Below are 57,671 nucleotides of genomic sequence, written 5' to 3'. Positions count from 1 at the left end.
CGACGTCGCGAAGGACGGCGCCGAGGCCGAACACCCGGCGCCGACGTTGAAGCTGGCCGCGGCGGTCACACCGGTCGCGGCGTCCACCGATTCGTCCGACACGGTGGCGCGCTGGCTCGGCGGTGGCGGTCTGCTGGTCGGGCTGCTCGGTCTGGCTTCCGGGCTCCGGCCGCGTCGGACCGCGGTGCAGTAACCATGCGCCGATTGATCGCAGTACCGGTCGCTGTACTGGTCGCGTCGCTGTTCACGCTGGTGGTTTCCGCCGGCGTGGCGGCGGCGCACGCCAAGCTCGAATCGATGACGCCGACCGACGGTTCGTCGATGGCCGCGCCGCCGACGAAGGTGGTGCTGACCTTCAGCGAGCCGGTCGGGTCCAACGGGACGCAGGTGCAGGTGAAGGCGCCGAACGGTACGAACGTCGCGAACGGTGCCGTCCAGGTGGTCGACAACACGGTCACCCAGCCGGTCGGCGCGATGATCGAGGCCGGCAAGTACACGGTCGAGGCCCGCGTCGTCTCGGCCGACGGTCACCCGATCACCGTCAGCGGCGCCTTCACCGTCACGCACGCCGGCCATCCCGCCACTCAGCCGGCCGACGCTCCGGCGCAGCCCGAGGGCAACTCCAACACGGTGACGATCGTCGCGATGTGCCTGGTGATGCTCGTGGTCGTGGCGCTGGCCGTGGTGATCGTCCGCCGCCGTCCGGCCTCATGAGGCGTGCGCTCGGGATAGTTGCTACCGGCATCGTTGTGATGGTGGTCGCGCTGCTCGCCGGCGGCGGTGCGCCGCAGCGGCCGGCGGACGGCCTGCTCGGCGCCGGAATCGCTGTTTCCTGGGCAGTTCCGGTACTGCGGATCCTCGCGGACGCGGCCGCGGTGGCCACCGGTGGGGCCGTGCTGGCGGTCGTACTGTTCCTGCCGGCGAAGGACGGAATGCTCGGAAACAAAGCGATCCGCGCCTGTCAGGACGCCGCGCTGGCCGCCGGGATCTGGGCGGTCGCGAGTATCGGCGGCCTGATCGCGACCGCCACCGTGATCCTCGGTATCCCGCTGTCCCATCTCGCCGAGCACGCCGAACCGGCCGGCCGGCTGAGCCAGGTCCGGGCGCTGGCAGTCGCCGTGGTACTCACCGCCGTACTCGCCGTGATCCTCAGCGGTACCAAGACCTTGCGCACCGCCCGACTGGCCGCCGTACTCACGATCGCTGCCCTGACCGGCCCGCTGCTCACCGGCCACGGCGCGATCGACCGCACCAGCCTCTGGTCCGTCCTCGCCACCGCATCGCTCGTCGTCCACGTCGTCGCTGCGACCGCGTGGATCGGCGGGTTGGGAGCAGTACTTCGGTACAGCCGCTCCCGCGAGGCCGTTGAGCTGTTCAGCACACTCGCCTTCGTCTGCGCCGTGACGATCGGCATCACCGGACTCCTCACCGCCGAGATCCACCTCGGCGGCCGGCAGGACGGCTGGGGACTGATCACGCAATGGGTGACCACCGGGTACGGCGTTCTCGTGCTCGGGAAAACGCTGGCGTTCGCGCTTCTGGTCTTCATCGGCTGGCTGCACCGGCGCACCACGATCCCGCGGGTGGCGGCCGGTGAACCGGGGGCGTTCCGGCAGCTGGCAGTGCTGGAACTCGCGGTGATGGCCGGCACGATCGGCCTCGCGGTTGCCCTCTCGCGCACCCCGTGACGCGAGTCGGTGACATGTCAACGTCCGTCCGTACAATGTGTGCATGGTGGAACCGCAGTGGCTCGGGGCGCAGGAGGCTGGGCTCTGGCAGTCGTACCGTGACACGCATCGCGAACTGATGCGCGCGCTCGAGGCGCGGATGATCACGAACTCGGGCCTGTCCGGCGCCGACTACGCGCTGCTGCACCCGCTGTCCGAGGCCGAGGACGGCCTGCTCCGCACCCGCGACCTCGGCCGCTCCGTCGGCTGGGAGCGCAGCCGCCTGTCGCACCAGGTCAGCCGGATGGAGAAGCGCGGCCTGGTCACCCGTGAGGAATGCACCTCCGACGCCCGCGGCTCGATGGTCCGTCTCACCCCACTCGGCCGCAAGGCGATCGAATCCGCCGCGCCCGACCACGTCGCCGCCGTCCGCACGTACTTCTTCGACCACCTGACCGCGGACGAGCAGACCCAGCTCACGACCCTCCTCGACCGCATCGCGGCCAACCTCCCGACCACCTGCGCCACCCCCGACTGCGACGAGTAGTCCCGGTTCGTCGGGATGTCGTGAACCTGGGGGTCACTCCCGGTACCCGGTGGTAGCCAGCGGTGACACGCCGTTACGGCGGGCGTGGCGTGGAGTCGGGCGGAAAGAATGATCGCGTCGGGTTCGGATGCGCGCTGGATTTGACAATCGTTTTCACTAAAGGTGAGGATGTGGCGCGTGTCCGAGGCTTTGGGTAGGCGTGGGTTTCTGGGGCTGGCCGGGGTTGCCGGGCTGGCGGCGATGACCGGATGTGGGACGGACGGGGGTGCGGCCGCGCAACCCACACAGGGTGGGCGGCTGCGTGCCGTGTACGCCGGCGGCGGGGCGAAGGAGGTGCTCGACCCGCACGTGCAGAGCCTGTTCGTGGACATCGCGCGGCACAAGGCGATCTACGAGAAGCTCGTCGAGCTCGGCCCGGACCTGAAGCCGGTACCGCGGCTCGCGTCGAAGTGGGAACACGACGGCACCGCGACCACCTGGCGGTTCAGCCTGCGCGACGCGACGTTCCACGACGGCGCGAAGCTGGTCGCCGAGGACGTGCTGTACAGCATCGCCCGGATCGTCGATCCCGCCGTACCGGAGCGGGTCGCGCAGTCGTCGCTCGCGACGCTGGATCTCAAACGCAGCAAGGCGATCGGCACCGGGACGGTCGAGCTGGTGCTGACCCAGCCGAACGCGGAGTTCCCCGCGCTGCTGGCCGGAATCGGCACGCAGATCGTGCGGAACGGGTTCAAGGATCCGGCCAAGCCCGTCGGGACCGGCGCGTTCCGGTACATGTCCTTCGAGGCCGGCCGCTCGATGATCGCTTCGCGGTACGACGGCTACTGGGACGAGCCCGCGCGGATCGAGGAGCTGCACATCCTGTCCGCCGACTCCGAGGCACGGGCGAACGCCGTACAGGGCGGTCAGGCGGAGTACGCCAACGACATGACGGCGACGTTCGCGCGGACGGCGGAGGCCGGGAAGACGGTACGGATCGTGGCGGCGAAGGCCAGCACGATGCAGGCGTTCGTGATGAAGGTCGACCGGCCGCCGTTCGACAACCCCGACGTACGGCTCGCGTTCAAGCTGGTGGCGGACCGGCAGCGGCTCGTAGACGTGGTACTGGCCGGCCGGGGTGAGGTGGGGAACGACCTGTTCGGCAAGGGGTATCAGTACTACCCGGCCGATCTGCCGGCCCGGGAGCGCGATGTCGAGCAGGCGAAGAGCTTGCTGAAGAAGGCCGGGCTGGCGGGCAAGGAGGTGGAGATCTTCACCGCGGACGCGTCGGCCGGGTTCGTCGAGGCCGCGACGCTGTTCGCGGAGCAGGTCGCGGAGGCGGGGGTGCGGTTGAAGGTCACGACCGGGAGTCCGCAGACGTACGCGAAGGACCTGCTCACGAAGGGGGCTATTGGCAACCATCGGTCGGGGGCGATGCCGATTCCGCAGTACGTCACCGATCGGTTGCTGTCGCATTCGCCGTTCAACGTCACGCACTGGCGGCGGCCCGCGTTCGACACGGCGTTCGCGGCGGCGCGGGCGGTGACGTCCGAGGAAGAGCGGTCGGCGAAGTACGCCGTACTGCAGAAGACGGTGCGGGACGAGGGCGGGATCCTCGCCTGGGGGTTGCCGGACTACCTGATCGCGGTGTCGTCGAAGGTGCAGGGAGTGCAGGCGGTGCCGCCGAACACGTTGGACCAGGGCCGGTTCGACAAGGTGTGGCTGGCCTGAATGCGGTCGTACGCCGCTCAACGGGCGGGGCTCGCCGTCGTTCAGTTGGCGGTGCTCTCGGTGCTGGTGTTCGTCCTGACGTCGCTGCTGCCGGGAGACGCGGCGGACCTGCGGTTCACCGAGACGCTGACGCCGTCCCAGGTCGCCGCGCTGCGGGCGGAGCTCGGTCTCGACCAGCCGCCGGTCGAGCGGTTCGTGCACTGGCTGGGCAATGTTTTGACGGGCGATCTCGGTACGTCGTTGATCAGCGGGGGACCGGTGGCCGACATCGTGCGGAGCTCGATCGGCGCGACGCTCGTACTCACGCTGGCGACGCTCGCGATCGTCGTTCCTCTGGCCGTTGCCCTGGGCATCGTGATGGGGACGCGTGAGAACGGTCGCGTCGATCGGGCGATCACTTCGGTCACGTTGGCGTTGTCGGCGATTCCGGACTTCGTGATCGCTGTTGTGCTGGTGGCTGTGTTTTCGCTGAAGCTTGGCTGGTTGCCGGCTACGTGGATCGGCGGGAGCCTGCTGTCCTCGCCTGCGCTGCTGATCCTGCCTATTGCTGTGCTCTTCGGTCGGACCGTCTGTTTGCTGTCGCGTCAGGTCCGTGCGGGGACGGTTGCTGCTTTGAACGCCGAGTATGTGACGCAGGCTCGACGGCTCGGCATTCCTCGTCGTCAGTTGTTGCTCCGGCATGTGCTGCCGAACGCGGCGGTTCCCGGGGTGCAAGAGTTGGCGCGCACTGGCGACACGCTCCTCGGTGGAGTGCTGGTGGTGGAAGCGATCTTCGCCATTCCAGGCTTCGCGACCGCGCTCGTGGACGGGGTAGAGACCCGGGATATCCCAACGGTGCAAGGCCTCACGCTTGTTCTTGCCGTTGCCGCGCTCCTCATCAACCTCGGCGCCGACCTGCTCTGCAACCGGCTGGTCCCGCGCTCGGAGATTCTCCGATGAACCCCCGTGAAGTTGTCTCGCTGGGGCTCGTTGCAGTGCCGTTGGCGGTTGCGGTGGTTGGGCCGGTTGTGCCGTACGACGGGCGGACGGGTCTGCCTTACTCGTCCGAAGGAGTACTGGGGACGGACGGGTTGGGACGGGACGTTCTGGGTCTGCTGTTGGTGGGTGGGCGGACGGCGCTCGGGATGGCGATCGGGGCGGTGCTGCTGGCGTATCTGGTGGGCGGGCTGATCGGGCTGACGGCCGCGTCGACCCGGCAACGGTGGCTGGACGAAGGCATGATGCGGCCGCTCGACGTACTGCTGCCGCTCCCGTCCCTCCTCGTCATCAGCGTGGTCGCGGTCGGCTGGCGCGCGTCCGCTGCGGCGATCACCGTCGCCGTCGCGATGATGAACGTCCCGACCGTCGCCCGACTCGTCCGGGCCGCCGCGCTGGACGCCGCCAGCGGACCGGTGGTCGAGGCGCTGCGGATGCAGCGGGAGTCGTGGGTCACCATCCAGCTCGGGTACGTCGGACGCTCGGTTCTCGGCCCGGTGGCGGCGGATCTCGGCACCCGGATCACGCTCGCGGTGTTCCTCGTCGCCTCGGTCAACTTCCTCGGCCTCGGCCTGAGCCCGACCGCGCCGGACTGGGCCGTCAGCGTGTCCCGCAACCGCGAAGGTCTGCTCCTCCAACCCTGGTCGGTCCTCGCCCCGGCCCTCCTCCTCGTCTCCTTCACCTTGGGTTTCAACCTCCTCGCCGACCGCCTCGTCCACAGATCACGCCGCCTCGTGGAGAGCACACGATGACCCCGGTGGTGCGTGTGGTTGGGCTGTCCGCGACTGCTGGGAGCGCGGTGCTGGTCGACGACGTGTCGTTCGACGTTGTCGCGGGGGAGGTGACGGCGCTGGTGGGTGCCTCCGGGTCGGGGAAGACGACCTCGGCGCTAGCACTGCTAGGCGAGCACGGTGATGGCGTACGACTGACCGGGCGGGTTGAGGTTGGTGGGGAGCTGGTTGTTGATGGCAACGGAGTGACCAGGGCAGCGCCGGGGGTACGCGGCCGCGTAGTCGCCTACATGCCGCAGCATCCCGGCAGCGCGCTCAACCCGGCCCGGCGGATCGGTACGACGCTGCAGGAGCTGGCGAAGTTGCACGACGGCGACCCGCGCGAGGCCGTCCGCGCGGCCCAGCTGCCCGGAGATCGCGCAACTCTCAAACGTTTTCCGCACCAGTTCTCCGGCGGCCAGCGCCAACGAGTAGCGCTTGCCCAGACGCTTACCTGCCGCCCGACGGTCCTCGTGCTCGACGAACCGAGCACCGGACTCGACTCGATCACCCGCCTGCAACTCGTCCACGAACTCAGAGATCTCGCCGCCACCGGCCTCGGCATCTTGCTGCTCAGTCACGATCTCGACCTGGTCCGAGCGCTCGCGTCCCGGGTCGTCGTCCTCGACGCCGGGCAAGTGATCGCCACCGACGTACTCCCGCCCGCACCGGACCTGCAACTCCCGGGAACCTCCACCGCCGGGCAACCGTTGCTAACGGCAATGAACCTGTCAGCCTCGCTGCGCCCGCGCGGCCGCGACGTCGTCCTGCACGAGGCGGACCTCGCCGTCCGCGCCGGCGCCTGCCTCGGCGTCGTCGGCCGCTCCGGCAGCGGCAAGACCACCTTGGCCCGCTGCCTGGCCGGCCTGCACGAGCGCTACACCGGCACCATCCTGCTCGACGACGAACCGCTCCCGGTGCTCCGCAAACGCTCCCGCGACCAGCACCGCCGCGTCCAGTACGTCTGGCAGGAGGTCCGCGGCTCCTTCGACGAACGACGGCCCGTCGACCAGCAGGTCGCCCGTACGGCGCAACGCCTGCGCGGACTCGCGCCGGACCAGGCACACGCCGAAGCCGTCGCCACGCTCGCCCGTCTCGGCGTCGCCGCGATCACCGCAGCGCGCCCGCCGAGCCGCCTGTCCGGTGGCGAACTGCAACGCGCGGCCCTGGCGCGAGCAGTCCTGGCGAACCCCGACGTACTGATCTGCGACGAGATCACCACCGCGCTCGACGATCACGGTACGGCGCTGGTCGTCGACCTGCTGACCGAGCTCAAGGACCGCGGTACGGCGCTGATCTGGATCGGTCACGACCTGCGCCTGGTCGCGGCCGTCGCGGACCGGGTCCTGGTCCTCGACGCCGGCCGCGTGGTCGAGCAAGGCCCGCCCGCGACGCTCACGACCGCGCCGCGCCACGAGCTGACCCGGCGGCTGGTCGCAGCCACCCGGATCGGCGACAACCCCAAGACTCCGCCCGTGCATGGGCGTGTCTCCCAACCCCACGCCTACTGCGCGGCACCCGACGGGCACCTCGCCGAGCAGGAGCGAAGGGAACGATGAAACCACATCGACCCCTCCGCTCCCGCTCGCCGAGGCACTCCGCCGGGCACCTGCTCGCGACGGCGTGGGGTTGGGAGACACGCCCAACCACCGACTCAAGGAGCGAACCGCGCCGATGACGCGACTGCACGACCACCTGGCGGAGGCCATCAAGGACCCGGACCCGATCCGCGTCAGTTCCGGCGCCGGGGACGATCTGATCTGCCTGCGGTTCGAGACCATGAAGGTGTACTCCGCGCTCGGCGCCGTCCGCCGGCTCCTGGAGACCGGGCAGGTCCGGCCCGGTGACACGCTGATCGACAGCTCGAGCGGCATCTACGCGCACGCCCTCGCACTCGCCTGCCACCGGTACGGGATGAAGTGCCACATCGTCGGCTCGACCACGGTCGACCGGACGCTGAAGATCCAGCTCGAGATCCTCGGCGCGACCATCGAACAGGTGCCGTCGTCGAACAACCTGCAGCTCGACCAGAACCTCCGGGTCCGCCGGATCGGCGAGATCCTCCGCGACAACCCGACGTACCACTGGATGCAGCAGTACCACGACGACATCCACTACCTCGGGTACGGCGCGATCGCGGATCTCGTGGCCGAGCTGGTGCCGTCGGGTCCGCTGTGCCTGGTCGGCGGCGTCGGAACCGGCGCCTCCACCGGCGCGATCGCGGCGTACCTGCGGGACCGCGGCCGGGACGTGAACCTGGTCGGCGTCCAGCCGTTCGGCAGCATCACGTTCGGGGCCGGGCACACGCAGGACCCGGAGATGATCATCGCCGGAATCGGCAGCTCGATCGAGTTCCGGAACGTGCGGCACGAGTTGTACGACCGGTTGCACTGGGTTTCCTTCGACTACGCGATGTCGGCCGCGGTGGATCTGCTCCGGACGTCCGGCGTTTTCGCGGGGCTGTCCGCCGGGGCGGCGTACCTGTCGGCGTTGTGGGAGCACAACTGCGATCGCGGCCGGAAACACGTCTTCCTGGCCGCGGACACCGGGACGCGGTACGTCGAGACCGCGTTCGCCCGGCATGCCGAGGCGCGGCCGATGGCGTCGATGCGGCCGCGGGAGATCGACTCGCTGGACGAGCTCGCGGTGCCGTGGTCGGCGATGTCGTGGGACCGGAGGGAATCCGCGCAGGTCCGCCGCGAGGAGTTTCCATCTGCGACTCCGTCGCATTAATGCCGCGGAGGAGCAACTGCTCACCGGCAGCAGGCACCCGATCGTGCTGCTCCGGCGCCGGCCCGGTGCGGCCGTTGCCGAAGCAGTTGCCCCCGGCAACCCTGACCTCGGGGTGATGCTGCCGTACACGCCGCTGCACGAGTTGCTGTTCGACCAGCCCGGTCCGTGTGTGCTGGTGATGACGAGCGGCAACCTGTCCGGTGAGCCGATCGTCACCTCCGACGGCGAGGCACTGACGCGGCTGGCCGGTCTGGCCGACGCGTGGCTCGGCCACGATCGCCCGATCCACGTGCCCTGCGACGACTCCGTCGTACGGATCGTCGACGACAGCGAGCTGCCGGTCCGGCGGTCCCGTGGGTATGCGCCGTTCCCGATCGACCTGCCGGTCCCGGTCCGGCCGGCGCTGGCGGTAGGCGGGGACCTGAAGAACACCTTCTGTCTCGGCAACGGGCAGTACGCGTGGCTCTCGGGGCATGTCGGCGACATGGACGACCTCGCGACACTGCAGGCGTTCGAGCGGGCCGAGCAGCACCTCGAGCAGTTGACCGGAGTCCGGCCCGAGGTGCTGGTGACGGACAAGCATCCGTCGTACCGGTCGCGGCAATGGGCTCAGCTGCACGCGGCCGGGCGGCCGGTGGTCGGCGTACAGCATCACCACGCGCACCTCGCCTCGGTGATGGCCGAGCACCGGTATCAAGGCCGCGTCATCGGGTTCGCCTTCGACGGGACCGGGTACGGCGAGGACGGGGCGGTGTGGGGTGGTGAGGTACTGCTCGCCACGTACGACGGGTTCGAGCGCTACGCGCACCTCAAGTACGTGCCGCTCCCCGGCGGCGATGCAGGTGTCCGCAACCCCTGCCGGATGGCGTTGTCGCACCTGCTTGCCGCCGGCCTGCCGTGGGACCCGCGACTGCCGTCGGTGCGCGCGTGCGCCGGGCCGGAGCTGGAACTGCTCAGAACCCAGCTGGACAAGGACATCGCCTGTGCTCCGACGTCGAGTATGGGCAGGTTGTTCGACGCGGTCTCGTCGCTGGCCGGGGTCTGTCACCGGGCCGGGTACGAGGCGCAGGCCGCGATCGAGCTGGAAGGACTGGTCTCGTCAGATCGAGGACTCGGCAGCTACGAGTTCGCGGTTACAGGGGAGGAGATCGATCCGGCGCCAGTGCTGGCCGGCGTGGCGTACGACGTACTGGCCGGAGTGGAACCGGGGGTCGTGAGCGCCCGGTTCCACCAGAGCCTGGCCGAACTGACGGTGACGCTGGCCGTGCGGGTCCGCGCCGCCCGCGGACTGACCACGGTCGCCCTGTCCGGCGGCGTGTTCGTCAACCGTGTGTTGCTATCGGCAACTACCACGGCATTGACCGGTGCCGGGTTCACGGTGCTGCGGCATCGCCGGGTGCCGCCGACGGATGCCGGACTCGCGCTCGGCCAGCTGGCCGTCGCGGCGCGTCGCCCAGGGAGGGAAACATCATGTGTCTAGCCGTACCGGGGAAGGTCGTGGAGATCCGCGAGGAGGACGGGACCCGGATGGGTCAGGTGGACTTCGGCGGCGTACTGAAGGACGTCTGCCTGGAGTACCTGCCGGATCTGCAGGTGGGCGAGTACACCATCGTGCACGTCGGGTTCGCGCTGCAGCGCCTCGACGAGGAGTCCGCGATGCAGTCGCTCGAGCTCTACCGCAAACTCGGGGCGCTTGAGGAGGAGTTCGGCGATCAGTGGGGCCTCGCCGCGCGGCAGGCCGGTGAACGCCGCCCGCCCGGGACCGACTGGGAGGAAGCCTCGCAATGAAGTACCTCGAGGAGTTCAGCGATCCGGTGCTGGCCGGCAAGCTGGTCGAGCAGATCCACGCCACCGTGACGAAACCCTGGGCGATGATGGAGGTCTGCGGCGGCCAGACGCACACGATCGTCCGGCACGGGATCGACCAGCTGCTGCCGGACGGCGTCGAGATGATCCACGGCCCGGGCTGCCCGGTCTGCGTCACCCCACTGGAGGTCATCGACAAGGCGCTCGAGATCGCCGCCCAGCCCGGCGTCATCTTCTGCTCGTTCGGCGACATGCTGCGGGTGCCCGGCAGCGGCCGCGACCTGTTCCGGATCAAGAGCGAGGGCGGTGACGTCCGGGTCGTCTACTCGCCGCTCGACGCGCTCCGGGTCGCGCAGCAGAACCCGGACAAGGAGGTCGTCTTCTTCGGGATCGGCTTCGAGACCACCGCCCCGCCGAACGCGATGACCGTCTACCAGGCCAAGAAGCTCGGCATCCCGAACTTCAGCCTGCTGGTCTCGCACGTCCGGGTCCCGCCCGCGATCGAGGCGATCATGCAGTCCCCGAGCTGCCGGGTCCAGGGCTTCCTCGCCGCCGGCCACGTCTGCAGTGTGATGGGTACGTCGGAGTACCCCGAGCTGGCCGAGAGGTACGGCGTACCGATCGTCGTCACCGGCTTCGAACCGCTCGACATCCTGGCCGGGATCCTGCGCACGGTCAGCCAGCTCGAGAAGGGCGAGCACGTGGTCGAGAACGCCTACCAGCGGGCCGTCCGGGACGAAGGCAATCCGGCCGCGAAGGCGATGCTGGCCGACGTGTTCGAGACGACCGACCGGGCCTGGCGGGGGATCGGGATGATCCCGCGGAGCGGCTGGCGGCTGTCCGAGCGGTACCGCGAGTACGACGCGGAGTATCGCTTCCAGGTGCGCGACATCGTCGCCGAGGAGTCCGCGGTGTGCCGCAGCGGCGAGGTCCTGCAGGGCCTGATCAAACCGCACGAGTGCTCGGCGTTCGGGACGGTCTGTACGCCGCGGAACCCGCTCGGCGCGACGATGGTGTCCAGCGAGGGCGCTTGTGCCGCGTACTACCTGTACCGCCGGCTGGAGGCGCCGGCCGAGGCGGTGACGACCGGTGGCTGAGCACGTCATGCTGCCGGATCCCTCCGTGCCCGATCCGCCGAACTTCGACGGATGGGTCTGTCCGCTGCCGTTGCGCGATCACCCGAAGGTCGTGATGGGCCACGGGGGCGGCGGACAGATGTCGGGTGAGCTGATCGAGCACCTCTTCGTGCCCGCGTTCGCGAACCCGGTCCTCGGCGCGCTGACGGACTCGGCGGTGTTCACGCTCGGCGAGGCCCGGCTGGCGTTCTCGACCGACTCGTTCGTGGTGCAGCCGCTGCTCTTCCCCGGCGGCAGCATCGGGCACCTGGCCGTGAACGGCACGGTCAACGACCTCGCGATGAGCGGTGCGCAGGCGGCGTACCTGTCCTGCGGCTTCATCCTCGAGGAAGGCGTCGACCTGTCCGTGGTCGCCCGGATCGCGGCGGACCTGGGCGAGGCGGCGCGGCAGGCCGGCGTGACGATCGCCACCGGCGACACCAAGGTCGTCGACGCCGGTCACGGGGACGGCGTGTACGTCAACACGGCCGGCGTCGGGCTGGTCCCGGCCGGGGTCGACATCCGCCCGCAGCGAGCGGTTCCCGGGGACGTCGTCATCGTCAGCGGCCAGATCGGGGTGCACGGGATCGCGATCATGAGCGTGCGGGAGGGCATCTCGTTCGGCACCGAGGTGGTCAGCGACTGTGCGCCGCTGAACGGCCTGGTCGCGGCGATGCTGGACGTCTGCCTCGACCTGCACACCCTGCGCGACCCGACGCGGGGCGGCGTCGCGACCTCGCTGAACGAGATCGCCAAGGCCGCCGGGGTCGGCGTCGAGCTGACTGAGACCGCACTGCCGGTGCCGGAGGCGGTCGCCAACGCCTGCGCGTTCCTCGGACTCGATCCGCTGTACGTCGCGAACGAGGGCAAGCTGCTCGCGATCGTGGGCCGTGACGACGCGGACGCCGTCCTCGCGGCGATGCGGGCGCATCCGCTCGGTGCAGACGCGGCGATCATCGGCGAGTGCGTCGAGGCGCATCCCGGGATGGTCGTGACGAAGACGGCGTTCGGTGCCACCCGGGTGGTGGACACACCGATCGGAGAGCAGCTGCCCCGGATCTGTTAGTGGTCCGCGAGCCAGGACTGCCAGGCGTCGAGGCCGTCGCCGCGGGTCGCGGAGACAGCCAGCATTTCGACGTCGGGTCGCAGACGACGGATCAGGTCCAGGCACAGGTCGACGTCGAAGTCGACGTACGGGAGCAGGTCGACCTTGTTCAGCAGGACGAGGTCGGCGGTGCGGAACATGTACGGGTACTTCGCCGGTTTGTCCGCGCCTTCGGTGACCGAGATGATCACGACCCGGGCCGACTCGCCGAGGTCGAACAGGGCCGGGCAGACCAGGTTGCCGACGTTCTCGACGAAGACCAGTGAGCCGTCGGGCGGGGCGAGCTCGGTCAGCCCGCGGCCGAACATCTCGGCATCCAGGTGGCAGCCGGCGCCGGTGTTGATCTGCACCACCTTGCGGCCGGTCGACCGGATCCGCTCGGCGTCCAGCCAGGTCTCCTGATCGCCTTCGATCACGAGGGTTTCGCGGCGGTCGCCGAGGTCGGTGACGGTGCGCTCGAGCAGGGTGGTCTTGCCGGAGCCGGGGGAGCTCATCAGGTTGATCGCGGTGATGCCGCGTTCGGCCAGGCGGTGCCGGTTGGCCGCGGCGAGCAGGTCGTTCTTGGCCAGGATGTCCTGCTCGAGCAGTACGGTCCGGGTCGCATGGTCATGCGTGTGGTCGTGGGGGTGAGGGTGCTCGTGGGGTTGCGGGCCGTCGACGAGCGTGACCCTGGTGCTCGCGTCCTCGCCACCGCATCCGCAGGTGCTGCACATGTCACCGCACCTCCACCGAGACGATCCGCAGTTCCTGACCGGCCAGAATGTCGAGATCGGCACTGCCGCAGTCGCACAGCATGATCGGGTCGTCGAGCGCGAACTCCCGTCGGCAGTCCCGACAGTACGCCCGCCCGGACGGCTCGTCGATGTCCAGCCGGGCGCCGTCCAGCCCGGTCCCGGCGGCCACGAGCCCGAAGCAGAACCGGATCGAGTCGGTCACCACCCCGGACAGCCGCCCGATCTCCAGCCGGACGGCGGCCACCGGTCCGTCGCCGACCTTCTCGACGATCGCATCGACGATGCTCTCCGTGATGGCGAGCTCATGCACCCTCCCGACGGTAGGCCGGGCACGGCGACCCGGCAACGGCGGAGAGTTGCGGGTTGTTGAGCCCGCGGTTGGCTCGGGGAGCCGCTCCACGTCCGGAGGGGAAGTACGAGACGACGCAACTTCCGCGGCGGAGTCCGCATCGTGGCAGGTATGAAGATCCTGACCTCGAAACGAGCCTCCGCCGCGACCGCGGCCGCTGTACTGCTCGGTGGACTGGCCACAGCCGCGACTTCTACTCTTCCGGCCGCCGCGAGTGCCACGGCGGCCTGCACGATGACCGTCGGATCGATCACGAGCGGCGGTGACATCGCCAACACCGATATCACCGCGACGGCGCCGATCACCGCCAAGCGGACGGCCGGCCCGCACCTGTTCACCCCCGGTGTCGCCAAGTTCAGCGCGACCTGGACCACGCGCCTCGACCCGCCGTCCGGCAAGTTCACCAGCGGTCAGCTGGTGCTGAACTCGGCGCTGTACTCGGCCTGGTACGGCACCAAGGCCGACGGGACACCGGAGAACGGGATCAGCAACGGCAGCAAGGGCTGGCAGGGCTACCACGTCGTCCAGACGTCGGTCTACTCCGTCGCGGGCGCTCCCTACTGGCGGGCCACCTACGGCCTGCGCAACGACGGCGTGATGTACCGCTGGAGCGGCCAGTACGGCGACCTGGCCCGCTACACCGGCTTCGCCTCGGTGAAGACGATGACGCTGATCAGCCAGACCAAGACCTACGACACCTTCCTCGCGAACACCCGCGGCGGTGCCCTGTACACGATCAGGATCGCGCGCGATCCCAAGGTGCTACCGGTCGTGAAGAAGGTCCGTACCTCGACCTGGCAGACCTTCGAGAGCCTGGTCGCCCAGAAGTGCGGCACGCAGAGCACGCTGCTCACCGCGATCGACAAGGAGACGGGCTCGGCCTACCTGTACGCCGTTGGTCACGCCAACGGTGCGTCGACGGTGATCAAGGGCCTCGGCAAGGTGCCCGGCACCTTCACCGACCCGGTCGACCACCTCCGCACCGACGAAACCATCCCTCCGCTCTTCGGCGAATGACAATCCAACTCGTGAAAGGCATATCGATGAAACTGAACCGGGCTACCGTAGCCGCGGCCTCCGCCGTCCTGCTCGGCGGGCTGGCGGCGGCGCCGGCCGTCACGGCGACCGCCGCCCCGACCGCCAGCACTGCCGCGACCGCCGCCTGCGCGATCAATCTCGGCTCGATCACCGCGGGCGGCGACATGGCCAACGCCCAGGTCACCGCCACCTCACCGGCCACCGTCAAGCGGTCGACCGGCCCGCACATGTTCTCGCCGGGGCTGGCGAAGCTCGCGTCGACGTGGACCAACTCGCTGGGCGTCGGGGCGGACTACACGGTGTACGGCGACGTGATCGTCAGCGGCACCCTGTATAGCGGCTCGTACGGCGTGGACTCCACCGGTAAACCGTTCACCTCGCTGAAGTCCCGCGGTGTCGGGTACATCGGCTACAAGGCGATCGAGACCTCGTACTACTGGGGCAAGACCACCCGGAGCGCGAACTACCGGCTGCGCGGCGACGGGGTGCTGTACCGGTACGTCTACTCCGGCCAGGTTGCGAAGGTGACGCGCTGGCCGGGGTACTCCTCGGTGAAGACGATGGCGCTGATCAGCGAGACCGCGACGTACGACACGTTCCTGGCCACGACGAACGGCGGCGCGCTGTACACGATCCACATCCCGGTGACCGGTGCGCCGGTCGTCAAGAAGGTTCGCACGTCGACGTGGCAGGGCTTCGAGTACCTGGTCGCGGAGAAGTGCGGCTCGCAGAGCACGTTGCTCGCCGGGATCGACAAGGACACCGGTTCGGCGTACCTGTACGCCGTCGGTCACGCCAACGGAGCGTCGACGGTGATCAAGGGCCTGGGCAAGGCGCCCGGCGACTTCAAGGACCCGGTCTACTTCCTGAACACCGCCGAGGGGAACGCCCCGCTGTTCGGCGAGTGAGCCCGAGTCAGCACAGCACAGGGCCCCGGTGACCAGCTGGTCACCGGGGCCCTTTCGCGTTCGCGGTCCTAGAAGTCGCCGCCGAAGTCTCCGCCGAAGTCGAAGCCGCCGCCGTCGCCTCCGTCGCCGCCGTCGAACGGGTTGTAGTCGCCCCCGCCGTCGCCGCCTCCGTCGCCGCCGCCCTCACCGCCGCCGTCGTAGCCGCCCGCGTAGTCGCCGTACCCGCCGCCGGCGAACATGCCGCCGAGCATCGTGCCGAGGAACATGCCGGTCATCACACCGCCGAGCGCACCGAACATGCCCTGCGCGTACGGCGAGTAGGCCGGGCCGGCCTCCCAGTACGGCACCCGCTGCGGGCCGACCATGACCTTGCGGACGTCCGGCTCGGCGCCGGCGCGGACCCGCTCGGCGTCGGCCGCACAGGCCGGCACTTCACGCTGCGCGCCACCCGGCGGCGCCCACATCACGTCCTCCACGGACGGACCGTGCTGCGGGTTGAAGAAGCACGACGGGCGACGCTGCGGCAGCGGCTCGCCGTTCACCCGGGCGCGCACACAGGTAGCGGCGTACCGGCCGTCCTCGAGGATCTCGATCACGTGCTTGATCTGGTCGGCCTCGGTGACCTGACCGACCGCCTGCTTCGCGGACTCGTAGGAGTCCAGCGCGCGCTGGTAGTCCTGCCGCGCGCCGTCGCCGAGGTCCTTGCCGACCATTTCCAGGTCGAGGTCCTGCAGTTCCTCGCCGAACCGGGTGATGTCCTCGTCGGCGGTCCGCTTGACCGACTCGAGCTCGGCGGCCGTGATCTCGTGCTGCTTCTTGGTCTGCAGCTGGGTCCGACGGTACGAGCGGTACGCCAGGACCGCGATCACCGCCACGGCGATGATCAGGATGAATTCCATTGTCGGGCCTCTCTCGGGGGCTTTAGGGAGAGCCTATCCAATCCCTCAAGACGGTGGACGCCACGCAGGGTGACGTAATCCCGGGAAAGCGGTCACCGTCGGCGCATAATCGAGAGGCGCGCCGCCCAGCGACTGTCCGTCCCCGCGCCGGAAGGCTGTCCATGGGCAAGACTGCGCGACTCCTGCCGCTCGTACTGACAGCGGCCGCCCTGGTCCCGCTACCTCCCTCCGCTGATCCCTCGTACCGGGAGATTCCGCTCGACGGGCCGTCCGTTCGGGCCGAGACCACGCCGTTCGGCATGGTTGGCATCACCTGGCCGCTCGGTGTGCAGGGTGTGACGGCGAACGTCCGTGTCCAGCGCGACGGGCAATGGACCGATTGGCAACCGATGAATATCGAGGACGAACACGGTCCTGATCCATCGGATTCCGAAGGAATTGAGCGCGACGGCACCGAGCCGTTGTGGGTCGGCAATGCCACGGGTGTGCAGGCCAGTGCGGTGAATGCTGCAGGTGCTGTGCGCGACGCCAAGGTGGTCCTGATTCAGCCCGGTGTGCTCAGCTCCGACTCCGAGGAGCCGGGCGGCACAGTCGAGGCGGCGTCGAGCAGGGCGCCGTACCCGATGCCGTTGATGGTGAGCCGGAAACGCTGGGGTGCGGACGAACGGTTGCGCGCGCACAACGGCGCCTCGTGTGTGCGGCCGAAGTACACGAAGACCGTGCTGGCGGCGTTCGTCCACCACACCGCCGATCGGAACGACTACACCCGCACGCAGGTGCCGGCGATGGTGCGGGCGATGTACGCGTACCACGTGAAGAGCCGTGGCTGGTGCGACCTCGGGTACAACTTCCTCGTCGACCGCTTCGGCCGCGTCTTCGAGGGCCGGTACGGCGGTGCGCAGCTGCCGGTGCTCGGCGCGCACACGTCGTCGTTCAACGCGAACTCGTTCGGCGTCGCGGTGATCGGGAACTTCGAGCAGACCGCACCGCCGCCGGCGATGCTGGAGTCCACGGCGCGCGTGATCGCCTGGAAACTGGACGCCAACTACCGGTCGCCGCTGGCCACGATCGTGCTCGACGGAAGCCGGCTGCACACGGTGTCCGGACATCGCGACACCAAGGCGACGGCGTGCCCGGGAACCCAGTTGTACAACAAGCTCGGCTGGCTGAAACAGCGCGTGAACACCTTGATGAGCGGCAGTTTCTCGACCCCGATCTACGAGTACGCACGGAAACTCGGTTTCCGGAACCTCGGTCAGCCGTTCTGGGGCGAGCATCGGACCCGGACCGGCTGGGCGACGTACTTCGGCACCCGGGACGTCTTCTACTCCGTTGCCACCGGCCCGCATTCCACGTCCGGCGCTTTCCGGACCCGGTACCGGCGGCTCGGGGCCGGCAGCGCGCGGCTCGGGCTGCCGATCACCGACGCCTACGAGGTCACGGGTGGAGCGCGGCAGAAGTTCCAGCGCGGCTGGCTGGTCTGGGACCGGCGTGACCGCCAGGTCCATCTTGTCTACGGGAGGTCATTTTGAGCTGGGCTCATTATGAGGGGAGCTCACTATGAGGAAACGTGCCATTGCGGTCGTCGTTCTGTCGTGCACAGTGATCAGCGCGACCGCCCAGGCCCGCGACGTCGTACCGGCCGCGGCGCCGGACACGACGATCAACGGGCGCGGATTCGGGCACGGCCGCGGCCTGTCGCAGTACGGCGCGCAAGGTGCGGCGCTGGCCGGGAAGCCGGCGAAGCACATCCTCGACTTCTACTACCCGGGAACGACGACCGGGAAGGCGACCGGCAGTATCCGGGTCCGGGTCAGCGCCGACACCACCGACGGCGTGCGGGTCGGAGCGGTGAGCGGGCTCGCGGTCCGCTCGCTGGCCACCGGCAAGGTCTACCCGTTGCCCAGAGCATCGACCCGGAGTCAGTGGTCGATCGACCCGAACGGCGAGCACGGCACGAAGGTCAGCTCGTACGACGCCAAGACCCGGAAATGGACGCTCTACAAGACATTTACGGGGATGGCGCAGTTCGAAGGCGCTGCGGTGATCGGGCTGGTGCTGCCGAGTGGCGCCGTACGCCGGTACCGCGGTGCGCTGCGGGCGATCGACGTGTCCGGGACGCATCTGGACACGGTGAACGTGCTGCCACTCGAGTACTACCTGCGTGGCGTCGTACCGCGGGAGTCGGTGTCGAGCTGGCGGCCGGCCGCGTTGCAGGCGCAGGCCGTTGCCGCCCGCACCTATTCGGTGTTCCACCGGTCCCGCGCGGCGCGGAAAGCGTACGACTTGTGCGACACCACGTCCTGCCAGGTGTACGGCGGGTACGACGTGGAGGAGACGTCGACGAACAACGCGATCGCGGCGACCGCGGGACAGGTCCGGCTGTACAAGGGCAAGCCGATCATCGCCGAGTTCTCCTCGTCGAACGGCGGGGCGACGGCGGCGGGTGACGCGCCGTACCAGCTCACGAAGGCGGACGCGTGGGACGCCTACCCGAAGAACGGGAACCCGAACGTGACGTGGACGGTGACCCGGACGGCTGCGCAGATGCAGGCGGTCTTCGACGTCGGCTCGATCCGGTACGTCCGCGTTCTGAAGCGGACCGGCGTCGGTCCGGGCGGCGGCCGGGCGCTCACCGTCGAGGCGGTCGGGTCGCGCGGAAAGCGTGTGCTGACCGCCGACCAGGTGCGGATCCGGCTGCATCTGCGGTCCGCGTGGATCAGTTTCCCGGCCCGAACTTCTTGATATACCAACTTCGGGTTCCGGATGAGCCTTGCCGAGCCATTGACGGGGTGTCGTTGCGCCGGTTAGAACATGACATCGCTGTCAACCACCGCCCAGGAGGAGCAGGTCGATGCGCAAAAAGATTGGTATATCAACTCGGTTGGCCGCCGGAGTGCTCGCGGTCGCGGTCCTCGGCTCGCTGAACATGACCACGGCCAGTGCCGGTGAGGCGGCGGGCACCGACCCAACCGCGGCCGCCCGGGCGCGAGCGTCGTACGACGCCATCAACAAGTACTTCGACGCCGGCAAGGGACTGCTGCTGGAGGAGTATCCGAACCACCAGAGCAACCCGTACTCGTACGTCTGGCCGTACTCGCAGGCGGCGATCGCGGCCGAGAACCTGGCCGGCGTACCGGGTGCGGGCCGGAAGGGCTCGGCGGAGGCCGATCGACGGCTCGCTGCGTACGAGTTCTACTGGAACTCCGGGACGACGCCGACCGGGTACGACTCGTACGTGCGGCCGCCGAACGGTCAGGGCGGCGACAAGTTCTACGACGACAACGAGTGGATCGGGCTGAACCTGATCCAGCGGTTCAAGCGGACTGGTGACCGTGCTGCACTCGCTCGCGCCAAGGAGATCTTCGCGCTCGTCGTCCACGGCTGGGACACGGACCCGACGCACCCGTGCGCCGGCGGCGTGTACTGGACGCAGGCACCGTGGAGCCAGGACCGGAACACGGTTTCGAACGGCCCAGGCGCCGAACTCGGGGCGCACCTGTACCTGCTGACGCGGGACAAGTCGTACCTGACGTGGGCCCAGCGGATGTACCAGTGGGCGCAGGACTGCATGCTCGCGCCGAACGGGCTGTACTGGGACCACATCGATCTCGCCGGCAACATCGAGAAGACGCAGTGGAGCTACAACCAGGGCGTGATGCTCGGTGCCGGCGTGTTGTTGTTCAAGGCAACGGGTGACCTCCGCTACCTGCGCGAGGCGAAGTCGGTCGCGAACGCCTCGCTGGCGTTCTACAACACCCCCGAGATCCTCGCGAAGAACGGCGCGGCCTTCAACTCGATCTGGTTCAAGAACCTGCTGATCCTGGACTCGGTCGCCCCCGATCCCCGCTACCGCAAGGCGATGCAGTCCTACGCCGACTACAACTGGAACACCACCCGAGACCCCGCAACCAACCTCTACAAGTTCCGCGAGGGCTCGGTAGAACTCCTCCAGCAGTCCGGCATCACCCAGATCCACGCCCTACTGGCCTGGCCCCGCTCCCAGTACCACCTACTCGCCTGACCCACAGCTCGTTACGTCCGAAGAAGTGGCGAGACGTCCCACCGCTTCTTCGGACGTAACGGGGGATCAGGCGGCTGCGGTGGCGGACTTGATGTCCACCGGGATGATCGGGGTGCCGTCCTGCGGGCCGTTCTGCGGGGTGACGCCGGCCTCCGCGACCTTGTCGATCAGCTTCACGCTCGGCTCGTCGATCGTCCCGAACGCCGTGTACTGCGGGGTCAGCCCGGACGCATCGCCGTACACGATGAAGAACTGACTGCCGTTCGTGTTCGCGCCGGAATTCGCCATGGCGAGGATGCCGCGTCCGTACTTCAGCGTCGGGTACACCTCGTCCGCGAAGCTGTACCCCGGCCCACCGGAGCCGGTCCCACTCGGGTCGCCGCACTGCAGCACCTGCAGGCCCTCACCGACCGTCAGCCGGTGACACTTGGTGTTGTCGAAGTACTTCTGCCCGACCAGGCTCAGGAAGTTCTTCACCGTGCAGGGCGCCAGCGCGCTGTCCAGCGTGAGCTGCAGATCGCCGATGGACGTGTTCAGGCTGACCTTCGACGTACCCGACGCCTTGGTCTTCCCGTCGGCCGGCGGATCGACCTTCTTCGCGGCCGGCTCGGCCGACTTCTTGTACGTGCAGTTCACCTCGGACGCGAGCGGCGTCGCCCGCTTCGGGGCCGCCGCCATCGCGGTCGGGATGCTGGCCGGCTTGTTCTCCGCCGGCGCCGGCGCCGATGCGGCCGGCTTGTCGTCGCCACCCACCCCGAACACCACGAAGACCCCCACGAGAACCACGACCACCGCCGCGACCGCAGTCACGGTGATCCCCAGATTCCGCCGCTGTCGCCGCCGCTCGCTCTCCCGCTCAGCCTGCCGCTTCGCCTTCCGCGCCGCCAACTGCTGCTGATGGGTCTTCTTGGACATGCAGTAACCCTCCTCACCGAGACACCTGCAGGGAACCTACAGCGAAAACCTGAGAACTGTCTGTCAATCCACCCGAATCATGAACTCCCGCCCGCCGCACGGAAGCGGGTGCCCCCACCTCTCGTGGGTTGACGTCCGAGATGCTGGGTTGGCGCGCGAGATCCGGGACGTAAACCCAGCATCTCGGACGCCTACCTACCAAAGGCGGGAGGGGGCCGAGGGAGATTCAGGGGGAGTCGGCGCCCCAGATGAGGCAGAACTCGTTGCCTTCGGGGTCTCGCATGACCTGCCAGAGGGGGCCGTCGTAGATGTCGTCGGCTCGGGTGGCTCCGAGGGAGAGGGCTCGGGTGATGGAGCGGTCCTTGGTTTCCGGGGGGACGTAGAGGTCCAGGTGGACGCGGTTCTTGCGGACCTGTTTGCCTTCGGGGACCTGGGCGAAGTCCAGGCGGACCGGGCCGCCGTGGAGTTCGGTGACGCCGTGCTGGTCGGGGCGGAGTTCGCCGCCGACCAGCGCCTGCCAGAACCGGCTCAGCGCGTCCTGATCCACGCAATCAAACGCAACCGCATCGACGACCGGCAAAGGCAGTTCCGCCTCGTCGCCGGCACGCGGGTACGCCGCTTCGCCGTCGGCGTCCTGGGACATCAGTCCTTGATTTCGCAGATGGCTGCGCCGGCTGAGACTGTGGCGCCTACCTCGGCGGTGAGGCCGGTGACGGTGCCGGACTTGTGGGCGTTCAGGGGCTGCTCCATCTTCATCGCCTCGAGGACCACGATCAGGTCGCCCTCGGCGACCGTGGCGCCTTCCTCGACAGCGATCTTGACGATCGTGCCCTGCATCGGCGACGTCAGCGAATCGCCGGACGCGGCCGAGCTCTTCGTACCACCGGCCCGCCGCGCCGGCTTCTTCTTCGACGACCCGGCCGCCGGAGCGGCGCCGACCGCACCGAGCCCGGCGGGCAGGACGACCTCGAGCCGCTTGCCCCCGACCTCGACGGTGACCTTCTCGCGCTCGTCGTCGGACGGCGCCTCGGCCGTCGGGCCGTCGTACGGCGTGAGCTGGTTGTCGTACTCGGTCTCGATCCAGCGGGTGTGGACCTTGAACCCGTCCGTCCCGACGAACGCCGGGTCGGACACGACCGCGGCGTGGAACGGGATAACCGTCGGCATCCCCTCGACCACGAATTCACGAAGCGCCCGCCGCGACCGCTCCAGCGCCTGCTGACGATCCCGGCCGGTCACGATCAGCTTCGCGACCAGCGAGTCGAACGCGCCCGGCACCGTCTCGCCCTGGTCGTACCCGCCGTCGAGACGGATCCCCGGACCGGACGGCGCGTGCCAGCGCGTCAACGTCCCCGGAGCGGGCAGGAACCCGCGCCCGCCGTCCTCGGCGTTGATCCGGAACTCGATCGAGTGACCGGAGACCACGGGGTCGTCGTACCCGAGCTCCTCGCCCTGGGCGATCCGGAACATCTCCCGCACCAGATCCAGACCGGTGACCTCTTCGGAGACCGGGTGCTCGACCTGCAGACGGGTGTTCACCTCGAGGAACGAGATCAGCCCGTCCTGGCCGACCAGGAACTCGCACGTCCCGGCGCCGACGTACCCGGCCTCGCGGAGGATCTTCTTCGACGAGTCGTAGAGGAGCGAAAGCTGCTCGGGCGACAGGAACGGCGCGGGCGCCTCCTCGACGAGCTTCTGGTACCGGCGCTGCAGCGAGCAGTCCCGCGTGGAGACGACGACAACGTTGCCGTGGGCATCGGCCAGGCACTGGGTCTCGACGTGCCGCGGCTTGTCCAGGTACCGCTCGACGAAGCACTCACCGCGGCCGAACGCGCTGACGGCTTCCCGGGTCGCGGACTCGAACAGCTCGGGCACCTCCTCCAGCGTGCGCGCGACCTTCATCCCGCGCCCGCCACCGCCGTACGCCGCCTTGATCGCGATCGGCAGCCCGTACTCCTGCGCGAAGGCAACGACCTCGTCGGCGCCGGCGACCGGGTCCGGCGTGCCCGGGACCTGCGGCGCGCCGACCTTCTCCGCGATGTGCCGCGCCTTGACCTTGTCGCCCAGCGAGTCGATCGCCGACGGCGGCGGCCCGATCCAGATCAGCCCGGCGTCGATCACCGCCTGGGCGAACTCGGCGTTCTCGGCCAGGAACCCGTAGCCCGGGTGTACGGCGTTCGCGCCCGAGCGGGCCGCGACGTCCAGGATCTTGGCGATGTTCAGGTAGGAGCCGGCCGGTGTCGACCCGTCCAGCGCGTAGGCCTCGTCGGCGAGCCGGACGAACAGCGCGTCCCGGTCCTGGTCGGCGTACACGGCGACGCTGCCCAGTCCCGCGTCGGCGGCGGCCCGGACGACCCGGACGGCGATCTCGCCCCGGTTGGCGACCAGCACCTTGGTGATCTGCAAGCTGTCGGACACAGCGGCTCCCTTCGGCTGGCCCGAGTCTAGGGTCAAGCGGCCGTCCTGCGGGCAGGGTGTTGCTCACACCACGATCACAGCACGGTGGGTTGTCCCTCGAAGAAGGTCTCCAGAACCACGACTGTCTGAGTGCTGGTCACCCCGTCCACCTGGTGGAGCGCGCGCAGGGTCACCTGCAGGTCCTCGGTGGTCGCCGTGCGGACCTTCACCAGCACCGAGGCCGGCCCGGCGATGATGTGCGCCTCCTCGACCGCGGGGATCTTCCGCAGCGCCTTCAGGGTCGGCTCGTCACCCATCCAGGCGCCCGACTCGAGCAGGACGAACGCCAGTACGCCGAGCCCGACCGCGGCCGGGTCGACGTCGATCGTCGTACGCCGGATCACGCCGGCCGCCTTCAGTTTCCGGACCCGTTCGTGGGCGGATCCGGCCGAGAGCCCGACCGCCTGCCCGAGCGCGGCGTACGACTGCCCGGCGTCCTCCTGCAACGCGGCCAGCAACCCGCGATCCACATCATCTACTGTCAAATCGATCACAAACCAAATCTCGTTCTGTATGAACTGTCAACAACAGGATAGCGTTCCGCATATGACGATCACACTCAACGCCGCGCCGCCGCGGCTCCGGGCCGAGCTCGTGGTCCTCGACGAGCGCTTCACCAAGATCGCGGGCGACGAGTACCTCGAATGCCTGTACGACGGCGGCCGCTGGCTCGAAGGACCGGCGTACTCCCCGGCGTGGCGCTGCCTCGTCTTCAGCGACATCCCGAACGACCGGCTGCTCCGCTGGGACGAGCTTTCCGGCCAGGTCAGCGTTTTCCGCGAGCCGTCCGGCTACGTGAACGGCAACACCATCGACCGCGCCGGCCGCCTGATCAGCTGCTCGCAGGGCGATCGTCAGGTCATCAGAACCGAGTACGACGGCACCCGCACGGTCCTCGCGTCGCATCTCGACGGAAAACGGTTGAACAGCCCGAACGACGTGGTCGAGCGCAGCGACGGGTCGATCTGGTTCACCGACCCGCCGTACGGCATCACGTCGAGCTACGAAGGGCATGCCGCCGAGCAGGAGATCGACGGCTGTCACGTCTACCGGATCGCCCCGGACGGCACGCTGACCGTCGTCGCGGACGACTTCATCCGCCCGAACGGCCTCGCGTTCTGCAACGACGAGACCCAGTTGTACGTCGTCGACACCCCGGGCAAGCACATCCGCCGGTTCGACGTCGACGGCGTCAAGCTCCTCGGCGGCGAGGTCTTCGCGCCGTGCGAGGGCGGAATGTTCGACGGCATCCGGCTCGACAGCACCGGCCGGGTCTGGGCGGCGACGCACGAAGGCGTGCACTGCTTCGACCCGGACGGCACGCTGATCGGCAAGCTGCTGCTGCCGGACGTGGTGTCCAACCTGACCTTCGGCGGCCCGAAGGGCAACCGCCTGTTCATCACCGCGACCACGTCCGTGTGGTCGTGGCTGACCAACGTTCAGACAGCTCAGCGGTAGGACTTCGACACCGCGTCCAGCAGTCGCTCGAGGGCGTCGTACGTCGGGGTGTCCGCGACGTCGATGACGTCCTTCGCGACCGGGACGTCGTACCGGCTGATCACGTTCGCGAACTGCGCCTTGTCCGCGGTCCGGAACCCGTGCCGGGCCGCGAGCTGCTGCAGTTCGGTGTCCGTCGAGAGCAGCTCGCCGAGCTTCTCACCGTTCGCGTTCAGGGAGATCAGCGTGTGCTTGGACTGCACGGTCGGCGACGGGTACATCAGCACCATGCCGGGCTTGAGCTTGCGCTGTACGGCGGCGTCCACGAACTGCGCCTCGTAGATGTTCACCATCGGCGACTTGCCCATCCCGAGCGACAGGTAGTCGTCGAACGGGCCCTCACTGGAGCTGTCGGTGTAGCCCTGGTTGACGAACAGCGGCGCGACCAGCGGCAGCACCTTGCGCTCGTCCGCCGCGCTCTCCACCACACTGTTGTGGTTGGCAACATAACTGACGATCGCCAGGAACATCGCCGCCGAGTTCGAGGTGCGCGGGTCGGTGGTGGTGATCAGGATCCGCTTGTTCACCGGATACGTGGTGTTTCCGCGGATTTTCGTCCAGCGCCAGCTCGCCTTCGCCAGGTCGACGTACTTGCGAACGTCGAAGTACCAGGTGCCGTTGACCTGCCGGGCGATCCCGGAGGCGGACAGCAGGTCGACGATCGGCTGGTACGTCGCGATCGCCATCGGCGACGAGAAAACGCTGTACTTCTTTCCGCTGACGGCCGGGCGGCCCGCGGCCGGCTGCAGGATCCGGTCCGCCGCGGTGGTGCTGGACGGGAACGCGAAGTCGTACTTGCCGAGGTCGACCGAGGTGGCGATCTCGCGGGACCCCGCGGTGTCGACCTTCACCTCGAGGCCGTGCTCGGCGAGCGCGGCCTTGACGTCTGGATCCTCGAAGAACGCGCGTTTCTCGGACCCGATCACGCCGCCGACGGTGACCAGCCCGGACTTCGCCGCCGCGTCGTCACCGTTCCGTACGACGAGCACGGTCGCGACCGTCGCGACCACGAGAACCCCGGCGACGGCGGCCGGGAGGGCGATCGGGATGCGGCGCCGCGGCGTACCTGTCGTGGTGACGGCCGCACCGGACGGTGGTCTGATCCAGCTCGAGGCCCCATCGGGCTGTGCCTCGCGCTCGGGCTTGGGTGTGAGCTCTTCCTTGACCATGCGTTCGATCAGGATCGGGAGATAGTCGCGGACCGGGTCGCCGGCGAAGGTCTCGCGGGCGGTGCGGATCGCGGATTCGATGTCTTCGGGAGTATAGATGTCGGCGAAGGACTCGGTGAGCCTGCTGGTCAGGTTCTCGATGGCCTTGTCTTCGCGGACCGTGTCGAGCTTCAAGGGATGTTCTCCACATCACGGTGACTGGCTCCGGCGCCGTACCTTGGTGCCCCCGTTGCGGCGCCACGCATATCCTTCCGTCCGAGAGGGTCCAATCGAGGAGGAGTGGCGATGACAGGAATTCTCGAGCCGTTGGCCGGAACCGCGCCGGCCGTCTGGGAGAAGCTGGACGACCGGTTCGCGGGGATCCGCGGTGACAGCCGGCTCGAACGGCTGTGGACCGGCGGCCGCTGGGTCGAGGGCCCGGTGTACTCCGCCGCGGGCCGCTACCTGCTCTGGAGCGACATCCCGAACGACCGGATCCTGCGCTGGGACGAGACGTCGTACCAGGTTTCCGTTTTCCGGAATCCGGCCGGAAACACCAACGGCCACACGCGCGACACCGAGGGCCGGCTGGTGAGCTGCGAGCACGGCAACCGGCGGGTGACGCGGACCGAGCACCACGGCGGCATCACCGTGCTCGCCCACGAGTACGACGGAAAACGTTTGAACTCCCCGAACGACGTGGTCGTGAAGCGGGATGGATCGGTCTGGTTCACGGATCCGGCGTACGGGATCGACAGCGACTACGAGGGGTACAAGGGCGAGATCGAGACCGGCGGCTGCCATGTGTACCGGGTCGCGCCGGACGGTGCGCTGACCCGCGTCGCCGACGACTTCAACCGGCCGAACGGGCTCGCGTTCTCGCTCGACGAGTCGTTGCTCTACATCACCGATTCGGAGGAGGCGACGATCCGCGTCTTCACCGTCGACGGTGACGAACTGAGCGGCGGCGAACTGTTCGCCGAGTGCGGCAACGGCATCTTCGACGGCATCCGCCTCGACACCCAGGGCCGCGTCTGGGCGTCGGCCGCGGACGGCGTGCACGTCTACCACCCCGACGGCACGCTGCTCGGCAAACTCCTGGTCCCCGAAACCGTCAGCAACCTCACCTGGGGCGGCCCGAAACGCAACCGCCTGTTCCTCACCGCGACCGCCTCCGTCTACTCCCTCTTCACCACCGCCAACGGCGCCCCGGAGGCCTACGGCCCCCGTGTCTGAGTTCGGCGCGGTACTACGGAAGTTCCGCAAAGCAGCCGGCTTCGCCCAGGAGAAGCTGGCCGAGCTCTCCGGGGTCAGCGTCGAAGCGATCAAGACCCTGGAGGCCGGCCGCCGCCGGCATCCACGTCCGCAGACGGTGAAGCTCCTGAGCGACGGCCTCGGACTGACGGAGAACGAGCGCGCGGAACTCGTTGCCGCGGCCACCCGATCGCGCACGACCCGGCAGGTACCCGAGCAACTGCCGGACGACCTGCAGGACTTCTCGGGCCGCGACCAACAGGTCGACGACGTCCAGAAACTGTTCCTGTCCGGTGAGTCTCGGCAGGGCGTCGTCGTGATCTCCGCGATCGCCGGCATGGGCGGGATCGGCAAGACGGCCCTTGGCGTCCATGTCGCGCATCGGGTCGCCGATCAGTTTCCGGACGGCCAGCTGTACCTGAACCTGCGTGGCTTCGGTCCCGGTGAGCCGATGACCGCCGCGGACGCGCTCGGCCGACTGATGGGCAGCCTCGGTCTCCAGGTGGGCGACAGTTCGTCGAGCGTCGACGAGCTCGCGGCCAGGTACCGCTCGATGCTCGCCGGGCGGCGGGTGTTCGTCTTCCTGGACAACGCGGCGAGCGCATCTCAGGTACTGCCGTTGTTGCCGGGAAGCTCGACCTGCGCAGTCCTCATCACCAGTCGCCGTACGCTGACCAGCCTGCCCGGCGCAGCGCACCTCGCGGTGGACGCTTTGCCCGAATCCGACGCGCTCTCGTTGCTGGCGCAGGTCGTCGGCGACGGACGCATCGAGTCGGACCCGCTCAACGCGCGGGCCGTCGTCCGGCTGTGCGGCGGTCTCCCACTGGCGCTCCGGATAGCGGGCGCCCGACTCGCCGCGGAACCTTCGTGGAGCGTGGAGTACTTCGTCCATCGGTTGGAGACGAACCGCCGACGCCTCGACGAGCTGGCGCTCGGCGATCTCGACGTACGAATGAGCATCGAACTGTCGTTGTCTGCGGCAACCGAGCAGGACGCCGCTGCCAAGGAGGTCTTCAGGCTGCTCGGACTGCATGAGGGTGCCGGGTTCGATCTCAAGGTGGCAGCGCGCCTGGTCGACCGGCCGGAGGCGGAGCTCGAGCCGTTGCTGGAGCATCTGGTCGACCTGCATCTGCTGGAGTCGCCCGCGCCGCGGCGGTACCAGTTCCACGACCTGGTCCGGGCCTACGCCCGGGAACTCCCCACCACCGAAGCAGACCGCCGAGCCGCCAGAGACCGGGTCATGGCCCTGTACATGGCCATGGCCTGGAGGGCCCGTACGTGCCGCGGACTCGCGGACCCGCTGTCACGGGACTGGTTCGACGAGCGGTGGCTCAGCGGAACCGATGACCTTGGGTACGACGAAATAATGGTCTGGCTGGATGCCGAGGCGGCCGAGGTCCTCGCAGCCGCCCGTCGGCTGATGGCGGGAACGCACTCCGACTCCGCGACCGTCGTCAGGCTCGCGATCGGCATCCAGTTCTTCTGGGCCGACCGAGCTCGCTACGTCGAGGGCGCACAGCTGGGAGAGCAGGCGCTGACGGCCCTGCAGCGCGATCCGGACTGTGCCCCGGCGGGGGCGGAAGCCTCGATCAGATACAACCTGGCGCGGTTTTACTCGGTCCGTTCGGACTTCGAGAGGGCGGCCGTTCACATGAGGGCCGCGATCGAGGCGTCCGAGGCAAGCGGCTATCAGTGGCTGTTGAGGTACAGCCACATCGGTTTCGCCCAGATACTGGAGCGACTGGACCGGCTGGACGAGAGCACGACACAGGCGCAGGCCGGACTGGCACTCGCGCTCAGCAGTGCCGACGCGTACGCCGAGGGGGAGGTTCGCTTCACCCTCGCGGTCATCGCGGGTCGGCACGGCCATTCTGCGGTGCAGGACCGTGAATTCGACCTGGCAATGCAATTGGCCCGCAGAGGTGCTCCACAGTTCATCGGCTGGCTGATCGGCGCCATCGGCGAGGCCTGTCGAAGGGGCCGCCGGTTCGAGAAGGCGCACAGCTGGCTCCGGGCGGGTCTGGCCGAGGCGAGGAAGTCTGGAAGCTCGTTCAATGTAGCCGAATGCCTCCAGGCGCTCGGTGCGGTCGAGGTCGAGTTGGCGGCGTACGACGATGCGCAGGGTCATCTCGAGGAGGCGTTGGTGTTGATCGGGGAGAACAGTGGTGAGCTCGAGGCGCGGATCAGGCACTCGCTGGGTGATGCGCTGAGCGGGCTCGGGGAGTCCGAGCCCGCTCAGGCGCAGTGGCGGCTCGCTCGGGAGCTGTACGCCCGATACGGGCTTACAGCTTCTTTGCCTGGTCGATGATGGTGAAGACGGCCAGGAAGCCGAAGGCCAGGAACGAGAACCAGAGGACCGCTGAGCGCCAGGTGGTGATCCGGATGGCGTGGGGCAGGGCCCTCGAGTTCATCCACCAGAGCAGGCCGGAGTAGATGAACATCATGGTGCCGGCGGTGCAGGCGGAGATCACCAGGAGCACCAGCGGCTGGGTGAGACCGGCCAGCAGCACGATGATGCCGAAGGCAACCAGTCCCCAGACCAGCCAGAAGTACAGCTTGGACTCGGAGACCTTCGACTCGCGCAGGTACCGGGCCTTGACCATGTCGGCCGCCAGCCGGGACGTGTAGTCGACGATACCGGCCGCCGCCGCGAACAGCGAGAAGGCGCCGATCGCCCAGAACAGGTAGCCGAACCAGCCACCTACCAGGGTCTGCAGCGTCGTACCCTCGATCTTCAGGAAGCCGATGTTGTTCTTCACTGCGCTGTCGCCGAACAGGGTGGAGTGCGCGAGCATCGAGGTGAAGATGATCGTCACCACGGTGATCGCCACGAAGGTCGCGGCCTGCTCGATGTTCGCGAACTTCCACCAGCGCTTCCAGCGGGCCAGGTTCTCGTCGTTCGGCGGGAACGTGTACCCGTTGGCGGTCGGGTCGGCCTCGGTCTCACCGGTCACCGGTGACGTCAGCCGCGGTACGTGCACGCCCATCCCGAAACCCTTGTCGCGGATCCAGTTGCTCTGCACGAGGTTCTGTCCGCCGCCCGCACCGGCGTACGCGATCGCGCCCATCACCAGCGCGAACCCGAGCTGCTCGGCGGGGAACTGCGGCTGCGTGACCGCGTCCCCGAGCGCGCTGTACGTCTTCCCGCGGATCGCGAACGCGAGCGCGAGGATCACCAGCAGCGCGACGGCCGCGATCTTCACCGCGATCAGCCGCTCGAGCATCACGTAGACGACCGGCGCGAGGGTCAGGATCGCGCCGATCAGCACCAGCATGCCGATCGCGATCCAGCGCGGGTTGCCGGCGCCGAACAGGTACGTGAGCATGCTCGCCGAGCTGGTCGCCCAGCCGGGCCACAGGTTCGCGAAGTACGTCATGATCGCGAAGAACAGGCCCCAGTGCTTCCCGTACCGGTTGAAGCCGGTCAACGCTGTCTCACCAGTTGCCAGCGTGTACCGCTCGATCTCCATGTTGAGGAACCACTGGACCACCACGCCGACGACGGCGCCCCAGAGGAACACCAGGCCGACCTGGCTGGAGATGTAGGGCCAGAGGATGAACTCTCCCGAGGCCAGGCCCACCCCGGCGCCGACCATGCCGGGGCCGATGATCTTCCAGGTCTTGGTGGGCGGTTCGGGAAGGTCGCGAACCTGCGGTGCGGGCAGGTTCTTGGTCGGTAGCGCGAATCGTCCGTGGTCAGTCGACTTGGTGTCTGCCATCAGGCTCCTCACTTCTTCGACCCCCCATTCGGGAGGGTAGCGAATACTGTCGACAACGGCGACCCCTAGCAACCCGAATGGCAGACTGGCGCCCATGGGTGGGGTGACAGTCCTGATCGCGTCGTACGCCGGTGCCGCCAGCGCGCCCGCCTACGCCCGCCTGGCCGGCCTCGCCGCGGCGCTGCCGGGGGAGCGGTTGGTACGACGTGACGCCGGGTGGCCCGTCCTGCGGTACGACGACGCGGCCGCTGCGATCGCCGCGGCCGCGACGCTGCGTGACGCGGCCTCCCGGGTGCCCGCGGGTGAACTCCTCCGCATCGCGCTGCACACCGCGCCGAGGGCTGCTCCGGCCGTTCGGCACGCAGAACACCTGCTGGCGCTGGCGAATCCGGGCCAAACGTTGCTAACCGCAACAGCCACGGCCGCCCTCCAGTCTGCTGCCGACATCTGGGTCGGCCAGTTGCGCGATCTCGGCGTCCACCGGCTGCGGGATCTCGGGTCGCCCGAGCGGATCTTCGAGCTGACGTCGACGACCGAGCCGTTGCGTTCTCTCGATCGGGTGCCGAACAACCTCCCGGTGATGTTCACGAGCTTCGTCGGCCGCGAGACCCAGGTCGCAGCGCTCCGTACGCAGCTGTCCGGCAGCCGGCTCGTCACCCTCACGGGACCGGGAGGGAGCGGAAAGACCCGCCTGGCCGCACAAACCGCCGCGGAACTGGCCGAACGCTGGCCCGACGGCGTTTGGTGGGTCGATCTCTCCGCGGTCACCGACAGTGCGCAGATCCCGGAGGCGGTCGCGGTGGCGATCGGTCTCCTGGTCGAGCCCGGCGACCGTCTCCTCATCGGGCAGCTCCGCGGCAAGCGGGCTCTGATCTGCCTCGACAACTGCGAACAGATCATCGAGGGCGCCGCCGAGTTCGTTCGCGCCCTGCAAACCGGCTGCCCCGAGATCACCGTCCTGGCCACCAGCCGAGAGCCCTTCGCCCTCCCCGGCGAAGCGATCTGGCCCGTCCCACCCCTCTCCCCATCCGAAGCCGAAACCCTCTTCCACGAACGCGCCGCCACCAACGCCCCTGCCCCAGCGTCCGCGGCGGGGGATCGTGCTGTTCGGGCGATTTGTGCGCGTCTCGACGGCATCCCGCTTGCGCTGGAGCTGGCCGCGGCCTGGGCGCGGACCTTGACTCCTGAGCAGATCGAAGCAGGTCTGAGCGATCGATTCGGCCTGCTGACGAAGAACGTTCGCGGAGTCGCAGCACGCCAGCGCACGCTCGCCGCCTCCATCGACTGGAGCTACGACCTCCTCGACGACACCGAGCGCCAGGCCTTCCGCCGGCTGTCGGTCTTCGCCGGCGGATTCACCCTGGATGCCGCGTCAGCCGTCTGCGAAGCCGAACTCGACACCCTGGCGCGTCTTGTCGACAAATCGCTCGTCATCGCCGAAGCCGGCCGGTACCGCGTGCTCGAGACGATCCGCGAGTACGCCGGAACACGTGTGACGACCGACGACGACGTACGCGACCGGCATCTCGACCACTACCTCCAGGTTGCCGAGGCCGCAGAACCCTTGCTGGACAAGGATCGCGACGCCTGGCGCGCACTCGTCGAACCGGACCGCGAGAACCACCGCGCCGCCCTGGAAACCGGACTTTCCGCAGCCGACCCCGAACGCGGCCGCCGGCTGGCCGCAGCGCTGCGCTGGCTGTGGAACCTGCAGGCGACCGGCAACGAGGGAATCGGCTACCTGCGCCGCGCGATCGACCGCGCGCCGGACGACAGAACGTTGCTACAGGCCCGTTTGCTCTACGGGTACGCGACCGTCGCCGACACCGTCGACCCGTTCGGGTACGACGCGGCGGGCCGCGGGCTCGAACTCGCGACCGAACTGGACGACGATCGCCTGCGTTCCCTCTTTCTCGCACTGGTCGCGGTCGGCGAATTCTTCACCGACTTCGAGAAAGCGTGGGACCTGACCGCGGAGGGTGTACGGCTGGCGGACGGAATCGGCGACGACGCGGCCCGCAACGCGAACGTCGCCCTGCAATGCGTACTGCTGTCCCTGTGGGATCGCCACGAGGATCTCCGCCCGCTCCTGGATCGCGCCGCCGACGGTCTGATCAGCAGTGGCGAACGCGGGATCGCGTCGACCGTCCTGACCGTCTGGTCCGAGAGCCTGCTCTCCACCGGCGAACCCTTGAAGGCGGTCGAACTCGCCGAACGAGCCCTCGCCGCCGCCGAACCGCTCGCCGACTTCCACCGCGTCGGCACCGCCCGCGGGCAACTCGCGACCCTGCTCGTGCGCACCGGTCGACTCGACGAAGCCCGCGAGTTGATGCGCCCACTGCTCGACCTGGCCGAGTCCGCCGGCGCCGTCGTACCGAATCTCGGTCAGGTGATGGCGCTGATCTCCTTCTGGAGCGGCGAGTACGACGCAACGGTCGACTGGCTGGCCCGCGAGACCGCGCCGGACAGTCCGCTCGCGAACACGTTCGTACCGGCGATGCTCCTGCCAACTGTTGCCGCGGCCGAACGCGCGCGCGGACGGCATGCGGAGGCGACCGTACTACTGGAACGAACCGTCGAGCTGGCGCGCCGCTACAACCTGCCGCGCATCCTCGCCGACGCCCTGGACCAACTCGGCCGCATCGCCATCACGGAACACCCGGACAAGGCCGCAGACCGCCTGCACAACGCGCTTACGATCCGCGTCGACCACGGCCTACGCACGTACGTCATCGACAGCCTGGAATCCCTTGCCCTCCTGGCCGCCCACACCAACCGCACCCCCGACGCCACCCGCCTGTCCGCCGCAGCAACCGCCGCCCGCGCAGACCTCGGCCTCGCAACACCGCCCGACCTCCCACCGCTGACAACCTCGAACGACCCGCCGCTGCCGTTGGACGAGGCAGTCGCGTATGCACGGCGTACCCGAGGTGCCCGCGGCCGCCCGTCATCCGGCTGGGCCAGCCTGACCCCAACCGAGGAACAGGTCGTCGCCCTCGCAGTCGAGGGCCTCAGTAACCCAGAGATCGCCGAGCGCTTGTTCATGAGCCGCGGCACGGTCAAGACCCACCTGGCCCACGTCTACAGCAAACTCAACGTCTCCAACCGCACCGAACTGGCCTCCATCAAGAGGCCTTGAGCATCTCCACAGCCTTCACGATCCGGCGAGCCCGCGTCTCCGGCTTCTTCGCGTCGTTGATCGCGTTCACGTGCTCGCGCCGATGGCTGTAGCTCAGCCCGTCGAACGCCTCCCGCACGCCGGCCTCCGCCAACGCCGCCGCAAGATCCTCCGGCACCTCCACCACCCGCTCGCCGGTATCCCGCTCGACCGTTACGGTCACCGCGTCACCATCCGCCTTCCCCAACTCACTGCGAATGCTCTTCAGCACCCCCAGCGCCATACACCCGCCCATCGACGCGATCGACCCGCGGTACGACACCCCGTCAAACGTAGCCAGCACCGGAATCCGCCCACCCCCACCCAACGCAGCAACCACCGCCCCCGGCACCTCCACCCAGGCGCCTCCACCGTGATTCACCACAACCCGGCCCTCGAACGTCTCCATACCTCGCACCCTAGGACGCGAGCTTGCTGGGCCACCAGACCTTCTTGCCGAGGTCGTGGGCGATGGAGGGGACCAGGAGGGAGCGGACGACGGTGGTGTCGAGAAGGACACCGAAGGCGACCATGAAGGCTATCTGGACGAGGAAGAGGATGGGGAGGACAGCGAGGGCCGAGAAGGTGGCGGCCAGGACCACGCCGGCGGAGGTGATGACGCCCCCGGTGACGGCGAGGCCGACGAGGATGCCGGGTCTGGTGCCGTGCTCCTGGGATTCCTCGCGGACCCGGGTCATCAGGAAGATCGAATAGTCGATGCCCAGGGCAACGAGGAACACGAACGCGTAGAGCGGGATGCTCGGATCCGCACCGGGGAAGCCGAACACGTGGTTGAAGGCCAGCGCGCTCACCCCGACGGTGGCGCCGAACGAGATCACGTTCGCGACCACCAGCAGAACGGCCGCGACGACCGACCGCAGCAACAGCATCAGGACGACGAAGATCACCGCCAGGATGGCCGGGATGATCACCCGCAGGTCGCGCTCGCTCGCGTCGAGGACGTCCAGGTTGATCGCGGTGTTGCCGCCGACCAGGATGTCCGGGCTGATCGTGTCGAGCTCCGCGCGCAGGTGCTCGACCACCTTGGTCGCGGCGGGCGAATCGGCCGGCACCTCGAGCGTCGCCTGGACCAGCACCTTGCCGTCGACAACCTTCGGCGGTACGCCGGGCGACGCCGACGCGGACGCCGTACCGACGCCGTCGACTGCTGCCGCGGTCGTGATCACCCGCTCGGCCTGGTCGCTCGGGGTCAGGATCTGGACCGGCGTACCGGCGCCGGCGTCGAAGTGCTTGGCGAGCTCGGCCTGACCGACGACCGACTCGGGCTTGTCGAGGAACAGGTCCTCCTGGGAGATCCCGCTCGCCTTGAACGTCGGCAGGAACGCGGCGCAGCCCAGCAGCGCGAGTGCGGTGACCGCCCAGACCTTGCGCGGACTGCGACCGACCAGCCCGGACACCCTGCCCCACAGCCGGCGGCCGCCGACCTGGTCGCGGGCGTGCACGTGGTCGACGCGGGGGATCGACGGCCAGAAGATCCGCCGGCCGAAGGCGAGCAGGATCGCCGGCAGGAAGCTCATCGAGGCGACCAGCGCTCCGGCGATACCGATCGCTCCGACCGGACCGAGGCCCTTCGTGCTGCCCAGCTGCGACAGCAGCAGACAGAGCAGACCGAGGATGACGGTCGCCGCGCTGGCCGCGATCGGCTCGATCGACGCCCGCCACGCGACCCGCATCGCGTCGTACTTGCTGGTGTAGTCGTGCAGTTCCTCCTTGTAACGGGAGACGAGCAGCAGTGAGTAGTCGGTCGCGGCTCCGACGACCAGGATGAAGAGGATGCCCTGGCTCTGCCCGTTCAGTTCCAGGACGCCGTTCTTGGCCAGCGGGTACACCACCAGCGCCGCCAGGGCGAGACCGAAGACCGCGGTCAGCAGGACCGCGATCGGCAGCACCGGGCTGCGGTAGACGATCAGCAGGATGACGAACACCACCGCGAGGGCGACTCCGAGCAGGATGCCGTCGATGCCTCCGAAGGCGACCACGAAGTCCGCGAACACCCCGCCCGGACCGGTCACGTAGACCTTGAGACCAGTGGGTGTGAGGTCCTGCCCGATCTCGGTCCGCAGGGACTCGGCGACGGCGTACAGCACCGTTTCGCCTTCCTTGACCACTTCGTCGGCGCGGTCGCCGTCCAGTTCGACGGTGAGCAGCAGCGCCTTCTTGTCCTCCGACGGGATCACGGTCCTGGCCGGCGCCGCGAGGTAGTCACCGATGGTCTTGCCGTTGCCGAGGTCCAGCGTCGGCACCTTGGCGAGGAACTGGTTCGCCGCCGTCAGGTCGGCCGGAGTGAGACCCGCGTCACGTTCGATCAGGACGAAGTACGGCAGCGCCTTGGAGTCGACGAACTTCGCGGACTCGTTGCTGACCAGCGTGGATTCGGCCTGCTTCGGAAGGAAATTGGCGTTGTCGTTCTCCTGGACCTCGCTCAGCTTCCCCACCGCAGGCCCGCCCAGCGACCCCACCACGAGCCACAGAATCAGTACGGCGGCGATCGCGGAGCGCCACGCCCAGCGTCCGCGGGGGCGTCCCCGGTCGCTGTGTTGCTCCTCGGCTGTGACCCGGCTAACAGTCTCGCCACCAGGCTGGTCGTCGGCGTGCCGGCCTTGCACCACGTCGTCCCCGGTGTGCGGAGTCCCCTCGGCGCGGTGCTTTCCGGCGGTGTCGGCGGCGTTCTGGTCGTCGTCGTGCACGGCGTCGTCCCCTCGGTGTCTGATCCCGCCCTGAGCCCGAACAGTACCCAGCGGGATGCCGGGACCTCTCACCACCCGCCGACAGGTGTGCGGGAGCCGTTTCGGCGACGTAACAACAAGATGACTACGTGGAAACACCCCGGTCATAGCGTCCTGGCCTAATCGAACAGGTCGGATGATCGGAGACACGCGATGACGCTCGAGGCAGGACCGGAGGTCGTCACTCCCCACGGCCAGACCGGTACGGTCGGAACGGTCGAGGCACCGCGACGTGGGCGCTGGGTCGACGTCTGGGATCCGGAGGACGCCGGTTTCTGGGCCGAGAAGGGCCGCGCGGTCGCGCGGCGGAACCTGTGGCCCTCGATCTTCGCCGAGTTCCTCGGTTTCTCGGTCTGGCAGCTGTGGAGCATCGTCGTGGTGTCGATGCCGAAGGCGGGTTTCACCTACAGCACCGACCAGCTGTTCTGGCTGGTCGCGCTGCCGAGCCTGGTCGGCGCGACGCTGCGGTTGCCGTACACGTTCGCCGTACCGCGGTTCGGCGGGCGGAACTGGACCATCTTCTCCGCGCTGCTGCTGCTGATCCCGACCGCCGGGCTGTCGTACTTCATGACCCAGCCGGACACGCAGTTCTGGCTGATGGCGCTGGTCGCGGCGACCGCGGGTGTCGGCGGCGGAAACTTCGCCAGCAGCATGACGAACATCTCGTTCTTCTACCCCGAGAAGGAGAAGGGCTTCGCGCTCGGTGTGAACGCGGCCGGCGGAAACCTCGGTGTCGCGGTGGTGCAGCTGCTGGTGCCGATCGTGATCGTGATGGGCGCCGGTCTGACGCTGAACCGGGCCGGCCTGATGTGGCTGCCGCTGATCGTGCTGGCCGCGTTCTGGGCCTGGAAGGCGATGGCCAACCTGTCGGTGGCCAGCTCGTCGTTCCGTACGTCGGTCGCCGCGGCGAAGCGCCCGCACACCTGGGTGATCTCGTTCCTCTACATCGGCACGTTCGGGTCGTTCATCGGTTTCGGGGCGGCGTTCCCGCTGCTGATCAAGACCACCTTCGCCGACATCACGCCGGCGCACTACGCGTTCCTCGGCGCCCTGGTCGGTTCGGTCGCGCGGCCGTTCGGCGGCAAGCTGTCCGACAAGGTCGGCGGCGCCTGGATCACGGTCTGCTCGTTCGTGGTGATGGGTCTCGGAATCCTTTCCGCGGTGGTGTCCTTGAAGGCGGAAAGTTTCCCGGCGTTCCTGTGCAGTTTCCTGGTGCTGTTCGTGGCCAGCGGGATCGCGAACGGTTCGACGTACCGGATGATTCCGGCGGTTTTCCGGCTCACCACGCCGGGTGACCCGGGCCGGGCCCGGCGGGAGGCGGCGGCCTGTATCGGGATCGCGTCCGCGGTCGGCGCGTACGGCGGTTTCCTGGTCCCGCGCGGGTTCGCGATGTCGACCAGCCACTTCGGCTCGCTGATCCCGGCGCTGTACGTCTTCTGTGGCTTCTACGTGGTCTGCCTGGGTGTGACGTACTTCTGCTACCTGCGCAAGGGCGGCCCGCTCAGCCAGGAGCGCGTGTGACCGCTACTCACTGTCCGTACTGCGCTCTGCAGTGCGCCACCACGCTGCACCCGGTCGCGCGACCGGGTGCCGTGGAGGTGCGGCCACGCGACTTCCCTACCAACCGGGGTGGGCTTTGTCGTAAGGGCTGGACGGCTCCTGAAGTCCTCACGGTGCCGGACCGGCTCACCATGCCGCTGGTCCGCAACGCCGCGGGCGAGCTGGTGGAGACGAGTTGGGACAGCGCGCTGGACTTCGTCGCCGATCGGATCAAGGCGTTGCAGGCCGCGCACGGGCGCGACTCGATCGCGGTCTTCGGCGGCGGCGGGCTGACGAACGAGAAGGCGTACGCGCTGGGCAAGTTCGCCCGCGTGGCGCTGAAGACCGCGAATGTGGACTACAACGGCCGGTTCTGTATGTCGTCGGCGGCCGCGGCGACGAACCGGGCGTTCGGAATCGACCGCGGACTGCCGTTTCCGCTGGCCGATCTGGGTGCTGCCGGAGCGGTCCTGCTGGTCGGCAGCAACATCGCGGAAACGATGCCGCCGGCCGTGGCGCATCTGCAGAGCGCACGCGACTCGGGTGGACTTCTGGTCGTCGACCCGCGTCGCTCGGCGACTGCCGGACTGACCGAGGAAAACGCTGGAGTTCACCTGCAGGCGACGCCTGGCACCGACCTCGCGCTGGTGCTCTCGCTGACCCATGTGGTGCTGCAGGAAGGGCTGGCGGACACTGCGTACTTGCAGGAGCGGACCGATGATCCGGATGCACTCGTCCGGACGACGGCGTCCTGGTGGCCGGAGCGGGCCGAGCGGGTCACTGGGGTGCCCGCGGCCACGATCCGGCGGGCCGCGCGGGTGCTGGCGGCTGCTGCTCCGGTGCATGGTGGCGCCGGAGCGTTCGTCCTGACGGGGCGCGGGGCCGAGCAGCACAGCAAGGGCACCGACACGGTGACCGCTTGCATCAACCTCGCGTTGGCGCTCGGCCTCCCAGGCCGGCTGGGCAGCGGGTACGGCTGCATCACCGGGCAAGGAAATGGGCAAGGCGGTCGGGAGCACGGGCAGAAGGCGGATCAGCTGCCGGGCTATCGGAGCATCGAGGATCCCGCCGCGCGTTCGTACGTCGCGCAGGTCTGGGGCGTGGACCCGGATGAGTTGCCGCGGTCCGGGAAGAGTGCGGTCGAGCTGATCGACTCGCTCGGTACGGCGGACGGCCCGAAGGCGATGTTCGTGCACGGAAGCAACCTGCTGGTGTCGGCGCCGAACCTTGCCTCGGTCCGGGACCGGCTGGCCGCCCTGGATCTGCTGGTGGTCGCGGATGTGGTGCCGTCCGAGACAGCGCTGCTCGCGGACGTGGTGTTCCCGGTCACGCAGTGGGCCGAGGAGGACGGGACGATGACGTCCCTCGAAGGCCGGGTACTGCGGCGGCGCGCCGCGGTGGCCGCGCCGGGTGAGGTACGGAGCGATCTCGCCGTCTTCGCGGGAATCGCGGAAAGGCTCGGTGTAGAAGGGTTTTCGACCGATCCGGCGGCGGTGTTCGAGGAGTTGCGGCGCGCCAGTGCGGGTGGGCGGGCCGACTACTCCGGGATCACCTGGGAGCGACTGGACGCGGACGAGGCACTGTTCTGGCCGGTGCCGCACGAGGGACATCCGGGGACGCCACGGTTGTTCGCCGACGGGTTTCCGACCGCTGACGGGCGCGCGCACGTCGTACCGGTCGACCACCGGCCGGTCGCGGACGATCTCAGCACGGACGCACCGCTCTATCTGGTGACGGGGCGGTTGCTGCAGCACTACCAGAGCGGCGCGCAGACGCGGCGGGTTCCGGAGCTGGCCGAGGCCGAGCCCGAGGTGTACGCCGAGATTCATCCGCGGGTCGCCGCGCAGCTGGGGATCGGCGACGGGCGTCCGCTGCGGTTGCGGACCGCGCGCGGGTCGATGGTGCTGCCGGCCAGGGTGACGGCCGATGTCCGGCCGGACACCGTGTTCGTGCCGTTCCACTTCGGTGGCGCCGAGGCCGTCAACGAGCTGACCAACGACGTGCTCGACCCCGTGTCGAGGATGCCCGAGTTCAAGGCGTGTGCCGTCGAAGTCACCGCCGCTGCCCTGCCAGCGACGGGAGTACCGGCATGAGAGTGGTGATCATCGGCGGCGGCATGGCCGGCCGGCGGCTGGCCGAGCTGTTGCCGTCCGACGACGTCACGGTTCTGGGCGACGAGCCGGCGTACAACCGGGGACGGCTGACCGAGTACGTCGCGGGTCGCGCGGAGGTTGCTGTCGGCAACGAGTCGGTCGCCCGTGTGGTGGCGGTGGATCGGGGTCGGCGGGTCGTCACCGACGATCGCGGCCGCGAGTACGAGTACGACCGGTTGGTGTTCGCGACCGGCGCTGTGCCCGTGGTTCCGGAGGGTGTCGAGGGCGGGCAGCTGTTGCGGTCCGTGGACGACGCACGGGCCGTGGCGGCGGCGACCGGCGCGGCCCGGCGTGCGGTCGTCCTCGGCGGCGGGGTGCTCGGGGTCGAGACGGCTTGTGCGCTCCGTGAACGCGGCGTCGCGGTGACCCTGGTCCACGACGGTGAAACCCTGCTGGACAAGACGGTCCGCCCGTCGGCCGGACGTCGCGTCACCCGCGCGGTCCGGCGGCTCGGCGTCGAGGTCCTGCTCAACACGGAAATCCACGGAACGGAAACCAAGAACGGCGGTTTCCGCGCCCTCCGGCTGCGGAACGGCCGCCAGGTGTACGGCGATCTGCTGGTCGTCGCGTGTGGTGTCCGGGCCCGAACGGACCTGGCGACCGGCCTGACGGTACGCGGCGGAATCGTCGTGGACAGCACGCTGACGAGCCCGGACGACCCACGAGTGCACGCGATCGGCGACTGCGCCGAGATCGACGGCCGAGTCACTGGAACCGTGTCGTCGGCGTGGTCGCACGCGGAGGCGCTCGCGCACAGGTTGCAAGGCGAGCCCGGCCCTGCCGTGCCCGACTTCGACGTCGTCCGCCTGACCGCGGGCGGCCTCGATCTGCTTGTTCTTGGCGACAAGGACGAAGACGGGGCGGTGGTGCGGCTCGAGGACGAGACGCGGTACGTGCGGGCCGTCCTGCGGGACGGCGTGGTGCGGTCGGCGGTCGCAGTGGGTGCGCCCGAGGTCGCAGCCGAGCTGGTGTTGCTGGCGGACCGCGGGACACCGGTGGTGGCGGACGGGTTGCTCACCGAGCCCGACGTACCCGCCGTGCAGAACAAGAAGGTGGCGACCGTGTGCAGGTGCAACGGCGTCACCAGGGTCGCGATCGAAGCGGCCTGGCGTGGAGGTGCCGACAGTGTCGCCGGCATCGCCGCCACGACGCGGGCGACGACCGGGTGCGGGAGCTGCACCGGCGCCGTCGGCGAACTGCTCGACCGCTTCCGGCGCGGCGAGACCGAACCAGTCCCGAGCAGGAGGGCGACGATGGCAGAGCTGAACAAGGCCAAGCACGTGGTGGTGGTCGGCGGAGGGATGGTTGCGCACCGCCTGGTCGAGGCGCTGCGGCAGCGCGACACGGAGGTCAGCTACCGGATCACTGTCTTCGGCGAGGAGCCGCGACTGCCGTACGACCGGGTCGCGCTGACCAGCTACTTCTCCGGTCGCGACCCGCAGGACCTGTCGCTCGGCGACCCGGACCTCTGGGACGACCCGGCGGTCAACCTCCGCAAGGGTGTGCAGATCACGTCGATCGACACCGCGGCGAAGACCGTCACGACAGCCCGCGGCGAGCAGGTCGGGTACGACGAGCTCATCCTGGCGACCGGCTCCGCGGCGTTCGTGCCGCCGGTGAAGAACAACGACGCGCAAGGCTGCTTCGTCTACCGGACCATCGACGACGTCGCCGCGCTGCGCGTGTACGTCGAGCGGCTCAAGGGTGAAGGTAAGCAGGTCAGCGGTGTCGTCGTCGGCGGCGGTCTGCTCGGCCTCGAAGCTGCCGGCGCGCTAACAGCTTTGGGTGCTGCGACGAAGGTTGTCGAGTTCGCGCCGCGGCTGATGCCGCTGCAGGTCGACGAGGGCGGCGGTTCCGCGCTGGCCCGGTTGATCGAGGGCCTCGACGTCGACGTACTGACCGGAACGCAGTGCCAGCGCGTGAAGCTCACCTCGCAGGGCGCGGCCCGTGCGATGGGCGTTGCCGACGGCCCCGATCTGCCGGCCGACGTGGTGGTGTTCGCGGCCGGTGTCCGGCCGCGTGACGAGCTCGGCCGCGCGGCCGGTCTGCAGATCGGCGAGCGCGGCGGTGTCGTGGTCGACGAGGCGTGCCGTACGTCCGTTCCTGGTGTCTGGGCGATCGGTGAAGTCGCTTGTATCGAAGGGCGCGTGTGGGGCCTGATCGCCCCCGGCTACACGATGGCCGAGATCGTCGCGGACCGTCTGCTCGGCGGTGAGGCGACGTTCCCGGGCGCGGACACGTCGACGAAGCTGAAGCTGCTCGGCGTCGACGTCGCGAGCTTCGGTGACGCGTTCGGCGCGACCGAGGGCGCGTTGGACATCGTGTACGCCGACCCGGTGGCCGGTGTCTACAAGAAGCTCGTGCTGTCCGACGACGCCCGTACCCTGCTCGGCGGCATCCTGGTCGGCGACGCGTCGGCGTACTCCGGACTGCGGCCGATGGTGGGCCGGGAGCTCGGCGCCGACCCGGCCGCGTTCCTGCTGCCCGAGGGCGCTGGTCCGGTGCAGCTCGAGCTGCCCGACGACGCGCCGGTCTGCTCGTGCAACAACGTGTCCGCGGGCACGATCCGGTGTGCCGTCCGCGACGAGGGCTGCACGGACATCAAGTCGGTCTGCGGCAAGACCAAGGCCGGTACGAGCTGTGGTTCGTGCCTGCCGATCGTCAAGAACCTCCTCAACACCGAGCTCACCAAGGCCGGCGTCGAGGTCAGCAAGGCGCTGTGCGAGCACTTCGCGCTGTCCAGGGCGGAGCTGTTCGACGTCGTCCGGATCACCGAACTGCGGACGTTCAGCGAGATCGTGGAGCGGCACGGCACGGGCCGTGGGTGCGACATCTGCAAGCCCGTCGTCGGGTCCATTCTGGCGAGTCTGGACCCGGCAGGTCACGTGCTCGAGGGCGAGCGCGCGACGTTGCAGGACACCAACGACCACGTGATGGCCAACATGCAGAAGGACGGCACGTACTCCGTCGTCCCGCGGATCCCCGGCGGTGAGATCACGCCGGAGGGCCTGATCACGATCGGCGAGGTGGCGCGCGACTTCGGGCTGTACACGAAGATCACCGGCGGCCAGCGGGTCGACCTGTTCGGGGCGCGCATCGAGCAGCTGCCGGCGATCTGGAAACGGCTGGTGGACGCGGGCTTCGAGTCCGGGCACGCGTACGGCAAGGCGCTGCGGACGGTGAAGTCGTGCGTCGGGTCCACCTGGTGCCGGTACGGCGTCCAGGACTCGGTCGGGATGGCGATCGCGCTGGAGCTGCGGTACCGCGGGCTGCGGTCGCCGCACAAGCTCAAGCTCGGCGTCTCCGGCTGCGCGCGCGAGTGCGCGGAGGCCCGCGGCAAGGACGTCGGCGTGATCGCGACCGAGAAGGGCTGGAACCTTTACGTCGGCGGCAACGGCGGTATGACGCCGCGGCACGCCGAGCTGCTCGCCTCGGACCTGACCGACGAGGAGCTGTTCCAGGCGATCGACCGCTTCCTCATGTACTACGTCCGCACCGGTGACCGCCTGCAGCGTACGTCGGTGTGGATGCGCGAGATCGGGCTGGATCAGGTGCGGGACGTCGTACTCAACGACAGCCTGGGGATCGCGGCCGACCTCGACGCGGCGATGGCCAAGCACGTGGACGCGTACGTCGACGAGTGGCAGGCGACCCTGAACGATCCCGAGAAGCTGGCCCGGTTCGTGTCGTTCGTGAACGCGCCGGACCAGCCCGACGCCGACCTGCGGTACGTCGTCGAGCGCAACCAGCCGCGCCCGGCCACCTCGGCCGAACGCGGGCAGCTGGAGCCGGTCCTGCTGGCCGGCCCCCGATTGGAGGTACGTCGATGACCATGACGAGTGTCGAGCGCACGGTGATCTGCGCTGTTGAGGCACTGCTGCCGGAACGTGGGGTCGCGGCGTTGCTCGGGGACGTGCAGATCGCGTTGTTCAGAACTCACGACGACGAGGTGTTCGCCATCGGCAACCAGGACCCGTTCAGCGGGGCGAACGTGATGTCGCGGGGCATCGTCGGCAGCCGCGGCGACGTACCGACGGTGGCGTCGCCGATGTTCAAGCAGGTCTTCGATCTGCGCACCGGCGCGTGCCTGGACGATCCGGAGGTGTCCCTGCCGGTGTACCCGGTCGAGGTCGTCGACGGGCAGGTCGTGGTGGGTTCGGGTGGCTAGTAGGCCGGGGCCGTTGAGCGGCTGCACGATCGCGATCACCGCACACCGGCGTGCGGAGGACCTGATCGCGTCGTTCGAGCGGCGCGGAGCGAAGGTACTGCACGCGCCGACCTTGCAGATCGTGCCGGTCGCCGACGACCACGCGCTGATCGAGGCGACCCGGCGGGTGATCGCGAACCCGCCGGACGACGTCGTGGTCACCACCGCGGTCGGGTTCCGCGGCTGGATCGAGGCGGCCGACACCGCCGGTCTCGCCGCGGACCTGCTGGGCACGCTGGAGCACTCGCGGATCCTGGCCCGCGGCCCGAAGGCGCGTGGCGCGATCCGCGCGGCCGGGCTGGTCGAGCACTGGTCGGCGCGGTCCGAGACGACGGCCGAAGTGGTCGAATGGCTGCGTACACAGGGCGTTGTCGGGCGGAAGATCGTCGTACAGTTGCACGGGCTGTCGGATCCCGCGCTGCAGGACACGTTGCGGGCTGCCGGTGGATCGGTGCGCGGTCTGGAGGTGTACCGGTGGGGGCCGGCGCCCGATCCGGCGCTGGTGGAGCGGATGATCTCGCAGGTGTGCGCGGGCACCGTCGACGCCGTCGTCCACACGTCGGCGCCCGGTGCGCAGGCGATGCTCGACGCGGCGGCGCTGAACGGGCAGTACGACGACCTCACGTCGGCGTTGCGGACCGGGCGGGTGCTGAACGCCTGCGTCGGTCCGGTGACCGCGGCACCGTTCGGGGCGCTGGGGCTCGACCCGTTGGTGCCGGACCGGTACCGGTTGGGTGCGCTGATCCGGATCGTGACCGACCGGCTCACCGACGACAACGCGCGGTCGATCGAAACGTCGTTCGGCCAGTTGGTGATCCGCGGCGGCGCGGCGGTGCTCGACGGCGTCGTACTGCCGCTGGGGCCTGGGCCGCGTGCTGTCCTGGCGGCGCTGGTCGCGGCCGGGGGAGATGTGGTGTCGCGCCCTGAGTTGCTGGCTGTCCTCCCCGGGGCCGAAGACGTCCACGCGGTCGAGGTCACCGTCAACCGGCTGCGTACTGCGGTCGGTCGTCCCGAACTGGTCCGCACGGTGGTCCGCCGCGGCTACCGGCTCGCCGTAGAACCCGCCGGAGTCCCCACATGACCGACCTCGTCGCAGTAGCCCACGGTACGGCGGACCCTCGCGGCATCCGCGTCGTCCACGACCTCGTCCGCGAGATGGCTCGTCAACGGCCCGACCTCGCCATTTCGCTGGGCTTCGTCGACCTGCTGACGCCGGCGCTGCCGTCCCTCGTCCGCCGGATCACCACGGACGCTTCGGACGCTGTCGTCGTACCGTTGCTGCTGAGCTCGGGCTATCACGTGTACGTCGACGTTGCGGCCGAAGCGCAGCGCTATCCCGGGCAGGTTCACGCTGCCGATGCCCTTGGGCCGGATCCTGTGCTGGTGGAGATCCTCGCCGATCGCCTGGGCGACCTGTCCCACATGGATACCGTCGTACTGGCCGCCGCAGGCTCGTCCGACCCGCGCGCGCTGGCCGACTGCGAGACCACTGCCAGACTCCTGTCCGCACGGGTCGATCGCCCGGTCCGGGTGGCCTATGTTTCCGGCGCCGGCGACCGGCTTCCCGACGTACTGGCCCGCACCTCGGGCCGCCTCGCCGTAGCGACGTACCTCTTGGCGCCCGGCTTCTTCCACAGCCTCATCCAACGCCACGCGGCACCCCACACCGTCACGGCTCCCTTGGCGCCCGATCCCCGCCTGTCCACCCTCGCCCTCCACCGCTACGAAGCGGCTAGAGCGGCCAGTCGCCTGTCTGCTGACGCCTGGGCGATCGCTGGGTGACGGGTGGTTGCGTGTGGGGTGATGGGGGCGGATGGTGGGGGATGTGAACGGGAAGAGGTGGGCTGATCTGAGCCCTGCGCAGCAGCGGCTGATCATGGTTGGGGCCGTTGTCGAGAGCGTGTTGAAGGCTGTCGCGCTGGCTGATCTCGCGCGCCGTCCTGCCAGTCAGGTGCGGGGGCCCAAGCCGCTCTGGGCTTTGGTTCTCACCCTCGCCAACTCGCTCGGGGCCGCGCCGGTCATCTACTGGTTGTACGGCCGCCGGAAGATCGCCTAGCGATCGTTTGGCGGTTGAGCCGTGCGGTCGGGTCAGGTTTGGCCGTTGCGGAGGGCTTCCAGGTCTGTGCGGCAGCGGGTTTCTACCTGGGCGAGGTCTTGGAGGGTTTCTTCGATGTCGCGGCGGCGTTGTTCCAGTTCGGTGCGGCGGTGGGTGATCTGGTCGAGGAGGTAGACGAGTTGGCCTTCCTCGCCGGGTTCGGCGTCGTACATGTCGACGATCTTGGCGATCTCGTCGAGGGAGAAGCCGAGGCGTTTGCCGCGCAGGACGAGGGCCAGGCGGACGCGGTCGCGGGGGTGGTAGACGCGGGTGGTGCCGCGGCGTTCGGGCGTGAGCAGGCCGCGGTCCTCGTAGAACCGGATCGTCCGGAGTGTCACGTCGTACTCGGCGGCCAGTTCGGCGATCGACCAGGTCTCTGCGGGCACCTGGCTATTGTGCATGCTGCCCAGCGTGCTTTACGTTTACGTAAGCGTCAAGCATGAAGGGGTGCCGCATGTTCGAGTTGTCCGCGGAGCATCAGGAGTTCCGTCGTAGCGTTCGTGACTTCGCGGAGGCCGAGATCGCGCCGTACGCGGCCGAGTGGGACCGCAAGCACTACTTCCCGGTGGAGGTCGTGCAGAAGATGGGGCGGCTCGGGCTGTTCGGGCTGACCGCGCCGGAGGAGTACGGCGGTGCGGGCGGCGACTTCACCAGCTTGTGCGTGGCGATCGAGGAGATCTCCCGGGTCGACCAGTCGATGGGAATCACGCTCGAGGCGGCGGTCGGGCTCGGGATCAACCCGATCCTGACGTTCGGCACCGACGAGCAGAAGGCCGCCTGGCTGCCGGACCTGGTCGCGGGTACCAAACTGGCCGGGTTCGGGCTGACCGAGCCGGAGTCCGGGTCGGACGCCGGCGCCACCAAGACCCGCGCGGTCGTCGACAACGGCGAGTGGGTGATCGACGGCTCCAAGCAGTTCATCACCAACTCGGGCTCTTCGATCACCTCGGTCGTCACGGTGACCGCCCGTACCGGTGAGCGGGCCGACGGCAAGCCGGAGATCTCCACGATCATCGTCCCGAGCGGTACGCCGGGATTCACCGCGGAAGCGGCGTACGACAAGCTCGGCTGGCATGCCAGCGACACGCACCCGCTGTCGTTCGTGAACTGCCGCGTCCCCGAGGCCAATCTGCTCGGTGAGCGCGGCAAGGGGTTCGCGCAGTTCCTCGCGACGCTCGACGACGGCCGGGTCGCGATCGCGGCCGTCGCGCTCGGGTGCATCCGCGCGTGCCTGGAGATGTCGGTCCAGTACGCCGGTGAGCGCCAGACGTTCGGCGTACCGATCGGCCGCAAGCAGGGGGTGGCGTTCCAGATCGCCGACCTGAAGGTGATGGCGGACGCGGCCTCGTTGCTCGTGTATCGCGCGGCGGCGCTGAAGGACGCCGGCGCGTCGATGGCCGACTTCAAGCAGGCGGCGTCGGTGGCCAAGCTGTACGCGACCGAGTCCGCGGTGACCGCGACCCGGATCGCCACGCAGGTCTTCGGCGGCTACGGCTTCATGGAGGAGTACCCGGTCACCCGGTTCTACCGCGACGCCAAGATCCTGGAGATCGGCGAGGGTACGTCGGAAGTCCAGCGGATGCTGATCGCCCGCAGCCTGGGCCTCCCCGTCGAATGAATCGTTACGTCCGAAGAACTCGAGGGACGTCTGCGCGGTTCTTCGGACGTAGCAGGTAGAAAGGGCGTTATGACGCGCGATCACTGGACCGAGGTGAAGGTTGCTCGCGAAGCGACGCTGGCACCGCCGGAGAAGGCTGCCGCCAAGCTCGAGAGCCAGAACAAGCTGTACGTCCGGGACCGGATCGCGCTGCTCGTCGACGAGGGGAGCTTCGTCGAGGAGGCGCAGCTGGCGAACGCGCTGAACCCGGGTCTGCCCGCGGACGGCGTCGTCACCGGCCGGGCGCTCGTCGACGGCCGCCCGGCGCTGCTCGTCGCGAACGACCCGACCGTGAAAGCCGGTTCGTGGGGTGCGCGGACGGTCGAGAAGATCGTCCGGGTGACCGAGGTCGCGCTCCGCGACGAGCTGCCGATCTTCTGGCTGATCGACTCCGCGGGCGCCCGGATCACCGACCAGGTGGAGCTGTTCCCGGGCCGCCGCGGTGCGGGCCGGATCTTCCACAATCAGGTCGCGCTGTCCGGCAAGGTCCCGCAGATCTGCTGCCTGTTCGGCCCGTCCGCGGCGGGAGGGGCTTATATCCCGGCGTTCTGCGACGTCGTGATCATGGTCGACGGCAACGCCTCGATGTACCTGGGCTCGCCCCGGATGGCCGAGATGGTCGTCGGCGAGAAGGTCACGCTGGAGGAGATGGGCGGCGCCCGGATGCACACCAGCGTCTCCGGCTGCGGCGACCTGCTGGCTTCGGACGACACGGAAGCGATCGAGCTGGCGAAGCAGTACTTCTCCTACCTGCCCGGTTCGTGGCGTTCGCGACCGCCGTCGTACGACGCCTCGGACGCCGGCCGCGACTTCACCCGGGACCTGGTGCCGGCCGAGGAGAGCGTCGGGTTCGACATCCACGACGTGATCGACGCGCTCGTCGACGCGGACACGTTCTTCGAGATCAAGCCGGCGTACGCGCCGGAGCTCGTGGTCGGGTTCGGGCTGCTCGCGGGCCAGGTGGTCGGGATCGTCGCGAACCAGCCGGCGGTGAAGGGCGGCGTACTGTTCGTCGACTCGGCGGACAAGGCGGCCCGGTTCATCTGGCTGTGCGACGCGTTCAACGTGCCGCTGGTGTACCTGTGCGACGTACCGGGGTTCATGATCGGCAGCGAGGTCGAGCGGGCCGGGATCATCCGGCACGGCGCGAAGATGATCACCGCGGTGTCGGAGGCGACCGTGCCGACGGTGTCGGTGATCGTCCGGAAGGCGTACGGCGCGGGGCTGTACGCGATGTGCGGGCCGGGGTTCTCGCCGGACGCGTGTGTCGCGTTGCCGACCGCGAAGATCGCCGTGATGGGTCCGGAGGCGGCGATCAACGCCGTGTACTACAACAAGATCCAGGAGATCGCCGACGAGGGCGAGCGGGTCGAGTACGTGTCCAAGCTGCGCGAGGAGTACGAGACCGATATCGACATCCTCCGGCTGGCCGCCGACCTGGTGATCGACGCGATCATCGAGCCGGAGAACCTCCGCACCGACCTGATCGCCCGCCTCGCCGCAGCCCAGTCGAAGGACCGCACCTTCTCCCACCGCCGGCACGGCGTACCACCGGTCTAACCCAGCCGCAGCCGTAGATAGTCCGCGAGGCCCGCCTGCCACCGGCGGGCCTTCGCGCGTAGCTCCTGGTCCGGCTGCTGCTCGAACTCCTCGAAGTCGCCGCCCGCATACCAACCGATGGCCCCGCACAACCGCCAGACGTCCACTGTGTCCACCCGCGGTCCGTAGGTCTCGTAGAACGGGTCGGGAAGCTGTGGCGTGCGGTCGATCAGGTAGATGTGCTCTTCGAGCGCCGCGATCTCGCTCGCCGGGTCACCGACGTGCGCGTCATCCCAGTCGATCAGCAGCGTCTCGACCGGGCCGATGATGATGTTGGCCGGGTACATGTCGCGGTGCAGAAGCGCGGTCGGGCCGCTGAGGCTGTCGGCGTGTGCGTCGATCAGCGCGTGCGCCCGCGGAAGCTGGGCGGCGACCTCGGGCAGGTGCGTCCGCAGGTAGTCCTCGGCGGCGCTCACCCGCTCGTGCAACATCGCGACCGGGTCAGCAGACGTCAGCGTCAGGCCGTCTGGACCGAACGCACCTCGCAGCCGGTTCGGAAAGCGTACGGCGTGCAGCCGCTGCAACGCCGTGCCGAGCGAGCGCCAAGCGTCGCCCGTCATCCGCCCCTCCGCCACCAGGGTGGAGAGCATCTCGCCAGGCGCGTACTCGTACAGCGTCGCCTCGTCGTTGCCGCCGAGCAGACGCGGTGCGGGTACGTCGTGATCGGCCAGGAACCGTGCCTGTTCCACCGCCAGCGGGCGTGGAGATCCGGCTCGATGCCGGAGCACGACGCGGGCGCCGTCGGCGAGCGTGGCCAGCAGGATCACGTGGTCGAAACCGTGGCCGCTCAGTTCCTGGTACGACGTGACCTCGGGCAGACCGGCTTCGGCGACCAACTCGTGCAGGAGGAACTCCGTGGAAGGCATCCGCAGCATCGTCTCGTCCCAACTGATGGTTGGTCGAGCGATTTCCTGGGGGTGGTCTGGATAGGCTGCGGGCGTGAATGCAAACGATTTCTCGCACAAGGTCCGGGCGCGGGAGAAGCTGGTCGGGTACTGGGTCACGCTGGACGTGCCGCCGGCGGCCGAGCGGATCGCGCGGCTGGGGTACGACTACGTGGTGCTCGACGCGCAGCACGGGCTGATCGGGTACCAGGGGCTGATGACCGGGCTGCTCGCGATCGATGCGGGCGCGTCGATCGGGCCGCGGGCGACGGTCGGGCTGGTGCGGGTCGAGGCGAACGACCCGACGCCGATCGGGCGGGCGCTGGACGCCGGGGCGACCGGCGTGATCGTGCCGCTGATCGACAGCGCGGACGATGTCGCGCGGGCGGTCCGGGCGGCGAAGTACCCGCCGGTGGGGGCGCGCTCGTTCGGGCCGATGCGGGCCGCGCTGCGGATCGGCCCGGTGCCCGCGGACAGCAACGACGCGACCGTCGTACTGGCGATGATCGAGACGCCGCTCGGCCTGGAGAACGTCGACGAGATCTGCGCGACGCCCGGTCTCGACGGCGTGTACGTCGGCCCGTCGGATCTCAGCCTCGCGCTCGGGGCGCGGTTCCCCGGTGACCCGGAGGTCGAGGGCCCGTTCGAGGCGGCGGTCGAGCTGATCGCGCGCACCGCACGGGAGGCCGGGATCGCCGCGGGCATCCACACGTTCGACGGCGAGTCGGCGAAGAAGCGCCTGGACCAGGGCTACACCTTCGCCACCGTGGCCTCCGACCTCAGCCACCTCGAGGCGATCGCGGCGGCCCACCTGGACACGGCTCGCTCCTAGGGCGGACGCCCACCACTCACCAACCGCGTGGGCTCCGGGCGGCTCACGCTCAGCGGGCCGCCGCGATCGGGCCTCGGCGTGGGTTGGTGAGTGGTGGAGATCCGGAACACCTCGGCGGGTTCTCGGGTTACGTTCTTCAGAGGACACCGAGGAGGCCGGGGATGAAGGCACCCGAGCGCGGCGCGTTGCCGTTGGGGTTGGCGGGGACTCTGGCGCGGACCTACGGGCGGCTGACCGAGACGGTGCAGGGGCTCAGTGACTCCGACTTCCGGCTCGAGACCCGGTGCGCCGGCATGCCCGTCGGTCCGCTGCTGGTGCATCTGCTGTACGACGCTGAGCGCGCCCTGATCGCGTTCGCCAGCCCGGCCGCGGTGGAGCCGGACCGGGATTTCGTCACGTACTGGCACGACTTCCCGCCGCAGCCCGACGGCGACACGAGTTTCGTGCGGAGCGTGGCGGCGGCGTACCGCAAACCGGGTCTGCTCGTGCAGCACTGGCGTGAGGTGTCCGAGGCGGCGGTCCGGGCGGCTGCGACCGGGCTGGCGACCAAGGGACACCGGGTCGAGACACAGGGTCATGTCCTGCGGGCGACCGACTTCGTCGCCACCTTGGTGCTCGAGGCAACGGTCCATCACCTCGATCTGATCGTCGGCCTGCCGGGGGCCCCGGAGCCCGATCCCGAAGGTCTGCAGGTCACCGCACGCACGCTGGACGGCTTGTTCGGTCCGGACGCGTGGGACGTGATCGCCTGGGACACCACGACGTACATCCTGAAGGCCACCGGCCGCCTGCCCCTCGACGAGCACGACCTGGCCATGCTCGGCCCGCACGCCCACCGCCTACCACTGCTCGGCTAGAAGCGACGCCGGTTACCGCCCGTCCCCATTTGCCTGGCTGACCCACGAATTTGCCTGGTCTGCCAGCGAAATGGGGGGTTCCACACCGTGAACCAGGGTGTGGAACCCCTGATCTGATGGGTCAACCAGGCAAATGCGGGAGAGGACGGCTTCGAGCCGGGCGGGCGGGGGGAGGGGGAGGGGGGAGGGCGCTGTCAGAGGACGCCGGCGAAGGGGTCGTCGAGGTTGGTCCAGTCGGGTGTGGCCAGCTCGGATTCGGTGAGGAGGCAGGCGTCCAGGACCGCTTGGAGGCGGGCCGGGTCGAGGCCCATGCCGGTCGCGACGACGGTGCACTCGGCCAGGTGCTCGGTCTCCGACCATTCGCCCAGCGTCCCGAGCGACGCGCTGTATCCGGCGGACTCCCACCGCAGGCGCTGAGTCGGGCGGTTCGCCAGCCAGACCACGCCGCGACTGCGAACCACTCCGTCCACGATGTCTTCGAGCGCGTCGTTCAGCCGCGCGGGATGCAGCGGTCGCGTCGACCTCCACAGCACGGTGGTGACGCCGTCGCCGCTGGGCTGCACCCGGTCCGACGCCGCAAGCTCGCCGGCCCACGCCTCGGCCGCGTTGAAGTCGAACCGCCCGGTTCGCGCGACCGGCCCGTTCGGTACGCCGGCAACGTCCGCTGTGACCACCGACGTCCGCGGGTTCAGGTGCACCAGCAGGTTCTCGAGCCGCTCGACCGCCGTACTGCGATGCGCGTTGGCCAGCACGCACACGTCGGCGTACTCGATCTGCCGGGCGGTCAGCTCCGCGACGTTGCGCCGATCCGGCAGCCCGAGGGCCAGGCCGCGTTCGGCGAGCAGTTCGTCGCCGGACAGTTGCTCGACCAGCAGTACGGCGTCGACGACGCAGGTGACCGTGTCGACGACGATCTCCGGCAGCATGGTCGTCAAGGTGGTGACGAGCGGCCGCGCCTCCATCGCGGGCGGCGCCGCGAGCACGATGTGATCCCAGTGCGCTCGTGCGACCAGTGTCTCCAGCAACGGCAGCAGCGACTCGATGAGCTGGCAGGCGCCGCAGTCGTCCCCGACCGTGAACTCGCCCGCGTCGATCGGCCCCGACGCGTCCCGCACGCGCCAGGACAGCACGCCCCGGCCGGGCAGGTCGTCCTGGTCGATGACCACGGCCACGGTGGTGGCGTCGGTCATCGCTTCCAGTACAGGCTCCCGCAACGTCGTGGAAAGCCCCACCAACAAGGACAACGGAGTTTTCGCTTGGGCGGTCATGGGAACAGTATATGAAAACGATTTTCATCAGTCCAGGGCTGGTGTCAACTGTTGATCGTCCCAGGGGTGGCTCGAACGGCCTGCTGTACCTAGGGTTCGGCGCATGCGGTGACAACGAGTACGGCGACACCGGACAAGCGCCGGCCGGCTCGGGGCAAGGCCGGTCGGTGCCGCCGTTAATCGCGGGTCGGCGGTCCCTGCCGTCTGGTAGGTAAGGGACATGACCATCGAGATCGCGCAGTTCGCTGGTGAGTGGGACGAGCTCCTGGAGCTCCTGGACGTGGCGTTCTCGGCGCCGTGGACGGACGAGCAGTACGAGTCCGAGCGGCGGATCTGGGAGCGTGAGCGCAGCATCGTCGCCCGTGAGGACGGACAGCTCGTCGGCCATACCGGCACGTTCTCGCACCTGATGACGGTGCCCGGTGGGCAACTGCCGGTCGCGGGCGTGACGATGGTCGGTGTCCGGCCGACGCACCGGCGGCGCGGCATCCTGCGCGACCTGATGCGCAGGCAGTTGACCGACATCCACGAGGCGGGCCGCGAACCGCTGGCGGCACTGACCGCAAGCGAGCCGGTGATCTATCCGCGGTTCGGCTACGGACTCGCGTCCGACCACCAGGAGATCGTCGTACCCAAGGCGTCCCGCGCGCTGCGCCCGGTGGCCGGGATCGACGACGTCCGGATCCGGTACGTCGACGTACAGGAGAGCCTCGCCCGCTGCGCCGAGCTGCGGAACAGGCTGGCGCTGGAGCGGCCCGGTGTGTGCCGGCACGACGACCGGTGGCAGGAGTACGCGGTCAGCGCCACCGTCACCAGCAACATCGCGAACGCGTCCAAGCTGCGGTGCGTCGTCGCCGAGCGGGACGGTGAACTGACCGGGTTCGCGCACTACCGGACCAAGCGCGCCGAGAAGGGGTACGTCGACGTACAGCGGGTGCATGCGGTGGACATCGCGTCGCATGCGGCCCTGTGGCGGTACCTGCTCGAACCGGACCTGCTCAGCCAGACCCGGTGCGAGATGGTGCCGTCGGACGACCCGCTGCTGGACCTGCTGCTCGACCCGCGGGCGCCGGCGCCGATCACGCGGGACGGTCTGTGGATCCGGCCGGTCGACGTACGTCGTGCGCTCGCCGAGCGGACGTACGCGCGTGACCTCGACGTCGTGCTGGAAGTGGTCGACGACTTCCTCCCGTGGAACGCGGGCCGCTGGCACCTCGCGGGCGGGCCGGACGGCGCGTCCTGCGCAGCGGTGTCGCGAGACGCCGACCTCACGCTCGACGTCCGGGACCTGGGCGCCGTCTACCTGGGCCGCCCGTCGCTCGCGAGACTCGGCCGGGCCGGTCTGGTCACCGAGCACACCCCCGGAGCTCTCGCCGCAACCGCGGAAGCGTTTTCCACAACCCGGCTACCGTTCCTCGACACCGGCTTCTGACGAGGTAGCCTGCCGAGATGCAGACGCAGCGTCGGGGTGCGCTCCCGGTGGTCGCCGTGCTGCTCTTGGGGGTCGTGGTGGCTGGCTTCGTCGTGCTCGCCTCCGCGAGCGGGCCGGTGCGCCCGATCAGTGACAGCACGCTGAGCGCCAGCCCGCGACCGCTGCCGGTTCCCACGCAGACTGCATCAGCGCCTGAGCCGTCCGGCACCCCCTCGCCACGCTTGTTGCCGCAGGGCGAGACGCCGGGGTGGGTGCTGGCGCTGTGGCAGGCCGTGGTCTACCTGATCATCGCCGCCGTGGTGGGCTTCATCCTGCTGCTCATCATCCGGATCGTACGCCGGGTCCGGCTTCCGCAGGTGGAGGCCGACGAGCCGGACTGGGAGCGGATGAAGGCGGAGCGACTGGCCGAGGCGGTCGACACAGGTCTGGCGCGTATCGACACCGGTACGGCGACCGACGCGGTCGTCGCGTGCTGGGTCGCGTTGGAGGAGGCGGCCGCTTCCGCCGGCGTACCGCGGGATCCGTCCGAGACACCGGCCGAGTTCACCGTGCGGGTGCTCGGGATCGGTGGGATCTCCGAGCCGCAGCTGATCCGGCTCGGTGCGTTGTACCGCGAAGCGCGGTACTCGACGCACGGTTCCAGCGAGCAGGCCCGCACGGAGGCTCGCGCGGCCCTGCTCCGTCTCCGTGACGAGCTCGCGGCAGCCCGTCCCGTCGAAGCGGAGGTCCCCGGATGACGTCGTACCGCTGGACGGCTTTGGAGGAGAAGGGGCCGCCGCCGGAGGTGAAGCGTCGGCGGCTGCCGAACAAGCTGCTGATGCAGCACCTGGGGCTGGCCGTGCTGGTGAGTCTGTTGCTGGTGGCTGTGTTCAGTGCTGCCGGTATGGCGCCGCGTCCGTTGTGGTTCGTGGCGGCCGCGCTCGCGGTCGGCGTGGTGTCGCTGGCGATCCGGCTGGTGATGCCGCAGACCCTGGAGACGAGCTGGCCGGGGCGGCACGACGACAAGCTGGCCGCGCTGCGAGCCCGGACCAACGACAACCGCACGCAGTTCATCGCCACCTGGTTGCAGGAGTCGAGCCGCGAACGGCGTGCCGGCGAGGGATCGCAGACCTTCGCCCGCCGGGTCCGCCCCCTGCTGTTCGAGCTGGCCACCGACCGTCTGGTGCACCGGCACGGCGTCGACCCCGAGCTGGAGCCGGACCGCGCCCGCGCGATCACCGGCGACCGGCTCTGGCACCTGATCGCCGGCGACGACAAGCGCACCGCGTCCCTCGACGAGATCGAGTACGCGATCCACACCATCGAGAACCTGTGAGGGAGACCTGTGACCGACGCAGTGACCGACCCTGTGGCCGACGCAGTGACTGAGGGCGAACTGAAGCTCGGTGAGGTGACCGAGCTGAGCCGGCAGGTGCTGGAGCGGGTCAGCCAGGCCGTGGTCGGGAAGGCCGAGGCACTGGAACTGGTGCTCGCGGGCATCCTGGCCGGTGGGCACGTACTGCTCGAGGACTACCCAGGGCTGGCGAAAACGCTGGCCGCGCGGTCGTTCGCGCAGGCGCTCGGGCTGGAGTTCCGGCGGGTGCAGTTCACGCCGGACCTGCTGCCCTCGGACGTGACCGGCGCGTTCGTGTACGACCAGAAGGACTCCGAGTTCGTGTTCCGGCCGGGCCCGATCTTCACCGGCCTGCTGCTGGCCGACGAGATCAACCGGACGCCGCCGAAGACGCAGGCCGCGCTGCTGGAGTCCATGCAGGAGCACCAGGTGACGGTCGAGGGGCAGACGTTCCCGCTGCCCGCGCCGTTCCACGTGCTCGCGACCGCGAACCCGGTGGAGTACGAGGGCACCTACCCGCTCCCGGAGGCGCAGCTCGACC

The 57,671-nt window shown here is 69.2% G+C and carries 51 protein-coding genes (2 of these 51 cut by a window edge); 37 read left to right on the top strand and 14 right to left on the bottom strand.

Features of this window, described 5'->3' with window-relative positions; translation table 11 throughout:
• The 13 genes from E0H50_RS14210 to hypE form a co-directional block, all read left to right on the top strand.
• On the top strand, positions 1-193 hold the 3' portion of the coding sequence (locus tag E0H50_RS14210) for a YcnI family copper-binding membrane protein (protein ID WP_131288105.1). It extends 473 nt beyond the left edge of the window; the window shows 193 of its 666 coding nt (coding positions 474-666); its start codon lies off the left edge, out of view; it ends in the stop codon at positions 191-193.
• 2 nt (positions 194-195) lie between these two features.
• Complete coding sequence (locus tag E0H50_RS14205) at positions 196-714, top strand: copper resistance CopC family protein (RefSeq protein ID WP_131288103.1); 519 nt, start codon at positions 196-198, stop codon at positions 712-714.
• Positions 711-1,688 (top strand): copper resistance D family protein, encoded by a 978-nt coding sequence (locus tag E0H50_RS14200; protein WP_131288100.1) that lies wholly within the window; start codon positions 711-713, stop codon positions 1,686-1,688. The genes E0H50_RS14205 and E0H50_RS14200 overlap by 4 nt, the downstream gene beginning before the upstream one ends.
• A gap of 43 nt (positions 1,689-1,731) precedes the next feature.
• Positions 1,732-2,214, top strand: a complete 483-nt coding sequence (locus E0H50_RS14195) for a MarR family winged helix-turn-helix transcriptional regulator (RefSeq protein WP_131288097.1) — start codon at positions 1,732-1,734, stop codon at positions 2,212-2,214.
• 177 nt (positions 2,215-2,391) lie between these two features.
• Positions 2,392-3,924: an ABC transporter substrate-binding protein gene (locus tag E0H50_RS14190; protein WP_202868131.1), complete on the top strand. Its 1,533-nt coding sequence runs from the start codon at positions 2,392-2,394 to the stop codon at positions 3,922-3,924.
• The gene (locus E0H50_RS14185) at positions 3,925-4,863 is read left to right on the top strand and encodes an ABC transporter permease (protein ID WP_131288091.1); all 939 of its coding nucleotides are present in this window, start codon (positions 3,925-3,927) and stop codon (positions 4,861-4,863) included.
• The gene (locus E0H50_RS14180) at positions 4,860-5,651 is read left to right on the top strand and encodes an ABC transporter permease (protein WP_131288088.1); all 792 of its coding nucleotides are present in this window, start codon (positions 4,860-4,862) and stop codon (positions 5,649-5,651) included. The genes E0H50_RS14185 and E0H50_RS14180 overlap by 4 nt, the downstream gene beginning before the upstream one ends.
• Positions 5,648-7,228: an ABC transporter ATP-binding protein gene (locus E0H50_RS14175; RefSeq protein ID WP_131288085.1), complete on the top strand. Its 1,581-nt coding sequence runs from the start codon at positions 5,648-5,650 to the stop codon at positions 7,226-7,228. The genes E0H50_RS14180 and E0H50_RS14175 overlap by 4 nt, the downstream gene beginning before the upstream one ends.
• A gap of 115 nt (positions 7,229-7,343) precedes the next feature.
• Positions 7,344-8,402: a pyridoxal-phosphate dependent enzyme gene (locus E0H50_RS43800; RefSeq protein ID WP_238150965.1), complete on the top strand. Its 1,059-nt coding sequence runs from the start codon at positions 7,344-7,346 to the stop codon at positions 8,400-8,402.
• Positions 8,383-9,882: a Kae1-like domain-containing protein gene (locus tag E0H50_RS14165; protein WP_272948502.1), complete on the top strand. Its 1,500-nt coding sequence runs from the start codon at positions 8,383-8,385 to the stop codon at positions 9,880-9,882. The genes E0H50_RS43800 and E0H50_RS14165 overlap by 20 nt, the downstream gene beginning before the upstream one ends.
• On the top strand, positions 9,873-10,190 hold the full coding sequence (locus tag E0H50_RS14160) for a HypC/HybG/HupF family hydrogenase formation chaperone (RefSeq protein ID WP_131288079.1): 318 nt from the start codon (positions 9,873-9,875) through the stop codon (positions 10,188-10,190). The genes E0H50_RS14165 and E0H50_RS14160 overlap by 10 nt, the downstream gene beginning before the upstream one ends.
• Positions 10,187-11,305 (top strand): hydrogenase formation protein HypD, encoded by a 1,119-nt coding sequence (gene hypD / locus E0H50_RS14155; RefSeq protein WP_131288076.1) that lies wholly within the window; start codon positions 10,187-10,189, stop codon positions 11,303-11,305. Before E0H50_RS14160 ends, hypD begins: the two co-directional genes overlap by 4 nt.
• A complete protein-coding gene (hypE, locus tag E0H50_RS14150; protein WP_238150963.1) occupies positions 11,298-12,389 on the top strand; it encodes a hydrogenase expression/formation protein HypE in 1,092 nt (363 codons plus the stop codon). Before hypD ends, hypE begins: the two co-directional genes overlap by 8 nt.
• Here hypE and hypB read toward each other — a convergent pair.
• Both hypB and E0H50_RS14140 read right to left on the bottom strand, forming a co-directional pair.
• Positions 12,386-13,141, bottom strand: coding sequence for a hydrogenase nickel incorporation protein HypB (gene hypB / locus E0H50_RS14145; RefSeq protein ID WP_131288073.1), 756 nt, complete (start codon positions 13,139-13,141; stop codon positions 12,386-12,388). The genes hypE and hypB overlap by 4 nt on opposite strands.
• Before the next feature lies 1 nt (position 13,142).
• Positions 13,143-13,472, bottom strand: coding sequence for a hydrogenase maturation nickel metallochaperone HypA/HybF (locus tag E0H50_RS14140; protein ID WP_131288070.1), 330 nt, complete (start codon positions 13,470-13,472; stop codon positions 13,143-13,145).
• Between the two features lie 150 nt (positions 13,473-13,622).
• Here E0H50_RS14140 and E0H50_RS14135 point away from each other — a divergent pair, with 150 nt between their 5' ends.
• Positions 13,623-14,528, top strand: a complete 906-nt coding sequence (locus E0H50_RS14135; RefSeq protein WP_238150962.1) for a hypothetical protein — start codon at positions 13,623-13,625, stop codon at positions 14,526-14,528.
• A 26-nt stretch (positions 14,529-14,554) separates the two neighbouring features.
• The gene (locus tag E0H50_RS14130; protein ID WP_238150961.1) at positions 14,555-15,457 is read left to right on the top strand and encodes a hypothetical protein; all 903 of its coding nucleotides are present in this window, start codon (positions 14,555-14,557) and stop codon (positions 15,455-15,457) included.
• 68 nt (positions 15,458-15,525) lie between these two features.
• Here the strand turns inward: E0H50_RS14130 and E0H50_RS42910 are convergent, their stop codons facing one another.
• Positions 15,526-16,356, bottom strand: a complete 831-nt coding sequence (locus E0H50_RS42910; protein WP_165547124.1) for a hypothetical protein — start codon at positions 16,354-16,356, stop codon at positions 15,526-15,528.
• 161 nt (positions 16,357-16,517) lie between these two features.
• Here E0H50_RS42910 and E0H50_RS14120 point away from each other — a divergent pair, with 161 nt between their 5' ends.
• From E0H50_RS14120 to E0H50_RS14110, 3 genes are all read left to right on the top strand, one after another.
• On the top strand, positions 16,518-17,888 hold the full coding sequence (locus E0H50_RS14120; RefSeq protein ID WP_131288067.1) for a peptidoglycan recognition protein family protein: 1,371 nt from the start codon (positions 16,518-16,520) through the stop codon (positions 17,886-17,888).
• 28 nt (positions 17,889-17,916) lie between these two features.
• Positions 17,917-19,101, top strand: a complete 1,185-nt coding sequence (locus tag E0H50_RS14115) for a SpoIID/LytB domain-containing protein (protein WP_131288064.1) — start codon at positions 17,917-17,919, stop codon at positions 19,099-19,101.
• A gap of 139 nt (positions 19,102-19,240) precedes the next feature.
• Positions 19,241-20,380: a glycoside hydrolase family 76 protein gene (locus E0H50_RS14110; protein ID WP_238150960.1), complete on the top strand. Its 1,140-nt coding sequence runs from the start codon at positions 19,241-19,243 to the stop codon at positions 20,378-20,380.
• 66 nt (positions 20,381-20,446) lie between these two features.
• Here E0H50_RS14110 and E0H50_RS14105 read toward each other — a convergent pair whose 3' ends face one another.
• The 4 genes from E0H50_RS14105 to E0H50_RS14090 form a co-directional block, all read right to left on the bottom strand.
• Positions 20,447-21,295: a peptidylprolyl isomerase gene (locus E0H50_RS14105; protein WP_131288058.1), complete on the bottom strand. Its 849-nt coding sequence runs from the start codon at positions 21,293-21,295 to the stop codon at positions 20,447-20,449.
• 226 nt (positions 21,296-21,521) lie between these two features.
• A complete protein-coding gene (locus E0H50_RS14100) occupies positions 21,522-21,938 on the bottom strand; it encodes a VOC family protein (RefSeq protein WP_131288055.1) in 417 nt (138 codons plus the stop codon).
• Complete coding sequence (locus E0H50_RS14095; protein ID WP_131288052.1) at positions 21,938-23,713, bottom strand: acetyl/propionyl/methylcrotonyl-CoA carboxylase subunit alpha; 1,776 nt, start codon at positions 23,711-23,713, stop codon at positions 21,938-21,940. The genes E0H50_RS14100 and E0H50_RS14095 overlap by 1 nt, the downstream gene beginning before the upstream one ends.
• Positions 23,714-23,787: 74 nt before the next feature.
• Positions 23,788-24,246: an Lrp/AsnC family transcriptional regulator gene (locus tag E0H50_RS14090; protein ID WP_238150959.1), complete on the bottom strand. Its 459-nt coding sequence runs from the start codon at positions 24,244-24,246 to the stop codon at positions 23,788-23,790.
• Between the two features lie 52 nt (positions 24,247-24,298).
• On the opposite strand from E0H50_RS14090, the gene E0H50_RS14085 reads away from it, so the two are divergent.
• Positions 24,299-25,210, top strand: a complete 912-nt coding sequence (locus E0H50_RS14085) for an SMP-30/gluconolactonase/LRE family protein (protein WP_131288049.1) — start codon at positions 24,299-24,301, stop codon at positions 25,208-25,210.
• Here the strand turns inward: E0H50_RS14085 and E0H50_RS14080 are convergent.
• Entirely contained in the window at positions 25,201-26,592 is a 1,392-nt protein-coding gene (locus E0H50_RS14080) for a three-helix bundle dimerization domain-containing protein (RefSeq protein ID WP_238150958.1), read from the bottom strand. The genes E0H50_RS14085 and E0H50_RS14080 overlap by 10 nt on opposite strands.
• 111 nt (positions 26,593-26,703) lie before the next feature.
• On the opposite strand from E0H50_RS14080, the gene E0H50_RS14075 reads away from it, so the two are divergent.
• Together E0H50_RS14075 and E0H50_RS14070 are read left to right on the top strand one after the other, a co-directional pair.
• Positions 26,704-27,633 carry an SMP-30/gluconolactonase/LRE family protein gene (locus E0H50_RS14075; protein WP_131288046.1) on the top strand — a complete coding sequence of 310 codons (930 nt, stop codon included), beginning with the start codon at positions 26,704-26,706 and terminating at the stop codon, positions 27,631-27,633.
• A complete protein-coding gene (locus tag E0H50_RS14070) occupies positions 27,626-29,959 on the top strand; it encodes an ATP-binding protein (RefSeq protein ID WP_131288043.1) in 2,334 nt (777 codons plus the stop codon). Before E0H50_RS14075 ends, E0H50_RS14070 begins: the two co-directional genes overlap by 8 nt.
• Here E0H50_RS14070 and E0H50_RS14065 read toward each other — a convergent pair.
• Positions 29,934-31,370, bottom strand: a complete 1,437-nt coding sequence (locus E0H50_RS14065; RefSeq protein WP_131288040.1) for an Nramp family divalent metal transporter — start codon at positions 31,368-31,370, stop codon at positions 29,934-29,936. The genes E0H50_RS14070 and E0H50_RS14065 overlap by 26 nt on opposite strands.
• A gap of 94 nt (positions 31,371-31,464) precedes the next feature.
• Here E0H50_RS14065 and E0H50_RS14060 point away from each other — a divergent pair, with 94 nt between their 5' ends.
• A complete protein-coding gene (locus tag E0H50_RS14060) occupies positions 31,465-34,509 on the top strand; it encodes a helix-turn-helix transcriptional regulator (RefSeq protein WP_131288037.1) in 3,045 nt (1,014 codons plus the stop codon).
• Here the strand turns inward: E0H50_RS14060 and E0H50_RS14055 are convergent.
• Both E0H50_RS14055 and E0H50_RS14050 read right to left on the bottom strand, forming a co-directional pair.
• Positions 34,496-34,936, bottom strand: a complete 441-nt coding sequence (locus tag E0H50_RS14055) for a YdeI/OmpD-associated family protein (protein ID WP_131288034.1) — start codon at positions 34,934-34,936, stop codon at positions 34,496-34,498. The genes E0H50_RS14060 and E0H50_RS14055 overlap by 14 nt on opposite strands.
• Before the next feature lie 10 nt (positions 34,937-34,946).
• A complete protein-coding gene (locus E0H50_RS14050) occupies positions 34,947-37,235 on the bottom strand; it encodes an MMPL family transporter (protein WP_238150957.1) in 2,289 nt (762 codons plus the stop codon).
• Positions 37,236-37,427: 192 nt separating this feature from the next.
• Between E0H50_RS14050 and E0H50_RS14045 the strand changes: the two genes are divergently transcribed.
• Genes E0H50_RS14045 through E0H50_RS14015 form a run of 7 tightly spaced genes read left to right on the top strand, consistent with a single transcriptional unit; the run spans position 37,428 to position 47,229 of the window.
• The gene (locus E0H50_RS14045; protein ID WP_131288030.1) at positions 37,428-38,795 is read left to right on the top strand and encodes an MFS transporter; all 1,368 of its coding nucleotides are present in this window, start codon (positions 37,428-37,430) and stop codon (positions 38,793-38,795) included.
• Positions 38,792-40,906, top strand: a complete 2,115-nt coding sequence (locus tag E0H50_RS14040) for a molybdopterin oxidoreductase family protein (RefSeq protein WP_131288027.1) — start codon at positions 38,792-38,794, stop codon at positions 40,904-40,906. The genes E0H50_RS14045 and E0H50_RS14040 overlap by 4 nt, the downstream gene beginning before the upstream one ends.
• Positions 40,903-44,796 carry a nitrite reductase large subunit NirB gene (gene nirB / locus E0H50_RS14035; protein ID WP_131288024.1) on the top strand — a complete coding sequence of 1,298 codons (3,894 nt, stop codon included), beginning with the start codon at positions 40,903-40,905 and terminating at the stop codon, positions 44,794-44,796. The genes E0H50_RS14040 and nirB overlap by 4 nt, the downstream gene beginning before the upstream one ends.
• Positions 44,793-45,134 (top strand): nitrite reductase small subunit NirD, encoded by a 342-nt coding sequence (gene nirD, locus E0H50_RS14030; protein WP_131288021.1) that lies wholly within the window; start codon positions 44,793-44,795, stop codon positions 45,132-45,134. Before nirB ends, nirD begins: the two co-directional genes overlap by 4 nt.
• Positions 45,127-46,254, top strand: coding sequence for a uroporphyrinogen-III synthase (locus tag E0H50_RS14025; RefSeq protein WP_131288018.1), 1,128 nt, complete (start codon positions 45,127-45,129; stop codon positions 46,252-46,254). The genes nirD and E0H50_RS14025 overlap by 8 nt, the downstream gene beginning before the upstream one ends.
• Positions 46,251-46,955: a sirohydrochlorin chelatase gene (locus tag E0H50_RS14020; RefSeq protein ID WP_131288015.1), complete on the top strand. Its 705-nt coding sequence runs from the start codon at positions 46,251-46,253 to the stop codon at positions 46,953-46,955. Before E0H50_RS14025 ends, E0H50_RS14020 begins: the two co-directional genes overlap by 4 nt.
• Positions 46,956-46,998: 43 nt before the next feature.
• Positions 46,999-47,229: a hypothetical protein gene (locus E0H50_RS14015; protein WP_202868130.1), complete on the top strand. Its 231-nt coding sequence runs from the start codon at positions 46,999-47,001 to the stop codon at positions 47,227-47,229.
• 32 nt (positions 47,230-47,261) lie between these two features.
• Here the strand turns inward: E0H50_RS14015 and E0H50_RS14010 are convergent, their stop codons facing one another.
• A complete protein-coding gene (locus E0H50_RS14010; RefSeq protein WP_238150956.1) occupies positions 47,262-47,654 on the bottom strand; it encodes a MerR family transcriptional regulator in 393 nt (130 codons plus the stop codon).
• A gap of 68 nt (positions 47,655-47,722) precedes the next feature.
• Here E0H50_RS14010 and E0H50_RS14005 point away from each other — a divergent pair, with 68 nt between their 5' ends.
• Together E0H50_RS14005 and E0H50_RS14000 are read left to right on the top strand one after the other, a co-directional pair.
• Positions 47,723-48,886: an acyl-CoA dehydrogenase family protein gene (locus E0H50_RS14005; RefSeq protein ID WP_131288006.1), complete on the top strand. Its 1,164-nt coding sequence runs from the start codon at positions 47,723-47,725 to the stop codon at positions 48,884-48,886.
• A 69-nt stretch (positions 48,887-48,955) separates the two neighbouring features.
• Positions 48,956-50,485 carry an acyl-CoA carboxylase subunit beta gene (locus E0H50_RS14000; protein ID WP_131288003.1) on the top strand — a complete coding sequence of 510 codons (1,530 nt, stop codon included), beginning with the start codon at positions 48,956-48,958 and terminating at the stop codon, positions 50,483-50,485.
• On the opposite strand, the gene E0H50_RS13995 is transcribed toward E0H50_RS14000, so the two are convergent.
• On the bottom strand, positions 50,482-51,390 hold the full coding sequence (locus E0H50_RS13995) for a phosphotransferase family protein (RefSeq protein ID WP_165547123.1): 909 nt from the start codon (positions 51,388-51,390) through the stop codon (positions 50,482-50,484). The two genes, E0H50_RS14000 and E0H50_RS13995, sit on opposite strands and share 4 nt — an antisense overlap.
• A 73-nt stretch (positions 51,391-51,463) precedes the next feature.
• Between E0H50_RS13995 and E0H50_RS13990 the strand changes: the two genes are divergently transcribed.
• On the top strand, positions 51,464-52,240 hold the full coding sequence (locus E0H50_RS13990) for an HpcH/HpaI aldolase family protein (RefSeq protein WP_131287997.1): 777 nt from the start codon (positions 51,464-51,466) through the stop codon (positions 52,238-52,240).
• Between the two features lie 161 nt (positions 52,241-52,401).
• Positions 52,402-53,097, top strand: a complete 696-nt coding sequence (locus E0H50_RS13985; RefSeq protein WP_131287994.1) for a maleylpyruvate isomerase N-terminal domain-containing protein — start codon at positions 52,402-52,404, stop codon at positions 53,095-53,097.
• Positions 53,098-53,291: 194 nt separating this feature from the next.
• Here the strand turns inward: E0H50_RS13985 and E0H50_RS13980 are convergent, their stop codons facing one another.
• Positions 53,292-54,365: a CobW family GTP-binding protein gene (locus tag E0H50_RS13980; protein ID WP_131287991.1), complete on the bottom strand. Its 1,074-nt coding sequence runs from the start codon at positions 54,363-54,365 to the stop codon at positions 53,292-53,294.
• 220 nt (positions 54,366-54,585) lie between these two features.
• On the opposite strand from E0H50_RS13980, the gene E0H50_RS13975 reads away from it, so the two are divergent.
• The 4 genes in view from E0H50_RS13975 to E0H50_RS13960 are tightly spaced (at most 45 nt apart) and all read left to right on the top strand, a layout consistent with a single transcriptional unit that may run on beyond the window.
• Positions 54,586-55,797, top strand: coding sequence for a GNAT family N-acetyltransferase (locus E0H50_RS13975; protein WP_131287989.1), 1,212 nt, complete (start codon positions 54,586-54,588; stop codon positions 55,795-55,797).
• A 17-nt stretch (positions 55,798-55,814) separates the two neighbouring features.
• A complete protein-coding gene (locus E0H50_RS13970) occupies positions 55,815-56,534 on the top strand; it encodes a DUF4129 domain-containing protein (protein WP_131287986.1) in 720 nt (239 codons plus the stop codon).
• Positions 56,531-57,112 (top strand): hypothetical protein, encoded by a 582-nt coding sequence (locus E0H50_RS13965; RefSeq protein WP_131287983.1) that lies wholly within the window; start codon positions 56,531-56,533, stop codon positions 57,110-57,112. Before E0H50_RS13970 ends, E0H50_RS13965 begins: the two co-directional genes overlap by 4 nt.
• Positions 57,113-57,157: 45 nt before the next feature.
• On the top strand, positions 57,158-57,671 hold the 5' portion of the coding sequence (locus E0H50_RS13960; RefSeq protein ID WP_131288572.1) for an AAA family ATPase. 467 nt of this gene lie beyond the right edge of the window; only the first 514 of its 981 coding nucleotides appear in the window; the start codon lies at positions 57,158-57,160; its stop codon lies beyond the right edge, outside the window.

The sequence above is a fragment of the Kribbella sindirgiensis genome (genome assembly GCF_004331435.1).
Taxonomy (GTDB): Bacteria; Actinomycetota; Actinomycetes; order Propionibacteriales; family Kribbellaceae; genus Kribbella; species Kribbella sindirgiensis.
Note: the sequence above shows the minus strand (reverse complement) of the source record. Positions and strands in the feature narration are given on the sequence as shown.

Bases quoted from the DNA above. Each gene is read 5' to 3' on its own strand.
- E0H50_RS14205 (WP_131288103.1), top strand. From the start codon at position 196: ATGCGCCGATTGATCGCAGTACCGGTCGCTGTACTGGTCGCGTCGCTG.
- E0H50_RS14200 (WP_131288100.1), top strand. From the start codon at position 711: ATGAGGCGTGCGCTCGGGATAGTTGCTACCGGCATCGTTGTGATGGTG.
- E0H50_RS14195 (WP_131288097.1), top strand. From the start codon at position 1,732: ATGGTGGAACCGCAGTGGCTCGGGGCGCAGGAGGCTGGGCTCTGGCAG.
- E0H50_RS14185 (WP_131288091.1), top strand. From the start codon at position 3,925: ATGCGGTCGTACGCCGCTCAACGGGCGGGGCTCGCCGTCGTTCAGTTG.
- E0H50_RS14180 (WP_131288088.1), top strand. From the start codon at position 4,860: ATGAACCCCCGTGAAGTTGTCTCGCTGGGGCTCGTTGCAGTGCCGTTG.
- E0H50_RS14175 (WP_131288085.1), top strand. From the start codon at position 5,648: ATGACCCCGGTGGTGCGTGTGGTTGGGCTGTCCGCGACTGCTGGGAGC.
- E0H50_RS43800 (WP_238150965.1), top strand. From the start codon at position 7,344: ATGACGCGACTGCACGACCACCTGGCGGAGGCCATCAAGGACCCGGAC.
- E0H50_RS14160 (WP_131288079.1), top strand. From the start codon at position 9,873: ATGTGTCTAGCCGTACCGGGGAAGGTCGTGGAGATCCGCGAGGAGGAC.
- hypD (WP_131288076.1), top strand. From the start codon at position 10,187: ATGAAGTACCTCGAGGAGTTCAGCGATCCGGTGCTGGCCGGCAAGCTG.
- hypB (WP_131288073.1), bottom strand. From the start codon at position 13,141: ATGTGCAGCACCTGCGGATGCGGTGGCGAGGACGCGAGCACCAGGGTC.
- E0H50_RS14135 (WP_238150962.1), top strand. From the start codon at position 13,623: ATGAAGATCCTGACCTCGAAACGAGCCTCCGCCGCGACCGCGGCCGCT.
- E0H50_RS14130 (WP_238150961.1), top strand. From the start codon at position 14,555: ATGAAACTGAACCGGGCTACCGTAGCCGCGGCCTCCGCCGTCCTGCTC.
- E0H50_RS42910 (WP_165547124.1), bottom strand. From the start codon at position 16,356: ATGGAATTCATCCTGATCATCGCCGTGGCGGTGATCGCGGTCCTGGCG.
- E0H50_RS14120 (WP_131288067.1), top strand. From the start codon at position 16,518: ATGGGCAAGACTGCGCGACTCCTGCCGCTCGTACTGACAGCGGCCGCC.
- E0H50_RS14115 (WP_131288064.1), top strand. From the start codon at position 17,917: ATGAGGAAACGTGCCATTGCGGTCGTCGTTCTGTCGTGCACAGTGATC.
- E0H50_RS14105 (WP_131288058.1), bottom strand. From the start codon at position 21,295: ATGTCCAAGAAGACCCATCAGCAGCAGTTGGCGGCGCGGAAGGCGAAG.
- E0H50_RS14100 (WP_131288055.1), bottom strand. From the start codon at position 21,938: ATGTCCCAGGACGCCGACGGCGAAGCGGCGTACCCGCGTGCCGGCGAC.
- E0H50_RS14085 (WP_131288049.1), top strand. From the start codon at position 24,299: ATGACGATCACACTCAACGCCGCGCCGCCGCGGCTCCGGGCCGAGCTC.
- E0H50_RS14075 (WP_131288046.1), top strand. From the start codon at position 26,704: ATGACAGGAATTCTCGAGCCGTTGGCCGGAACCGCGCCGGCCGTCTGG.
- E0H50_RS14065 (WP_131288040.1), bottom strand. From the start codon at position 31,370: ATGGCAGACACCAAGTCGACTGACCACGGACGATTCGCGCTACCGACC.
- E0H50_RS14060 (WP_131288037.1), top strand. From the start codon at position 31,465: ATGGGTGGGGTGACAGTCCTGATCGCGTCGTACGCCGGTGCCGCCAGC.
- E0H50_RS14055 (WP_131288034.1), bottom strand. From the start codon at position 34,936: ATGGAGACGTTCGAGGGCCGGGTTGTGGTGAATCACGGTGGAGGCGCC.
- E0H50_RS14045 (WP_131288030.1), top strand. From the start codon at position 37,428: ATGACGCTCGAGGCAGGACCGGAGGTCGTCACTCCCCACGGCCAGACC.
- nirB (WP_131288024.1), top strand. From the start codon at position 40,903: ATGAGAGTGGTGATCATCGGCGGCGGCATGGCCGGCCGGCGGCTGGCC.
- nirD (WP_131288021.1), top strand. From the start codon at position 44,793: ATGACCATGACGAGTGTCGAGCGCACGGTGATCTGCGCTGTTGAGGCA.
- E0H50_RS14020 (WP_131288015.1), top strand. From the start codon at position 46,251: ATGACCGACCTCGTCGCAGTAGCCCACGGTACGGCGGACCCTCGCGGC.
- E0H50_RS14005 (WP_131288006.1), top strand. From the start codon at position 47,723: ATGTTCGAGTTGTCCGCGGAGCATCAGGAGTTCCGTCGTAGCGTTCGT.
- E0H50_RS14000 (WP_131288003.1), top strand. From the start codon at position 48,956: ATGACGCGCGATCACTGGACCGAGGTGAAGGTTGCTCGCGAAGCGACG.
- E0H50_RS13995 (WP_165547123.1), bottom strand. From the start codon at position 51,390: ATGCCTTCCACGGAGTTCCTCCTGCACGAGTTGGTCGCCGAAGCCGGT.
- E0H50_RS13985 (WP_131287994.1), top strand. From the start codon at position 52,402: ATGAAGGCACCCGAGCGCGGCGCGTTGCCGTTGGGGTTGGCGGGGACT.
- E0H50_RS13980 (WP_131287991.1), bottom strand. From the start codon at position 54,365: ATGACCGCCCAAGCGAAAACTCCGTTGTCCTTGTTGGTGGGGCTTTCC.
- E0H50_RS13975 (WP_131287989.1), top strand. From the start codon at position 54,586: ATGACCATCGAGATCGCGCAGTTCGCTGGTGAGTGGGACGAGCTCCTG.
- E0H50_RS13970 (WP_131287986.1), top strand. From the start codon at position 55,815: ATGCAGACGCAGCGTCGGGGTGCGCTCCCGGTGGTCGCCGTGCTGCTC.
- E0H50_RS13965 (WP_131287983.1), top strand. From the start codon at position 56,531: ATGACGTCGTACCGCTGGACGGCTTTGGAGGAGAAGGGGCCGCCGCCG.